Origin of the sequence: Thioalkalivibrio sp. ALJT (genome assembly GCF_000381825.1) — a bacterium.
Lineage (GTDB): Bacteria > Pseudomonadota > Gammaproteobacteria > Ectothiorhodospirales > Ectothiorhodospiraceae > Thioalkalivibrio.
In genome coordinates this window covers 283,764-340,882 of the sequence record NZ_KB907122.1, presented here as the reverse complement: position 1 = coordinate 340,882, position 57,119 = coordinate 283,764, and the positions used below count along the sequence as shown (strand labels likewise).

At 66.1% G+C, this 57,119-nt stretch carries 49 protein-coding genes, 1 tRNA gene and 3 pseudogenes (2 of these 53 cut by a window edge); 28 read left to right on the top strand and 25 right to left on the bottom strand.

Going from position 1 to position 57,119, the window contains the following annotated elements; translation table 11 throughout:
• Positions 1-254, bottom strand: partial view of a helix-turn-helix transcriptional regulator gene (locus tag G332_RS0103875; protein WP_019625679.1) — the 5' portion only. The gene continues 82 nt to the left of window position 1, outside the view; 254 of the gene's 336 nt are visible here — the first part of the coding sequence; it begins with the start codon at positions 252-254; the stop codon falls past the left edge of the window.
• Positions 255-383: 129 nt separating this feature from the next.
• Here G332_RS0103875 and G332_RS0103870 point away from each other — a divergent pair, with 129 nt between their 5' ends.
• From G332_RS0103870 to G332_RS0103860, 3 genes are all read left to right on the top strand, one after another.
• The gene (locus G332_RS0103870; RefSeq protein ID WP_019625678.1) at positions 384-1,505 is read left to right on the top strand and encodes a murein hydrolase activator EnvC; all 1,122 of its coding nucleotides are present in this window, start codon (positions 384-386) and stop codon (positions 1,503-1,505) included.
• Between the two features lie 114 nt (positions 1,506-1,619).
• Positions 1,620-2,897, top strand: a complete 1,278-nt coding sequence (locus tag G332_RS0103865; protein WP_026340570.1) for a S41 family peptidase — start codon at positions 1,620-1,622, stop codon at positions 2,895-2,897.
• A 188-nt stretch (positions 2,898-3,085) separates the two neighbouring features.
• Entirely contained in the window at positions 3,086-3,628 is a 543-nt protein-coding gene (locus G332_RS0103860; RefSeq protein ID WP_019625676.1) for a DJ-1 family glyoxalase III, read from the top strand.
• Between the two features lie 388 nt (positions 3,629-4,016).
• Here the strand turns inward: G332_RS0103860 and recG are convergent, their stop codons facing one another.
• Complete coding sequence (gene recG / locus G332_RS0103855; protein ID WP_081619743.1) at positions 4,017-6,125, bottom strand: ATP-dependent DNA helicase RecG; 2,109 nt, start codon at positions 6,123-6,125, stop codon at positions 4,017-4,019.
• Positions 6,103-6,492 (bottom strand): RidA family protein, encoded by a 390-nt coding sequence (locus G332_RS0103850; RefSeq protein WP_019625674.1) that lies wholly within the window; start codon positions 6,490-6,492, stop codon positions 6,103-6,105. The genes recG and G332_RS0103850 overlap by 23 nt, the downstream gene beginning before the upstream one ends.
• A gap of 150 nt (positions 6,493-6,642) precedes the next feature.
• On the opposite strand from G332_RS0103850, the gene G332_RS0103845 reads away from it, so the two are divergent.
• Positions 6,643-7,110 (top strand): CopD family protein, encoded by a 468-nt coding sequence (locus G332_RS0103845; protein ID WP_019625673.1) that lies wholly within the window; start codon positions 6,643-6,645, stop codon positions 7,108-7,110.
• Positions 7,111-7,180: 70 nt separating this feature from the next.
• Here the strand turns inward: G332_RS0103845 and G332_RS0103840 are convergent, their stop codons facing one another.
• A complete protein-coding gene (locus G332_RS0103840; protein WP_019625672.1) occupies positions 7,181-7,735 on the bottom strand; it encodes a DUF3293 domain-containing protein in 555 nt (184 codons plus the stop codon).
• Between the two features lie 6 nt (positions 7,736-7,741).
• Complete coding sequence (gene cls, locus G332_RS0103835) at positions 7,742-9,163, bottom strand: cardiolipin synthase (RefSeq protein ID WP_019625671.1); 1,422 nt, start codon at positions 9,161-9,163, stop codon at positions 7,742-7,744.
• A 136-nt stretch (positions 9,164-9,299) separates the two neighbouring features.
• Here cls and parC point away from each other — a divergent pair, with 136 nt between their 5' ends.
• Together parC and htpX are read left to right on the top strand one after the other, a co-directional pair.
• Entirely contained in the window at positions 9,300-11,561 is a 2,262-nt protein-coding gene (gene parC / locus G332_RS0103830) for a DNA topoisomerase IV subunit A (RefSeq protein WP_019625670.1), read from the top strand.
• 107 nt (positions 11,562-11,668) lie between these two features.
• Positions 11,669-12,556, top strand: a complete 888-nt coding sequence (gene htpX, locus G332_RS0103825) for a protease HtpX (protein ID WP_019625669.1) — start codon at positions 11,669-11,671, stop codon at positions 12,554-12,556.
• 118 nt (positions 12,557-12,674) lie between these two features.
• Here htpX and G332_RS0103820 read toward each other — a convergent pair whose 3' ends face one another.
• Positions 12,675-13,355: an MBL fold metallo-hydrolase gene (locus G332_RS0103820; RefSeq protein WP_019625668.1), complete on the bottom strand. Its 681-nt coding sequence runs from the start codon at positions 13,353-13,355 to the stop codon at positions 12,675-12,677.
• A 444-nt stretch (positions 13,356-13,799) separates the two neighbouring features.
• On the opposite strand from G332_RS0103820, the gene G332_RS0103815 reads away from it, so the two are divergent.
• From G332_RS0103815 to G332_RS0103780, 8 genes are all read left to right on the top strand, one after another.
• Entirely contained in the window at positions 13,800-15,296 is a 1,497-nt protein-coding gene (locus G332_RS0103815) for an ATP-binding protein (protein ID WP_019625667.1), read from the top strand.
• Positions 15,293-16,711, top strand: a complete 1,419-nt coding sequence (locus tag G332_RS0103810; protein WP_026340569.1) for a sigma-54 dependent transcriptional regulator — start codon at positions 15,293-15,295, stop codon at positions 16,709-16,711. Before G332_RS0103815 ends, G332_RS0103810 begins: the two co-directional genes overlap by 4 nt.
• Before the next feature lie 300 nt (positions 16,712-17,011).
• A complete protein-coding gene (locus G332_RS0103805; RefSeq protein ID WP_019625665.1) occupies positions 17,012-17,491 on the top strand; it encodes a DUF4168 domain-containing protein in 480 nt (159 codons plus the stop codon).
• 314 nt (positions 17,492-17,805) lie between these two features.
• A complete protein-coding gene (rplM, locus tag G332_RS0103800; protein ID WP_017940583.1) occupies positions 17,806-18,234 on the top strand; it encodes a 50S ribosomal protein L13 in 429 nt (142 codons plus the stop codon).
• A 31-nt stretch (positions 18,235-18,265) separates the two neighbouring features.
• Positions 18,266-18,658, top strand: a complete 393-nt coding sequence (rpsI, locus tag G332_RS0103795) for a 30S ribosomal protein S9 (protein WP_019625663.1) — start codon at positions 18,266-18,268, stop codon at positions 18,656-18,658.
• A 40-nt stretch (positions 18,659-18,698) separates the two neighbouring features.
• Positions 18,699-18,772: transfer RNA gene (locus tag G332_RS0103790), tRNA-Gln, on the top strand.
• A 511-nt stretch (positions 18,773-19,283) separates the two neighbouring features.
• Entirely contained in the window at positions 19,284-20,201 is a 918-nt protein-coding gene (locus G332_RS0103785) for an MBL fold metallo-hydrolase (RefSeq protein WP_019625662.1), read from the top strand.
• A gap of 242 nt (positions 20,202-20,443) precedes the next feature.
• On the top strand, positions 20,444-24,286 hold the full coding sequence (locus tag G332_RS0103780; RefSeq protein WP_019625661.1) for a DUF3683 domain-containing protein: 3,843 nt from the start codon (positions 20,444-20,446) through the stop codon (positions 24,284-24,286).
• Positions 24,287-24,346: 60 nt separating this feature from the next.
• On the opposite strand, the gene G332_RS0103775 is transcribed toward G332_RS0103780, so the two are convergent.
• On the bottom strand, positions 24,347-24,556 hold the full coding sequence (locus G332_RS0103775) for a DUF2905 domain-containing protein (RefSeq protein ID WP_019625660.1): 210 nt from the start codon (positions 24,554-24,556) through the stop codon (positions 24,347-24,349).
• A 20-nt stretch (positions 24,557-24,576) separates the two neighbouring features.
• On the bottom strand, positions 24,577-25,239 hold the full coding sequence (gene rpiA / locus G332_RS0103770) for a ribose-5-phosphate isomerase RpiA (protein ID WP_019625659.1): 663 nt from the start codon (positions 25,237-25,239) through the stop codon (positions 24,577-24,579).
• A 102-nt stretch (positions 25,240-25,341) separates the two neighbouring features.
• On the opposite strand from rpiA, the gene ilvA reads away from it, so the two are divergent.
• Positions 25,342-26,856: a threonine ammonia-lyase, biosynthetic gene (ilvA, locus tag G332_RS0103765; protein ID WP_019625658.1), complete on the top strand. Its 1,515-nt coding sequence runs from the start codon at positions 25,342-25,344 to the stop codon at positions 26,854-26,856.
• A 322-nt stretch (positions 26,857-27,178) separates the two neighbouring features.
• On the opposite strand, the pseudogene G332_RS13745 reads toward ilvA, so the two are convergent.
• The 9 genes and pseudogenes from G332_RS13745 to G332_RS0103725 all read right to left on the bottom strand — a co-directional run.
• Positions 27,179-27,363, bottom strand: a pseudogene (locus G332_RS13745) (hypothetical protein); the annotation flags it as partial.
• A gap of 404 nt (positions 27,364-27,767) precedes the next feature.
• Positions 27,768-28,601 carry a symmetrical bis(5'-nucleosyl)-tetraphosphatase gene (locus G332_RS0103760; RefSeq protein WP_019625657.1) on the bottom strand — a complete coding sequence of 278 codons (834 nt, stop codon included), beginning with the start codon at positions 28,599-28,601 and terminating at the stop codon, positions 27,768-27,770.
• Entirely contained in the window at positions 28,601-28,999 is a 399-nt protein-coding gene (gene apaG / locus G332_RS0103755; protein ID WP_019625656.1) for a Co2+/Mg2+ efflux protein ApaG, read from the bottom strand. Before apaG ends, G332_RS0103760 begins: the two co-directional genes overlap by 1 nt.
• 58 nt (positions 29,000-29,057) lie before the next feature.
• Positions 29,058-30,035, bottom strand: a complete 978-nt coding sequence (locus G332_RS0103750) for an ROK family protein (protein ID WP_019625655.1) — start codon at positions 30,033-30,035, stop codon at positions 29,058-29,060.
• Positions 30,036-30,079: 44 nt separating this feature from the next.
• Positions 30,080-30,883 carry a 16S rRNA (adenine(1518)-N(6)/adenine(1519)-N(6))-dimethyltransferase RsmA gene (rsmA, locus tag G332_RS0103745; protein WP_019625654.1) on the bottom strand — a complete coding sequence of 268 codons (804 nt, stop codon included), beginning with the start codon at positions 30,881-30,883 and terminating at the stop codon, positions 30,080-30,082.
• Entirely contained in the window at positions 30,880-31,938 is a 1,059-nt protein-coding gene (pdxA, locus tag G332_RS0103740; protein WP_019625653.1) for a 4-hydroxythreonine-4-phosphate dehydrogenase PdxA, read from the bottom strand. The genes rsmA and pdxA overlap by 4 nt, the downstream gene beginning before the upstream one ends.
• Positions 31,904-33,343, bottom strand: coding sequence for a peptidylprolyl isomerase (locus tag G332_RS0103735; RefSeq protein ID WP_026340567.1), 1,440 nt, complete (start codon positions 33,341-33,343; stop codon positions 31,904-31,906). Before G332_RS0103735 ends, pdxA begins: the two co-directional genes overlap by 35 nt.
• Entirely contained in the window at positions 33,327-35,573 is a 2,247-nt protein-coding gene (locus G332_RS0103730) for an LPS-assembly protein LptD (protein ID WP_019625651.1), read from the bottom strand. Before G332_RS0103730 ends, G332_RS0103735 begins: the two co-directional genes overlap by 17 nt.
• Positions 35,574-35,580: 7 nt before the next feature.
• Complete coding sequence (locus tag G332_RS0103725) at positions 35,581-36,222, bottom strand: adenylate kinase (RefSeq protein WP_019625650.1); 642 nt, start codon at positions 36,220-36,222, stop codon at positions 35,581-35,583.
• 445 nt (positions 36,223-36,667) lie between these two features.
• Here G332_RS0103725 and ppa point away from each other — a divergent pair, with 445 nt between their 5' ends.
• From ppa to lipB, 9 genes are all read left to right on the top strand, one after another.
• Positions 36,668-37,204: an inorganic diphosphatase gene (gene ppa / locus G332_RS0103720; protein ID WP_019625649.1), complete on the top strand. Its 537-nt coding sequence runs from the start codon at positions 36,668-36,670 to the stop codon at positions 37,202-37,204.
• Positions 37,205-37,311: 107 nt separating this feature from the next.
• Positions 37,312-39,186, top strand: a complete 1,875-nt coding sequence (mrdA, locus tag G332_RS0103715; RefSeq protein ID WP_019625648.1) for a penicillin-binding protein 2 — start codon at positions 37,312-37,314, stop codon at positions 39,184-39,186.
• Positions 39,183-40,301 carry a rod shape-determining protein RodA gene (gene rodA, locus G332_RS0103710; protein ID WP_019625647.1) on the top strand — a complete coding sequence of 373 codons (1,119 nt, stop codon included), beginning with the start codon at positions 39,183-39,185 and terminating at the stop codon, positions 40,299-40,301. The genes mrdA and rodA overlap by 4 nt, the downstream gene beginning before the upstream one ends.
• Positions 40,298-41,317 carry a lytic murein transglycosylase B gene (mltB, locus tag G332_RS0103705; protein ID WP_019625646.1) on the top strand — a complete coding sequence of 340 codons (1,020 nt, stop codon included), beginning with the start codon at positions 40,298-40,300 and terminating at the stop codon, positions 41,315-41,317. Before rodA ends, mltB begins: the two co-directional genes overlap by 4 nt.
• A 364-nt stretch (positions 41,318-41,681) precedes the next feature.
• The gene (locus G332_RS0103700; RefSeq protein WP_369699370.1) at positions 41,682-42,656 is read left to right on the top strand and encodes a septal ring lytic transglycosylase RlpA family protein; all 975 of its coding nucleotides are present in this window, start codon (positions 41,682-41,684) and stop codon (positions 42,654-42,656) included.
• A gap of 293 nt (positions 42,657-42,949) precedes the next feature.
• Positions 42,950-44,212 (top strand): D-alanyl-D-alanine carboxypeptidase family protein, encoded by a 1,263-nt coding sequence (locus tag G332_RS0103695; RefSeq protein ID WP_026340566.1) that lies wholly within the window; start codon positions 42,950-42,952, stop codon positions 44,210-44,212.
• A 14-nt stretch (positions 44,213-44,226) separates the two neighbouring features.
• On the top strand, positions 44,227-45,114 hold the full coding sequence (locus tag G332_RS0103690) for a D-amino acid aminotransferase (RefSeq protein WP_019625643.1): 888 nt from the start codon (positions 44,227-44,229) through the stop codon (positions 45,112-45,114).
• On the top strand, positions 45,114-45,380 hold the full coding sequence (locus G332_RS0103685; protein ID WP_019625642.1) for a YbeD family protein: 267 nt from the start codon (positions 45,114-45,116) through the stop codon (positions 45,378-45,380). Before G332_RS0103690 ends, G332_RS0103685 begins: the two co-directional genes overlap by 1 nt.
• Positions 45,377-46,099 (top strand): lipoyl(octanoyl) transferase LipB, encoded by a 723-nt coding sequence (gene lipB, locus G332_RS0103680; RefSeq protein ID WP_019625641.1) that lies wholly within the window; start codon positions 45,377-45,379, stop codon positions 46,097-46,099. Before G332_RS0103685 ends, lipB begins: the two co-directional genes overlap by 4 nt.
• A gap of 316 nt (positions 46,100-46,415) precedes the next feature.
• On the opposite strand, the pseudogene G332_RS13850 reads toward lipB, so the two are convergent.
• The 7 genes and pseudogenes from G332_RS13850 to G332_RS0103650 form a co-directional block, all read right to left on the bottom strand.
• Positions 46,416-46,636: pseudogene (locus G332_RS13850) on the bottom strand (hypothetical protein).
• 448 nt (positions 46,637-47,084) lie between these two features.
• On the bottom strand, positions 47,085-48,041 hold the full coding sequence (gene lipA, locus G332_RS0103675) for a lipoyl synthase (RefSeq protein ID WP_019625640.1): 957 nt from the start codon (positions 48,039-48,041) through the stop codon (positions 47,085-47,087).
• A 71-nt stretch (positions 48,042-48,112) separates the two neighbouring features.
• On the bottom strand, positions 48,113-49,318 hold the full coding sequence (locus G332_RS0103670; RefSeq protein ID WP_019625639.1) for an HDOD domain-containing protein: 1,206 nt from the start codon (positions 49,316-49,318) through the stop codon (positions 48,113-48,115).
• 8 nt (positions 49,319-49,326) lie between these two features.
• Positions 49,327-50,538: an HDOD domain-containing protein gene (locus G332_RS0103665; protein WP_019625638.1), complete on the bottom strand. Its 1,212-nt coding sequence runs from the start codon at positions 50,536-50,538 to the stop codon at positions 49,327-49,329.
• Between the two features lie 250 nt (positions 50,539-50,788).
• Entirely contained in the window at positions 50,789-51,322 is a 534-nt protein-coding gene (locus tag G332_RS0103660; protein WP_019625637.1) for a hypothetical protein, read from the bottom strand.
• Positions 51,319-51,729 carry a hypothetical protein gene (locus G332_RS0103655; RefSeq protein WP_019625636.1) on the bottom strand — a complete coding sequence of 137 codons (411 nt, stop codon included), beginning with the start codon at positions 51,727-51,729 and terminating at the stop codon, positions 51,319-51,321. The genes G332_RS0103660 and G332_RS0103655 overlap by 4 nt, the downstream gene beginning before the upstream one ends.
• Before the next feature lie 10 nt (positions 51,730-51,739).
• Positions 51,740-51,979 (bottom strand): BolA family protein, encoded by a 240-nt coding sequence (locus tag G332_RS0103650; protein ID WP_019625635.1) that lies wholly within the window; start codon positions 51,977-51,979, stop codon positions 51,740-51,742.
• Positions 51,980-52,219: 240 nt separating this feature from the next.
• On the opposite strand from G332_RS0103650, the gene G332_RS0103645 reads away from it, so the two are divergent.
• The 3 genes and pseudogenes from G332_RS0103645 (at position 52,220) to G332_RS0103635 (ending at position 54,693) form a co-directional block, all read left to right on the top strand.
• Positions 52,220-52,972 (top strand): MBL fold metallo-hydrolase, encoded by a 753-nt coding sequence (locus G332_RS0103645; RefSeq protein WP_019625634.1) that lies wholly within the window; start codon positions 52,220-52,222, stop codon positions 52,970-52,972.
• 137 nt (positions 52,973-53,109) lie between these two features.
• A pseudogene (mazG, locus tag G332_RS12630) lies at positions 53,110-53,968 on the top strand (nucleoside triphosphate pyrophosphohydrolase).
• Positions 53,965-54,693: a ferredoxin--NADP reductase gene (locus tag G332_RS0103635; RefSeq protein ID WP_026340565.1), complete on the top strand. Its 729-nt coding sequence runs from the start codon at positions 53,965-53,967 to the stop codon at positions 54,691-54,693. Before mazG ends, G332_RS0103635 begins: the two are co-directional and overlap by 4 nt.
• A gap of 68 nt (positions 54,694-54,761) precedes the next feature.
• On the opposite strand, the gene nadB is transcribed toward G332_RS0103635, so the two are convergent.
• The gene (nadB, locus tag G332_RS0103630; RefSeq protein WP_026340564.1) at positions 54,762-56,402 is read right to left on the bottom strand and encodes an L-aspartate oxidase; all 1,641 of its coding nucleotides are present in this window, start codon (positions 56,400-56,402) and stop codon (positions 54,762-54,764) included.
• Between the two features lie 144 nt (positions 56,403-56,546).
• Between nadB and rpoE the strand changes: the two genes are divergently transcribed.
• A protein-coding gene (gene rpoE, locus G332_RS0103625; RefSeq protein ID WP_019625631.1) for an RNA polymerase sigma factor RpoE crosses the window boundary here: on the top strand, positions 56,547-57,119 show its 5' portion. The gene runs 9 nt beyond the window's last position; 573 of the gene's 582 nt are visible here — the first part of the coding sequence; the start codon lies at positions 56,547-56,549; its stop codon lies beyond the right edge, outside the window.

The following is a 57,119-nucleotide window of genomic DNA, read 5'->3' as shown; positions in this document are numbered from 1 at the left end:
GCGTCTTTGCGGGTGGCGAGAATGCCCTTGTCGCGAAGGATACCCAGGTGCTGCGAGATGTTGCTCTGCGAGGTCCCGACCTGATCCACGATTTCCTGTACGCTGATTTCGCGATCACCGAGAATGCAGAGAATCTTCAGGCGTAGCGGGTGGGACATGGCCTTGAGCGAGCGCGAGGCACGCTCGATGTCTTCGTCCTGGGACATCAGGCCGTCTTCGACCGATATTTCGAATTCAACCGTTTCGTTGCTCACGGGATGCCTCTTCTTGGTTGCGAGGGGATCTTGCAACCGGGTCAGAATATAAGAACCTAAACGTACCCCGATATGCGAATTTGCGCAATCTTGACTCCCCGTAGCGGTTTCCGTGCCCTGTTCTGGTGTATGCCGTTGACCCTGTTGCTGGCGGGTGCTGCGGTGGCTCTGGAGCCGGAGGCCGAGCTGCGCGAGACCCGCGAGGCCATACAGGATATACAGCGCAGTCAGCAGGAGCGCCAGGCGGCGCTGGAGCACCTGGAAGACCTTCTGGCGGAGGCCGCCCGCGGGACCGAGACCTCACGGCGCGAGCTGCGCGAGCTGGAGCAGGCCCAGTCGCAGCAGGAGAAGCTGGTAGCCGAACAGGAGGCTCGTGTCGACGCGGCTCGTGACCGCCTGGATGCCGAGCGCGCGGTGGCTGCACGCCTGGTGCGCGACCAGTGGCAGCGCGAGCGTCATCCCGGGCGCAGCCCCGATCGAGCCGGTGATGACCGTCACCACGCGGCCTTTGCCACGCGCATTCGCAGCGCCCGGGAGCAGGCGCTGGCGGGGCTGCGCGAGGGCCTGGAGGCGCTGGAAGCGGCGCGCGAGGAGCTGGCGCGCGAACGCGAGGTGCTGGCCGACAAGGAGGCGCAGGCGCGAGCTGCCCTGGCCGAGTTCGAGCGCGAGGCGGCGCGCCAGTATCAGGCCATGTCCGAGTTGGAGGCAGCCATCCAGGATGAAAAGCTGGAGCTGGAGCGACTGCAGCGGAACGCCGAGACCCTGGAGGCCGTGATCGAGGAGGTCGAGGCTCGCAGCACGGCGCGCGCACGGGCACGGGAGGCGGCCCCGGCGATGCGGCCGGGTGTGGACTTCGCCCAGCTGGAGGGTGAATTGCCGCGCCCGGCAGAGGGTCGGGTGATCCGTCGTTTCAACGAGTCGCGGGGCAGCGGGTTGCGCTCGCGCTGGCGCGGTACGGTGCTGGCGGTCGAGAATGGCGAGACGGTTCGGTCCGTGCACGACGGGCGCGTGGCGTATGCCGACTGGATGCAGGGCTACGGTTTCCTGGTGATCGTGGACCACGGCGATCGCTACCTGACGCTTTACAGCAATGTTGAGGAGATCCTGGTGGCCGAGGGTGATTCGGTCGCGGCCGGACAGCAGCTGGCGGTCGCCGGGACCGGAAGCGAGGCGATTGCCCCCGGGTTGTATTTCGAGATCCGCCACAACGGGGGGCCATTGAACCCTGAGGGCTGGTGGCCCTCTCAATAGGCAGGGTGCCCGGCGCCGGGGCGAACAGGCCGGAAAACGGCGCGTATTCAGGCGCGGATCACGTTGCCGGTGCTACCATCACCACAACAAGTCACCTCAAGTGAGGACAGGTTCATGAGTAAGTCTTGCCGCACCGGATATGCCCTGGTTGTCGGGTTGGTGGTCGGGGTCATGCTGAGTGTTTCGGTGGCCGTCTACGCTGACCGTGGCAACGGCGCGAACTCTGCGCTTCCGATCGAGGATCTGCAGCGATTCACCGATGTGTACATGCGCATCAAGCGCAACTTCGTCACCGAGGTGGAGGACAAGGATCTTCTGGACAACGCAATCCAGGGGATGCTGTCCGGTCTGGATGAACACTCGGCCTATCTGGATGAGCAGGACTTTGAGGACATGCAGGTCGGGACCTCCGGTGAGTTCGGCGGTCTTGGCATCGAAGTGGGTATGGAAGACGGCTTCGTGAAGGTGATTGCCCCGATCGACGACACCCCGGCCAGCCGCGCCGGCATCGAGGCAGGGGATTTGATCGTCCGTCTGGATGGCGAGTCGGTGCAGGGGATGTCCCTGTCCGATGCCGTCGCGACGATGCGTGGCGAGAAGGGTTCTGATATCACCCTGACCGTGCTGCGCGAGGGCAAGGACACTCCGATGGAGATCACCATCACCCGCGACGTGATCCAGGTGCAGAGCGTGCGCTCCGAGGTCGTGGAGGATGGCTATGGCTATATCCGCATCAGCAACTTCCAGCAGCGCACGGCACGCGACCTTGTCCGCACGGTGGAAGAGATGCAGGAGGAGGGTGAGCTCAAGGGCCTGATCCTCGATCTGCGGAATAACCCCGGCGGCATCCTGAACGGCGCCGTGGGTGTGTCCGACGCCTTCCTTGAGGAAGGTCTGATCGTGTACACCGAGGGTCGGCGCGAGGATTCGCAGTTCCGCTACCGGGCCTCGCCTGGCGACGTCCTTAACGGGGCGCCGATGGTGGTGCTGGTCAACCGCGGTTCGGCCTCGGCCTCGGAGATCGTCGCGGGTGCCCTGCAGGACAACAAGCGGGCCGTGGTCATGGGGCAGAACACCTTTGGCAAGGGCTCGGTCCAGACCATCCTGCCGCTGACGGAGAGCACTGGCATCAAGCTCACGACTGCGCGTTATTTCACCCCCAAGGGGCGTGCGATCAATTCGGACGGGATCGAACCGGATATCCGTCTGCAGCAGCTCGTGGTGCAGCGCTCCGACGACGATAATGGTGGTGTGCGCCTGGGGCGCGATGGTCTGCCGGAGGCGGTAGACGGCGACGATGACGATAACGGCGAGACCCTGGCCGAGCGCGACTACGGCATGAACGAGGCGCTCAACCTGCTCAAGGGTCTGAACTTCTACAACCGTCGCTAGGAATCTGCAGGAGTCGGGACGGATCTGCTGCGCGTGCGGGACGGCGGCCCCTTTTCCGCGCTCTCTCGACATAGCCCCGCTATGCGCCTCGAGAGACCGCAAAAAGGGCCCCGCTTTGCCCGTACGCTCGCGACGATCGCCCCAACCCGACAGGCTCCTGGCACGGTACAGTCAGCGAGGGCTTGCAAATGCCGAGTGTGCTGGTGCCCCTGGCTGCCGGGGCCGAGGAGCTGGAGGCAGTCACCGTAATCGACCTGCTGCGGCGGGCCCGGTTCGAGGTGACGGTGGCCGGGCTGGAGTCCGGCCCGGTGACCTGTTCCCGCGGCACGGTCATCCAGCCGGATACCCCCCTGGACCCGGTGCTGGATGCTACCTTCGACCTGATCGTACTGCCGGGTGGTCTGCCCGGCGCCGACCACCTGCGGGATGATGCCCGGGTGCAGGGGCTCCTGCGGGCCCAGGCCGAACGTGGCGGTTTTGTCGCGGCGATCTGTGCCGGCCCCAGGGCTCTGGCCGCGGCCGGGCTGCTGGAGGGGCGGCGGGTGACGGCCTACACCGGTGCCCTGGATGCCGCCGGGGTGCCCTCCAGCGGCGCCCTAGTGGAGGTGGACGGGCGCCTGATCACCGGCCGTGGGCCGGGTGCCGCGATGGACTTCGCCCTGACCCTGATCGAGCAGCTCGCCGGGCGGGCCGCCCGTGACGCCGTCGAAGGCCCCCTGCTCAGGCCCTGATTCCGCGGCCCGGGGCGCGGCGCGCCAGAGCGGTCAACAGCGCTTCACAGGAAGGTGGGGAGACAGGACGAGATTCGTGTTGAGCATTCCGGGGTAATCGCACTGCCCTCAACCCCTGCCAATCTTCCCGTCTGCCTGTTGCTGCTTTTGCCTTCTGGGTTGGCGACGAGCGTTCGCCACACCTCGGGGCGCAGGATGGGATGCGCCCAGCGAATCCCGTCGAGGGCGCTGCGCCAATCGGGCACGGTGCGTTTCGCTACGTTCAACCGCACCCTGTCACAGTGGTGGCGGGGTGCCGGCCCGGGTGCAAACCATCCCCGGGACGGGCTGAACGTCGTTGCGAATCAGGTCTTCCTTTGCTGCCTGCGTGGTGCGATCGCCTTATCGGTTATCCCACGGTGGCGTAGCGGGTGGCGCTGCCCAGCCAGCGCTCGATCAGGGCGGTGGCACGGGGCGTGTCGCTTTCGACCTGCAACGCGAGCCGGGTGGCCGCGTCCAGGAGATCCTGATCGCGAGCCCAGTCGGCGACGCGGAAGCTGCGATCGCCGGTCTGGCGTGTGCCCAGCAGTTCCCCCGGGCCACGCAGCTTCAGGTCGACCTCGGCGATCTCGAAGCCATCGTTGGTGCGACGCATGGCCTCCAGGCGCTCGCGGGCGGTGTCGCCCAGTGGCGGGCGGTACAGCAGTACGCAGGCGGAGGCGGTATTGCCGCGCCCGACCCGACCCCGTAGCTGGTGCAGCTGTGACAGGCCCATGCGTTCCGCATTCTCGATGATCATCAGGCTTGCATTGGGTACATCGACACCGACCTCGATCACCGTGGTGGCCACCAGCAGATCAATGCCACCGGCACGGAAGTGCTCCATCACGGCATCGCGTTCGCGGCCCTTCATGCGCCCGTGCGCCAGGCCGATGCTCAGTTCGGGGAGTGCCGCGCGCAGGCGCTCGGCCGTGGCCTCGGCGGACTCCGCCTCCAGCTGTTCCGATTCCTCTACCAGCGGGCAGACCCAGTAGGCCTGGGTACCGGCACCGCAGGCAGCGCGGATGCGCTCGATGACCTCGTCCCGGCGCTCGTGGCTGATCAGTGCGGTGCGCACGGGGCTGCGGCCAGGGGGGCGTTCGTCGATCACCGAGCTGGCGAGTTCCGCGTACAGGGCCATGGCGAGGGTGCGCGGGATCGGGGTTGCGGTCATGATCAGCTGGTGAGGCATCCAGCCATTGCCCTTGTCGCGGAGGGCCATGCGCTGGTGGACTCCGAAGCGGTGCTGCTCGTCGATGATGGCCAGTCCCAGACGGTGGAAGCGAACCTCTTCCTGGAACAGGGCGTGGGTGCCAATCGCGACCTGGCGCTGGCCGTCGGCCAGCTCGGCGAGCAGTTGACCGCGCTCGTTCGCGGTCTGACGGCCCCCCAGCCAGGCGATGGAGACGCCCAGCGGCTCCAGCCACTGGGCGAGGTTGCGCCCGTGCTGGCGCGCCAGCAGTTCGGTCGGGGCCATGAAGGCGACCTGGTAGCCGGCCTCCACCGCCGCCAGTGTGGCCGCCACCGCGACCAGGGTCTTGCCCGAGCCCACATCGCCCTGCACCAGCCGGTTCATCGGCTGCGGTTGCGCCAGGTCGGCGAGGATCTCGGCGGTCACACGTTCCTGTGCGCCAGTCGGCTTGAAGGGCAGCTGCTGGCGCAGCCGTTGCCACAGGGCTCCGGGCGGCCGGATGACCGGGGCGCTGCGCCGATCCCGTGGTGTTCGACTGTGCTGAATGCGTGCCAGCTGGTGGGCGCAGAGTTCCTCCAGAGCCAGGCGGGTGCGCGCCGGGCTGCGCGGCTCCGCTGGTTCCGGCGCGTCCCGGGTATCGCTCTGCGCCGGGGGATGGTGCAGCTGTTCCAGCGCGGGATGCAGTCCCGGCAGGCCCTGCCGGGACAGTTCGGGCAGCAGATCTGGCAGGGCCTGCATCCCGGGCAGGGCATGTGCCACCAACCGGCGCAGCAGGTTTTGCGAGAGGCCCTCGGCCGCGGGGTAGATGGGGGTCAGGTGTGATTCCAGCGCGGGCGGGGTGTTCCCCACGGTCTGCACCTCCGGGTGCACGCATTCCAGCGCGCCCGGTACGCCGCGGGGTTCGCCAAAGGCGCGGATGCGCGTACCCGGGCTCAGGCGTCGCTGCTGGTTGGCCCCGAAGTGGAAGAAACGCAGCAGGATTTGCGCCCGGTCGTCGGCCAGTGTCACCACCAGCATGCGCCGGCGGCGATGAACCACTTCGGCATGGGTAACGCGCCCGTCGAACAGGGCGGCCTGGCCCGGGCGCAGTGCCGCAAGCGGGGTCAGTCGAGTGCGATCCTCGAACCGGAGTGGCAGGTGAAACAGCAGGTCCCTCGCCTGCCGCAGACCGAGGCGCTCAAGGCGCTCGGCCACGGCCGGACCCACCCCCTTCAGCGTAGTCAGCGGGGCCTGCAGGTCCACCGATGCGGTCCGCGTGGCGTGTTCAGCCGCGCGGGCAGTAGGCAATGGCGTCCATCTCCACCTGGGCGCCCTTGGGGAGGGCGGCCACGCCGATCGCGGCGCGTGCGGGGTAGGGCTCGCCAAAGACCTCGGTCATGATCTCGTTGACCAGCGGGAAGTGACTGAGGTCGGTCAGGAAGATATTCAGCTTGGCGATGTCAGCCGTGCTCGCCCCGGCCGCTTCGAGGACGGCCTGCAGGTTGGTGAACACCTGGCGGATCTGATTCTCAATGCCGCCACCGACAAGCTCCATGGTGGTCGGGTCCAGCGGGATCTGGCCTGACAGGTACAGCGTGTCGCCGGCATGCACGGCCTGGGAATACGGGCCGATGGCGGCCGGGGCGTTTTCGGTCTGGATGATCTCGCGGGTCATGCGGGCTCCTTGTTCGGCCGAATGGATTGTCGAGGCTGGCGTTATTCTACTGATCCGGGCGCCGCTGTGGGGTGCCCGCAGACTCGGCAGAACAGGGCGCGGATGGATACACTGCGCGGCTCACGGACAACGACACAGAGGAAGCAGGTAATGACGGGATACGCACTGGCGAACGTGCTGCATGTACTGGCGGTGGTGATCTGGGTGGGCGGCATGTTCTTCGCCTACATGTTCCTGCGCCCGGTGGCGGGGCAGCAGCTTGAGGGGATGGCCCGGCTGAAGCTCTGGGAGGGGGTGTTCGCGCGCTTCTTCCCCTGGGTCTGGGTTTCGGTGCTGGTGATCCTGGCGACCGGGTTCTACATCATCTTCGGGGTATTCAGCGGCATGGGGGGCGTGCACCCCAGCGTGCATACCATGTTGCTGCTGGGGCTGGTCATGATGGCCATTTTTGCCCACGTGTTTTTCGCTCCGTTCCGCCGCATGCGTCAGGCGATTGCGGCGGATAACGCCGCCGAGGGACTGCGGCGGCTGGGCCAGATTCGCATCCTGGTCGGGATCAATACGGTGATTGGCCTGGTGACCATCGCGGTCGCCGCGGGTGGTCGTCTGCCCCTGTAAGCGGATCTTTCGTCGCCGTTGCGAATGCCGGGGCTCGCCCCGGTTCGGGGTGCCTGCGTACGGGCGTGATTCAATCTGACCTGGCGTTACGTCTGCCCCGGCCCAGTGCCGGGTGCCAGACGAGCCGTGGCGCAGCCGGCGGTTCCAGCATCAGCGCCGCGTTCTGCCCGAAGTCTGTCAGCCAGGTGGCAAGCAGCGCGTCGGGAAGTTCGGCGATGGCGAGCCCCGGCTCGTCGGGCCAGTGTCCCTGCGGGTCGCGATTGCAGGCGGGCCAGGCCGCCAGTCCCCGGTCGCGGACGGCGGCCTCCAGCTGGCGCTGGCGGTGGGCGTTGGCCGTGGCGCTCATGGGCTGGCTGCCGGGGTTGCAGGCGGTCAGGATCACCAGCCGGTGCAGGCCATGGTGGCGCATCCAGGCCGCGACAGCCGGCGCGGGCTGGTCGACGTGGAACAGGTGACGCCCGGTTGCAGTCGTCAGTTCGTAGTCGGCGGCGCGATAGGCCTGTTCCAGTGCCGGGGTGCGCCGCGGCGGCGGTTGTGGGGATGCGGTGTGCCGGCTGCCGGAGTTGTGGTCGCCCCCTGGAAGGATCGGCTGGCTATGGCGGGTTTCGCGGGTTGCCATGTCCATGTCACCTCACAGGTAAGGCGTTAACAGGCGCGCGGCGCCGTCGCGTAGCTGGCCGAGCAACGGTCGCGCGCGCACCTCTTCGAGCGTCAGGGGGTGAGCCTGTGCGCGCAGGTCGTCGGCCCAGCGTGCGAGCTCCGCGCCGAGACCGCGATCCAGGCATTCCAGATTGAACTCGAAGTTCAGGCGCAGGCTGCGCGGGTCCCAGTTGGCCGACCCGACCAGGGCCCATTCCCGGTCGACCAGCATGAGCTTGGAATGATTGAAGGGCTCGGGCGTGAGCCACAGTCGGCAGCCACGTTCCAGCAGCTCGGCCTGTTGCGGACGGCTGGCCCATTCCACCAGACGCAGGTTGCTGCGCGCCGGTATCAGGATGTCCACTTGCACCCCGCGCAGGGCCGCGGCCTTGAGGGCTCCGGTCAGGGCGACGCCGGGCAGGAAGTACGGGGTCGCGATGGTGACCTGCTCGCGGGCCTCGGCCAGCGCCACCTGCAACGTGAAATGGAGGACCTCGAAGTCCTCGTCCGGGCCATCCGGCAGACCGCGGCAGGCCCTTGCCCCCGCGGCAGCGAGGGTCTCCGGGAACCATTTCGACCCGTTCAGGCGCTCGCCGGTGGCGAACAGCCAGTCCTCCCCGAATACGCGCTGCAGCTGGGCGCAGGCAGGGCCTCGCAACTCGAAGTGGAGATCCTGGACGGGGTGTCGGCCGGGGTCGGCATGGCTGTGTCCGCGACGGATGTTCATGCCCCCGGTGAACGCGCGCTGGCCGTCGACCACCAGCATCTTGCGGTGATTGCGCAGATTGAAGGCGGCGAGGCTGCGGGGCAGGTGAACCGGCATGAAGGTCGCAGCCGGGATCCCGGCGCGGCGCAGCCGGCGGAGGGTATTGCGCCGGCTGTAGCGAGCGCCGATGGCGTCGATCAGGACACGCACTTGCACGCCGCGGTCCCGGGCCTGATGCAGGCATGTGATGAAGCGTTCGCCCACCGGGTCGCAGTCGAAGATATAGGTGGCCAGAGCGATGCTGTCGCGGGCGTTGTCGATCGCGTCCAGCATGCGCGCATAGGCGCGATCACCGTCGAACAGGGGGTCGATGGCGTTGCCGCCGGTCAGACGGAACGGGCTCAGCTGGTCCCCGGCTCGCAGCAGGCGCGCCCAGCGCGCCGGGGGCTCGATCCGGGTGGTGTGCTCGAGGCTGGGGTCGGTGATCAGGTAGCCGGCGCGCAACGCGTGGGCGCGGCGCCGGATGCGATTGACGCCAAACAGCCAGTAGAGCAGGGAACCGGCCAGGGGCAGCAGCACGATCAGTCCGACCCAGGCGATGATGGTGCCGGTATCGCGGCGCTGCAGCAGGGCGTGCACGGCGCTGGCCGCCGCGAAGACGAAGACGGCAGCCGCAGTGATACTGGCGATCCAGCCTGTATCCGGCACGAGCGGGCTCCTCCGTTGCTGCGATCCGGTATTGCGTTTGGCCGCCGCGCCGTGGAATGCCCGGCGCTTGCCCGCTACAGTACGCGGGCCGGGCCCGGCATGAAAGCCCGGCTTATCCACGTCCGCGAGACCGCCGATGACCGATACCGAGACCCTGGGTCTGTTCCCCGGCAGTAGCGAGCAGCTGCCGCTGAAGGACTTCACCGAGAAGGCGTACCTGGACTATTCCATGTACGTGATCCTGGACCGAGCGCTGCCGCATATCGGTGACGGGCTCAAGCCCGTGCAGCGCCGCATCATCTACGCGATGAGCGAGTTGGGGCTGTCGGCCACGGCCAAGTACAAGAAGTCCGCGCGCACCGTTGGCGACGTGCTCGGCAAGTTCCATCCGCATGGCGACTCGGCCTGCTACGAGGCGATGGTGCTGATGGCGCAGCCGTTCTCCTACCGCTACCCCTTTGTCGATGGCCAGGGCAACTGGGGTTCGCCGGACGATCCCAAGTCCTTCGCCGCGATGCGCTACACCGAGTCGCGCCTGTCGCGCTACGCCCGCTTGCTGTTGTCCGAGCTGGGGCAGGGCACCGTGGACTGGGTGCCGAATTTCGACGGCGCGCTGGAGGAGCCGAAGGTGTTACCGGCCCGGCTTCCGAATGTGCTGCTGAACGGTGGCTCCGGGATCGCCGTGGGCATGGCCACCGACATCCCGCCGCACAACCTGCGCGAGGTGGCCGCGGCCTGCGTACACCTGCTGGAGCACCCGAAGGCGACGGTGGCGGAGCTGTGCGAGCACCTGCCGGCGCCGGATTTTCCCACCGAGGCCGAGATTATTTCCCCGCCCGCCGAGCTGCGGCGGGTCTACGAGACCGGGCAGGGCTCGATCCGCGCGCGGGCGCGCTATGAACGCGAAGGCGACGACATCGTGGTCACCGCGCTGCCGCACCAGGTCTCCGGGGCCAAGCTGCTGGAGCAGATCGCCAGCCAGATCCGCGCGAAGAAGCTGCCGATGGTCGAGGACCTGCGCGACGAGTCCGATCACGAGCACCCGACCCGTCTGGTGATTACCCCGCGCTCGAACCGCGTCGATGTCGAGGCGCTGATGGCCCACCTGTTCGCGACCACGGATCTGGAAAAGACCTACCGCGTGAACATGAATGTGATCGGCCTCGACGGGCGCCCGCAGGTGCGCGACCTGGCCGGGCTGCTCAGTGAATGGCTGACCTTCCGCATCGAGACCGTGCGCCGGCGCCTGCAGTGGCGCCTCGAAAAGGTGCAGGCGCGGCTGCATGTGCTGGAAGGCCTGCTGACCGCTTATCTCAACATCGATGAGGTGATCGCGATCATCCGCGAGTACGACCAGCCCAAGCCCGAACTGATGAGCCGCTTTGGCTTGAGCGATATCCAGGCCGAGGCGATCCTGGAACTGAAGCTGCGCCACCTGGCCAGGCTCGAGGAGATGAAGATCCGCGGCGAGCAGGACGAACTGGCCCGCGAGCGCGACCAGCTGGAGAAGACCCTGGGGTCCGAACGCCGCCTGCGCACCCAGGTGCGCCGCGAGATCGAGAAAGACGCCGCGGACTATGGCGACGAGCGCCGCTCGCCGCTGGTCCAGCGCGCCGCCGCGCAGGCCCTGGACGAATCCGCGCTGGTGCCCACCGAGCCGCTGACCATTGTGCTGTCGGAGAAGGGCTGGGCGCGCGCGGCCAAGGGCCACGACGTGGATGCCCGCGGTCTGAACTACAAGGCCGGGGATGCCTTCCAGGCCGCAGTCACCGGGCGTAGCAACCAGCCGGTCGTGTTCATCGACTCCACCGGCCGTACCTATACCATTCCCGCCCATACCCTGCCGTCCGCGCGCGGGCAGGGTGAGCCGCTATCCGGTCGCGTGAACCCGCCGGAGGGCGCACATTTTGTCGGCATGGCCACCGGGGCGGAGGAGGACCGCTGGCTGCTGGGCTCGGATCATGGCTACGGTTTCGTCGTGAAGCTTGGCGATCTGCTGGGCCGGCAGAAGGCGGGCAAGAACGTGCTCACTGTGCCCGACGGGTCCGCGGTGCTGCAGCCGGCGCCGGTGCGCAATCCGCACGAGGACCACATCGCGGTCGTCACCACCCGCGGCTACCTGCTGTTGTTCCCGGCCGTTGACCTCCCGGAACTGGCGCGCGGCAAGGGCAACAAGCTGATCGGTATCCCTTCTGCAGCACTGAAGGACGGCACCGAGCGGGTGCTCGATGCGGCCGTTCTGGGACCACAGGACACCCTGGTCGTGCATGCGGGCAAGCGTTTCAAGGCGCTGGCCCCGGCCGAGTGGGCGGCGTATGTGGCCGCGCGCGCCCGCCGCGGGCGCCGGCTGCCGCGCGGCTACCAGAACGGGGATCGCCTGGAAGTACGGCCAGCCTGAACCCGGAGCGGCAATCGTGGTCTGTTCCCGGGGCGCTTGAATTCCAGTAAAGTGCCCCGAGTATTAGCGCATCCTGATTGAATATCTATGGGGTACAGGAAGGCTTCATGAAACGTATTGCGTTGTTTCTGGCGACGAACTTCGCCATCATCATCGTGCTCAGCATTACGCTGCGCATCCTGGGAGTGGAGCGCATCCTCGACGACGAGGGGGTTCACCTCGACCTGAATGCGCTGCTGATCTTTGCTGCGGTATTCGGGTTTGGTGGTTCCTTTATCTCGCTGGCCATCTCCAAGTGGATGGCGAAGAAGACGATGAAGGTCCACGTGATCGACAAACCGCGCAACGCCACCGAGCAGTGGCTGCTGGAGACCGTCAAGCGCCAGGCGCGTGAGGCCGGGATCGGCATGCCGGAGGTGGGCATCTATGACTCGCCGGACCCGAACGCCTTCGCTACCGGCATGAGCAAGAACAATGCACTGGTTGCGGTCAGCACCGGACTGATGCAGAACATGGGGCAGGGCGAGGTCGAGGCCGTGCTGGGCCACGAGGTCGGGCACGTGGCCAATGGCGACATGGTCACGCTGGCACTGATTCAGGGGGTGGTGAACACCTTCGTGATCTTCCTCGCGCGCGTGATCGGGCACTTCGTCGATCGGGTCGTCTTCAAGAACGAGTCGGGCCATGGCCCGGCATTCTGGATCACGACCATCGTCGCCGAGATCATCCTGGCGATCCTGGCCTCGATCATCGTCATGTGGTTCTCGCGTCAACGCGAGTTCCGCGCCGACGAGGCCGGGGCGAAACTGGCCGGACGCGACAAGATGATCGGTGCGCTGGAGTCGCTGGCGCGTGCCTCCGGACGCCAGGTGGACATGCCCGATCAGATGGCGGCGTTCGGTATCCGCGGGGGCATGGCCGAGGGGCTGAAGAAACTGTTCATGAGCCACCCGCCGATCGAGCAGCGCATCGCGTCGCTGCGTGCCAACGGCTGAACCGGGTAACGGGGCCTCTGGCAGATATCGGAAGGCCGCCATCAGGGCGGCCTTCTTCGTTCAGGCCGGGGCCCATTCGCGGCGCATGGATGAACCAGCGTCTCCCTAACAGACGGGGTTAATAGAACCGGCCGCGTCCGGGCGCACCGCCAGCCGCGAGGGCCGCGTCCCCGACAAATGGATTGCTGCGGCGTTCTGCTCCGAAGGTGGACTCCGGCCCGTGACCGGGGACAAAACGGGTGTCGTCCCCCAGAGGCCAGAGCTTGCCGGTGATGGATTCGAGCAGTTCGCGGCCGTTGCCGTGGGGGAAGTCGCTGCGGCCGATGGCGCCATGGAAGAGGACATCGCCGACCAGAGCCAGCCGGCTTGCGGGCTCGTGGAACACCACGTGGCCCGGGGTGTGCCCGGGGCAGTGCAGCACGTCCAGGGTGAGTTCGCCCAGTTCGACGCGGTCGCCGTCTTCCAGCCATTGGTCCGGGGTCAGGGGCGGGATCTCGGGTACCCCGAAGACCCGCGCCTGATTCGGCAGCTGATCCAGCCAGAAAGCGTCGGCGCGATGCGGTCCGATGATCGGCAGGCCGGCCACCCGGGCCAGTTCGGCCGTAGCGCCGACATGGTCCAGGTGGCCATGGGTCAACAGAATCTTATCCAGGCGCACGCCTTGTTCGCGGGCGATCTGCGCCAGGTCTGCGGCATCTGCGCCGGGGTCGACCCAGGCGCCGGCGCCGGTAACGTCGCACCAGATCAGGGTGGCGTTTTGTGCCAATGGGGTGACGGGGTGGCTCAGGTGACGAAGCATAATGATGGATCCGTAAATGAGGGCGTGGTTTCGGGCCGGGGAGCACTCATCAGTGCCGCCCCGGCGACTGTACTCGAACTCGGGAATAGATCGCTTGGGTGGGCGTCTTTCCGGTATGCAAGTCTTCGAGGGTGTGGGTTGGTGGCGACAGAGTGAATGTGTGACTTTCATTGCATTTTTCTGTTGACACCAGCATCTCCATATTAGAAGATTCGCATACGCTAATTGCTGACCTCCCCCTGTCAGCGGTTAGTGGACTCCTCCATCCTCCTTTGGTGGTTTTCTTGGCGCGGGCTCTGGCCCGCGTTTTTTTTGCCTGCCATTGGCCTCCCGGTCGCGCGCATGTCTACCATGGTCGCTGCTCGGCCTGCCGTGCCCGCACAACAGTGATCTCCGGGTGCGGCGTGTACATTCATCCGTGTTTTCCCGACCGGCCGCTTTGCCATGACCCGACGTCTGAACAGTCTGCGTACCGCAGTGTTGTCCTTCGTGTTGTTACCGCTGTTGCTGCTGATGGCGGCCGTAGTGGCGCTCGGACTGCAGGAATTCCAGACACAGATGGAGAACCGTATGCAGGAGGATATCGAGCTGGTCGCGCGCTCGATCCGTCTGCCGGTGGCCAGTGCGATGCTGCAGGACGATGCCGCGGCGGTGCAGCAGTCGCTGGATTCGCTGTTTCAGATCGAGGAGGTATTCGGGGTCTACGTCTACGATGCCGACGGACGTATGGTGGCAGCCAGTGGTCCCCCGAGTCCGACTCTGCAGCGGCGCGGGGAGGCGCGGGTGATCAGCGAAACCGGGAGTCTCGGGGCCTTTGGCGAGCACCGGGGCCGCGAGACCTTCTCCTTTTTTCTGCCGCTGTCCGATCCCGCCGGGCGGATTGTCGGATTGTTGCAGGTGACCCGCGATGTGACCCCGTTCCGAGCCTATGTGACTCAGTTGCAGGGCCAGGGCCTGGTGTTGTTGCTGGCGGTGTCCGGGCTGTTCCTGCTGGTGGTCCTGTTCGGCTATCACCGCGCGGTGGGCCGGCATGTCTCGCGCTTGATGGCCGCCATGGGTGCGATCGGGGAGGGCCAACGTGGTCTGCGCGCACCGGAGGTCGGGCCGGCCGAGTTGCGCGGGCTGGCGGTGTCGATGAATCGCATGATGGAGCGGCGCGAGGCCTCGGAGGCTGAACTGGAGGTTCAGCGCCGTGAACAGGTGCGCCTGGAGGAGAAATTGCGGCACTCGGAAAAGCTGGCGGCCATCGGCCAGCTTGCGGCCGGGGTGGCGCATGAGCTGGGGACGCCCCTGGGCATTATTGCGGGGCGGGTGCAGCGCGCGATCCGGCACCTGCCGGACGGGGATCCGGCGCGCAAGGAGATGCAGGCCCTGAAGGCCGAGCTGGAGCGGGTGGAGGTGATTGTGCGCCAGTTGCTGGACTTCGCCCGGCGTAACCCGCTGCAGCAGCGATCGCTGGAGCTGGGGACGCTGGTGGCGGATCTGATCGAACGCGTCCGCTCCCGTCATTGCGATCGGGCAGTGGCGTTTCACGTGGATGGCGAACCGCTGACGCTGGTGGCCGATCCGCTGCGTCTGGGGCAGGCCCTGGAGAATCTGCTGGAGAACGCGTCCCAGGCGGCGGCACGCGCGGTGGAGGTGAGCTGGAGGGCGGTGCCGGAGGGCGTCGAGCTGGTGGTGGCGGATGATGGCCCCGAGGCCGGGCGCGGGATTGGGGATGACCAGGCCGAGCGCCTGTTCGAACCGTTCTACACCACCAAGCCGACCGGTCAGGGCACCGGGCTCGGCCTCGCCGTGGTGCAGGTCGCCCTGGAAGATCACGGCGGACAGGTGCAGCTGGATCGCAGTGTGCCGGGGGCGACGCGCTTCATCGTGACCCTGCCAATGGAACCCGGGGATCGCAAAGGCACTGGCACCAGTGACGAGGAGATGTCCCGATGAGTGGCCGGATGCAGACCCGGGAGTCGGTCCTGGTTGTGGAAGACGATCGAGGCCACCGCGAGCTCCTGGCGGAGGAGCTGAGCGAGGCGGGATATGCCGTGACCGCAGTGGGCAGCGCCGAGGATGCCGAACAGGTGCTGGCGCAGCATACCTTCAGTCTGGTAGTCAGTGATCTGCGCCTGCCGGGGGCTGACGGCTTCCGGGTGCTGGAGGTGACGCGGGCGCTGGCACCCATCCCCGGATTCATCATGCTGACCGGTTTCGGGACCATTGATCAGGCGGTGACCGCGCTGAAGGCCGGGGCCGACGACTTCCTTACCAAGCCGGTGGATCTGGACCATCTGCGTCTGGCTGCCGACCGCGTCACTGAGGCCCGCCAGTTGCAGGCCGAGGTCCGCCGTTACCGGGAGGTGCTGGCGCAGGGTAACGGCTTCCATGGCATGCAGGGTTCCAGCCCGGCCATGTTGCGGTTGTTCGATCTGATTCGGCGGATTGCGGTGGCCGACGGCAGTGTGCTGATTACCGGCGAATCCGGTACCGGCAAGGAGCTGGTAGCCCGTGCCCTGCACGCCGAGAGTCCGCGCGCCGAGGGGCCGTTTGTCGCGATCAACTGTGCGGGCATCCCCGAAGCCCTGCTGGAGTCGGAATTGCTGGGGCATGTCGCCGGTGCCTTCAGCGGGGCCCGGGGGGCGCGCCGTGGCCTGTTCACCGAGGCAGACGGGGGGACCCTGTTCCTGGACGAGATCGCGGAGATGCCTGCGGCGATGCAGAGCAAGCTGCTGCGGCTACTGCAAGATGGCCGCGTGCGGCCCGTGGGGTCCAACGAGGAGATCGCCACGAACGTGCGCATCGTGGCCGCTACGCACCAGGACCTGCAGGCGCACATCGCCGAGGGGCGTTTCCGCGAGGATCTGTATTACCGGCTGGAGACCTTTCGTATCGAGATCCCGCCACTGCGCGAGCGTGGCGAGGATGTCGAGCGATTGGCGCTGCAGTTCCTGCGCGAACAGAGTCTGGCCCGAGGTCTCCCCGAACGGCGCTTGAGCCCGGAGGCGCTGCGTGCCCTGCTGCGTTACCCGTTCCCCGGCAACGTGCGCGAACTGGCGAGCCTGATGGAGCGGGCCGCCACGCTGGCGGCGGGCGAGGTCATCGAGCCCTGCGATCTGCCCGAGCGGATCTTCGAGCAGGGAGGGGCCGCGACTGACCCCGCCGCAACTGGGCCGGCGGATGCGGGGGGTGCCCCGGTGCCGGGTGTGGCGGATGACACCCAGTGGCCGACGCTGGAGGAGCGCGAACGCGAATACATCCAGCGGGTACTGGAACACGTGGGCGGCAACAAGCAGCGCGCGGCGCGAATCCTCGGGATTGGCCGCAAGACCCTTTATCGCAAGCTCGGAGAAATCGACCCGACGTGACAGCCTGACCCGGGTCAGGTCGACCCATGTGTCAGCCTGACCCACTCTAGCGGGCCCCGGCCGGACCCTGTGTGGGGTCGTTTTCTGTTTGTAAGTATCTGACTAGTAAGTTCGTTTTTGGTATTTTTCTTTTTTGGCACGCCACCTGCATTTGCTTTGAGCAGCAACCAGGGCCGCCGACCGGACCCAACCGGGAGAATCGGCCTCCATACGTTGCGAAGAAAACGGGTTGAACGCTTGGCGGGATGCGATCCCGACACCCGTTCGGAACGATCCTCAAAGCCAATAAGGAGCTTAAACATGAACATGCGCAAGACGATCCTCACCCTGGCCCTTACCTCCCTGTTCGCCGTTGGCGGCGCGGCCTCAGCCCAGTATGGCGGTGCCGAAGGTGGTGCTGGCGGCGGTGACATGGGCGGTGCCCAGGGTGGACAGCCGCCGGCCCATGAAGGTGGTGCCGGTGCCCAGGGTGGTGCCGCACAGGGCGGTGCCCCGATGCAGGAAGCGCCGTCGGTGGACCTGAGCGAGCAAGACATTGACACCTTCGTGTCGGCCTTCGTTGCCGTGCAGGAAGTGCGCGAGGACTTCGCCAACCGCCTGCAGAGCGCCGAGGACGAGACCGAGGCCCAGTCCATGCAGCAGGAAGCGCAGGACGAAATGGTCAGCGCGGTCGAAGATGCGGGCATGAGCGTCGAGGAATACAACGAAGTCGCCATGGCGCTGCAGAACGATCCCGAGCTGATGCAGGAAGTGCAGGAACGCGCCGAAGCTCAGCTGTAAGCGGGTGAAGCAGCTTGCCCGGGCCGGGTGCCCGGGGCAGGCAGGAGGGGGCACCTTTCGGGGTGCCCCCTTTTGTATTTTTGTATTGTGCGCGCTTTACGGACGGTGGCGCCTGGTTCGTTGTCGGACGAATCCGGCGCTGCCTGGCCCGTGAACAGCTGTCCGTGGGCCGGCGCGGCGCCTTGCGCGCCCGTCCGGTCCTGCGTCCGTGTTTTGCCGGGTGGAATTCCTTTCCGCCGCGCTTGAATCGGCTGACGGGAAGCGTTATTATTGCGCGCTTTCTGAATCGCCCCGACCTCGGAGCATCGAACATCATGAGCACCATCAGCGCCAAGCCGGCAGAAGTCGAACGCGACTGGTTTCTCGTCGACGCCGACGGCAAGACCCTCGGGCGACTCGCCACGGAGATCGCACGCCGTCTGCGCGGGAAGCACAAGCCCGTGTACACGCCGCACGTCGACACCGGCGACTATATCGTCGTGATCAATGCGGAAAAGATTCGCGTCTCCGGCAACAAGGCCATGGACAAGAAGTACTTCCACCACACCGGCTACCCGGGTGGTATCAAGGAAGCCAACTTCACCCAGATGATCGAGCGTCATCCGGAGAAAGTGCTGGAGCTTGCCGTCAAGGGCATGTTGCCGCGCAACCCGCTTGGCCGGGCCATGTTCAAGAAGCTCAAGGTCTACGCCGGCACCGAACATCGGCACACGGCCCAGCAGCCGCAGCCGCTCGAAGTCTGAGCCGCAAGAAACAGCAAGGGAATCGATCCGAATGGCTAGCAATCAGTATTATGGCACCGGCCGCCGCAAAACCGCCGCTGCGCGCGTCTTCCTGCGTCCCGGTACGGGCAACATCACGGTTAACGAGAAGCCGCTGGACGAGTTCTTCGGCCGTCAGACCTCGCGCATGGTGGTACGTCAGCCGCTGGAGGCGACCGAGTCGACCGATAACTTTGACGTGGTCGCAACCGTGAAAGGTGGTGGTGGCAACGGTCAGGCTGGCGCGATCCGTCTGGGCATTGCCCGCGCTCTGGTGCAGTACAATGAAGAGATGCGCTCGCCGCTGCGTCGTGGCGGCCACCTCACCCGTGACGCCCGCGAGGTGGAGCGGAAGAAGATCGGCCTGCGCAAGGCCCGTCGTGCAACCCAGTACTCGAAGCGTTAAAATACGTCTCGAATTTCGGGCAACGCCCGACCCGGTTTACTGGGGGATCGTCTAGCGGTAGGACTACGGACTCTGACTCCGTCAACCCAGGTTCGAATCCTGGTCCCCCAGCCATCCATAGAGAAGGGCCCCCTCGCGGGGCCCTTTTCTATGGATATTTGAGCGAGTCCAGGGTTCGAACCTGGAAGGTTCGGCGGAGCGCAGCGAAGCACTGCACGCGCGTCGCGCGTGCAGCCCCGAAGGGGTGAGGCGGCGCAGTCGCCGAATCATCCTGGTCCCCCAGCCATGGCGGTGTGCGCCTCGACGGGGCTCACCGCCATTTGCTTCGGACTGGTCGTTACTTCAGGAGAAGGGCCCCCTCGCGGGGCCCTTTTCTATGGATATTTGAGCGAGTCCAGGGTTCGAACCTGGAAGGTTCGGCGGAGCGCAGCGAAGCACTGCACGCGCGCCGCGTTTTGCCCTGGCTTCTTGCCCCTCGTCAAACTCGCTACACTCCCTGTAGAGGCCGGGCCAATGGTAACCGGCAGGAATTCTGGCGGTCCGCTGGCGTCTGAATGTTCAGGAAGCGTGCAAAGTCGCTGGCTGTGCAGCCAGGAAAGACCCGGAAAGGATGAGGAGAGTGTTGATGTCGGTACCCGATAACCCCTACGAGCCCGTGACCGTTGATACGTCCGCCCAGGAGGTGGAGGGCGCCGATACCTGGTATATGGTCGGGATCTCCGGTATCCCGGACCCGGAGAACCAGGGGCATACCTCGAACGCCGGGTTTGTGGTCACCGACGAGGGCGTGGTGGTGTACGACGCGCTGGGTACGCCCCCGCTTGGGTTCGAGATGATCCGGCGCATCCGCGAGGTTACCGATCAGCCGATCAAGTACGTGATCGCAGGGCATTATCACGCGGATCATATTTACGGCCTGCAGGCCTTCGCGGACCATACCGATGCCACGATCATCGGCCAGGCCCGAGCCCGTGAGTACCTGGCTGGCCCTGGCGCGGCGTCGCGTCTGGAGCAGCGGCGGGGCGTGCTGGCGCCCTGGGTAGATGAAGACACCCAGATTATCCCGCCGGATGAATTCTTCGAGGACGATTACATCATCCAGCTGGGTGGCAAGACCTTTCGTTGCGTCCACGCCGGTCCGGCGCACTCGCCCGACGATATCATCATGGTGGTGGAGGAGACGGGTGTGGTCTTCGCCGGGGATATCGTGTTCGATGGGCGCATCCCGTTCCTGGGCGATGCCGCGCTGGATTCCGGTAACTGGGTGCGGCGTCTGGAGGAGCTGATGGAGATGGATCTGAAGTTTCTCGTGCCCGGTCATGGTGAGGGCACGGATCAGGCGGCGCGGGCCGTCCGGTTTACGCGCGACTATCTGGTCAAGCTGCGCGAGCACATGGCGGTCGCGGTGGAAAACATGGACTCCTTCGAGGAGGCCTACGCAGCCATGGACTGGAGCGACTACGAAGACCTCCCCGCATTCGAGCAGACCAATCGCAGCAATGCGAACGCGGTCTACCTGGAGATGGAAGAAAAGCTTTTCTGACCGATTCCGCTGCGGTGCGTCGCGCGTTTCGGTTGCGGGCGGATCGGCGGCGCACAGGCACCCGCCGCGCCTGACTGGACGGGTGCGGTTCCCGTCTCCGGAACCGGGTCAGGTTCCATCCCCGGGTGCGGCGGCAAGATAGTTTGGCACCCAAAAGCATGGACGAAGAGTGCGAGTTCATGCGCCCCCGGCACGGACCCGTTACTCTTTGCGCTCATTCTGAACCGGGGGGCCAAGCCTCAATGACCGCCGAACGCGTTCGCGAAATACCCTATAACTACACTTCATTTTCCGACCGCGAAATCGTCATCCGCTTCCTCGGATCCGATACCTGGGACCTCCTGAACGAGCTGCGCGGCGAACGCCGCACGGGCGTGTCTGCGCGCATGCTGTTCGAGGTGCTGGGCGATATGTGGGTGGTCAGCCGCAACCCCTATATCCAGGATGATCTGCTCGAGGACAAGAAGCGGCGCAAGGCCCTGATCGATGCGATGCAGCATCGTCTGGGCCAGATCGCGGCCCGCGCCGACGGCAACGAGAAGGCGCTGAAGCTGGCCGAGCGCGCTCAGGCGGCGGTTTCGGCGTTCGCCCGCGAGTTTACGGAAACAGAGGCGCTGCGTGAGCGGGTGCGCAAGCGCATGAAGGGACTGACGCACAAGGACAACATTCAGTTCGGCGGCCTGGCGCGGGTCTCGCACGTGACCGATGCGACCGACTGGCGTGTCGAGCTCCCCTTCGTGGTCCTGACCCCCGACTCCGAACAGGAGATGGGCCCGTTGGTGGCGGCTTGCATTGATCTTGGCCTTACGGTGATTCCCCGCGGGGGCGGTACGGGCTATACCGGGAGCGCGGTTCCGCTGTCCAAGCGCTCCGCGGTCATCAATACCGAAAAGCTGGAAGGCCTCGGGGATGTCCGACGGCGTGCCTTGCCGGGCGTGGATCAGGATGTGCCGGTGGTGCACGTGGAGGCGGGGGTGGTCACCAAACGGGTCTCCGAGCTCGCCGACCGCAACGGGCTGGTGTTCGCGGTCGACCCGACCTCGCAGGATGCCTCGACCATCGGCGGTAACGTGGCCATGAATGCCGGTGGCAAGAAGGCCGTGCTCTGGGGGACTGCGCTGGACAATCTGGCGGCCTGGACCATGGTGACGCCCGATGCGGAATGGATGTATGTCGAGCGTCTCGACCACAACCTTGGCAAGATCCACGACGCCGCGACGGTGCGCTTTCGGATATCGCGTTACCAGCCGGACGGCAAGACCCCGAAGGGCGAGCCCGAGGTCCTCGAGATGCCGGGACAGCACTTCCGCAAGCTGGGGCTGGGCAAGGACGTGACCGACAAGACCCTGATGGGCGTGCCGGGTATCCAGAAGGAAGGTTGCGACGGACTGATCACCTCGGCGGAGTTCATCCTGCACCGGATGCCGGATAACATTCGCACCGTCTGCCTGGAGTTCTACGGGACCGACCTGCACCAGGCGGTGCCGGCGATCGTGGAGATCAAGGACGCGGTGGATGCCGAGGACGCGGTCCTGCTGGCGGGCCTGGAACACCTGGACGAACGCTATGTGCGTGCGGTCAAGTACACCCCGAAGGGAGCCCGCGGCGATCTGCCGAAGATGGTCCTGATTGCCGACATCGTCTCGGACGATGAAGAGGCCCTGGGCAAACTGGCGGCCCGTATGGTGCGAGCGGCCAATGCCCGCAACGGCGAGGGCTTCATTGCGGTCAGCCCCGAGGCGCGCAAACGCTTCTGGGCAGACCGGGCCCGTACGGCGGCGATCGCGCATCACACCAACGCGTTCAAGATTAACGAGGACGTGGTGATCCCGCTGGAGCGGCTGGCGGAATACACCGAGGGGATTGAGTCCCTGAACGTGCGCGAGTCGCTGAAGAACAAGCTGACCATGGTCGACGAGATGCTGGAGTGCATGCGCGGCGACCATCCGGAGTTGCGCGAGCTGCTGGAGGATACCGGCGGCGAGGGGCAGCAGTGGTTCGAATCCAAGCGCGAACGTGCGGTCGAGCTCCTGGAGGCGGTCAAGAAGCGCTGGACCGCGATATCGGAGAATTTCTTCACGCTTGCCTCGGAATGCGACGCGCTGCTGGATGCGCCGGCCCGCGCCGATCTTCGCGATCACGACAAGTTGATGAACCTGTTGCTGCGCCGCAGTCTGCGTATCTCCTATCGGGCCGAGGTCGAGCGTCCGCTGTTCGAGGTCTTCGGTGGTCATCAGATGGAGCCGGTGCGCAAGCGTCTGACGGCGATTCACGATCGTGTGCTGACCAGTCGACTGTTCATCGCCCTGCACATGCATGCGGGCGATGGCAACGTGCACACCAACATCCCGGTCAACTCCAACGACTACCAGATGATGCACCAGGCCGAGCGCCTGGTGGACGACGTGATGCGCCTGGCGCGCGAGCTGAATGGCGTGATCTCCGGCGAGCACGGGATTGGCCTGACCAAGATGCAGTATCTGGAACCCGAGCGCATCGAGTCGTTCGCGAAGTACAAGAAGCAGGTCGACCCGAACGGCGTGTTCAATGCCGGCAAGCTGCTGGAGGGCTCCGGGCTGTCCAATGCCTACACGCCGTCTTTGCGCCTGGTGAAGCAGGAGGCGCTGATCCTGGAGCAGAGCGAGCTGGGCGATCTCAACGACGAGATCAAGGACTGCCTGCGCTGTGGCAAGTGCAAGCCGGAGTGCAATACGCATGTCCCGCGCGCGAACCTGCTGTATTCCCCGCGCAACAAGATCCTTGCGACCGGGCTGATCGTCGAGGCCTTCCTGTACGAGGAGCAGACCCGGCGCGGGCTGTCCCTGAACCACTTCGAGGAGATGAACGACGTCGCGGATCACTGCACGATCTGCCACAAGTGTCTGAACCCGTGCCCGGTGGATATCGACTTCGGCGACGTGACCATGCACATGCGCTCGATCCTCAGCAAGAAGGGCAAGCGCAAGGCGACACCCGCCACGATGATGTCCATGGCCTTCCTCAACACAAAGGACCCGGCCACCATCAAGGGCCTCCGCAAGGGCGCGATCCAGATGGGCTACGCGGCCCAGCGTCTGGGACACTTCGCGTTCAAGAAGCTGAACCTGACCGGCGCGGGCAAGACCCCGCGCTCGACCACCGGCAAGGCGCCGGTGCATGAGCAGGTCGTGCACTTCGTGAAGAAGCCGATGCCGGCCGGGCTTCCGAGTCAGACCACGCGGCAGATGCTGGGTCTCGAGGATTCACGCTATGTGCCGATCCTGCGCGATCCGGTCAAGACCGACCTGGATTCGGACGCAGTGTTCTACTTCCCGGGTTGCGGCTCCGAACGCCTGTTCAGTCAGGTGGGGCTGGCGACGCTGGCCATGCTCTACGACGTGGGCGCGCAGACCGTGCTGCCGCCGGGTTACCTGTGCTGCGGGTATCCGCAAAATGCCGGTGGCGATTTCGAGAAAGGCTCGCAGATCAGCACCGAGAATCGCGTGCTCTTCCATCGCCTTGCGACTACCCTCAATTACCTTGACATCAAGACAGTGGTGGTCTCCTGCGGAACCTGCATGGACCAGCTCCTGAAGTACGAGTTCGAGCGCATCTTCCCCGGCTGCCGGCTACTGGACATCCACGAGTACCTGATGGAGAAGGGCGTGAAGCTCGACGGGCTCACGGGCGTGCAGTACATGTACCACGACCCCTGCCACTCGCCGATGAAGTCGCACAAGCCGACGGACGTTGCGGCCAAGCTGCTGGGTCAGGAAGTCCTGCAGTCCAACCGCTGCTGCGGCGAGGCGGGCACGTTCGCGATCAGTCGCCCGGATATCGCCACCCAGGTGCGCTTCCGCAAGCAGGAAGAACTGCACAAGGGCATCAAGGAACTGACCGGTGAGGAGCAGGCGAAAGACGGCAACGTGAAGATGCTGACCTCCTGCCCGGCCTGCCAGCAGGGTCTGGCGCGGTATCGTGAGGATACCGGTCTGGATACCGATTACATCGTAGTCGAAATGGCCAATCGCTTGATGGGCGAAGGCTGGCAGAAAAACTTCATCGATCGCGCCCGCGAGGGGGGTATCGAGAAGGTCCTGCTGTAACGCCGCCGGGCCGCAACCCTGCCCGAGCCCGCCGGTTGTTGGTGGCGGGTTCGGGTGTGGTCAGCGCCGGAAAAACGCCAGCAGGAGCGAGATGATCACGCTGACGATCAGCATGGTGGTGATCGGGAAGTAGAAGCGACTGTTCTCGCCCTCGATGATGATGTCCCCGGGCAGCCGCCCCCAGGGTATCTTGCCCAGCCAGGGCCACAGCAGGCCGATCAGCACGATCAGCCCGCCGACGAGGATCAGCCACTTGCCCGTCTCGGACATGGCGCGCGATCCTGCCCGTTTTAGCGGGCGACCATCTCCTCGACACCGGAAGAGGAGCCGACCAGCATGACATCGGCGGCGCGTCGGGCGAACAGACCATTGGTCACTACGCCGGCGATATGGTCCAGCTCGGATTCCAGCTCTACCGGATTCATGATGCGCAGGTTGTGCACGTCGAGGATCACGTTGCCGTTGTCGGTGCGGAAGCCCTCGCGCAGCTCCGGATTACCGCCCAGCTTCGACAGGGCGCGGGCCACATGGCTGCGCGCCATCGGGATCACCTCGATCGGCAGCGGATAGGTGCCGAGATAGTCCACAACCTTGGTCTCGTCCACCACGCAGACGAAGGTCTTCGAGGCCGCCGCCACGATCTTCTCGCGGGTCAGTGCGCCGCCACCGCCCTTGGTCAGGTGCAGATGCCGGGTCGCCTCGTCGGCGCCGTCCACGTAGATGGGCAGCGGCCCGGAGGCGTTCAGGTCCAGCACCTCGATGCCGTGGCCGCGCAGGCGCTCGGCACTGGCCTCGCTGGAAGCCACGGCCCCGTCAATCCTGCTCTTGATGCCCGCCAGGGCGTCGATGAAGTAGTTGGCGGTGGAGCCGGTGCCTACCCCGACGACCCAGCCGTTCTCGATCCGTTCCAGCGCTGCCTCGGCAACGGCCTTTTTCATTTCGTCCTGATTCATCAACGTCTCTCGCATATACGGTCCATAACTCATTGAGGATACCGACTGCTCGGGTCCCGCGACAAGCACAACGACGGTTGCCGTGCATGCTATGGTTTCGCCATGAAATACCCCTATCTCGAGAAGATCCTGACCGCCCGTGTCTACGATGTGGCGCGCGAGACACCGCTGGACCCGATGCCGACGCTTTCGCAACGTCTGGGCTCCACCTTGTGGCTCAAGCGCGAGGACCTGCAGCCGGTGTTCTCGTTCAAGCTGCGCGGCGCCTACAACAAGATCGCCCAGTTGACTCCGGAACAGCGCGCACGGGGCGTGGTGGCGGCCTCCGCCGGCAATCATGCCCAGGGGGTTGCGCTGGGGGCGAGCCATCTGGGCATCAAGGCCGTGATCGTGATGCCCGTTACGACGCCGTCGATCAAGATCGCGGCGGTACGCCGCTTCGGCGGCAAGGCCGTGCTGCACGGCGACTCCTTCGATGAGGCCGCGGCGCACGCCCGCGAGCTGGAGGCGCAACACGGTTACACCTTCATCCACCCGTTCGACGACCCGGATGTGATCGCCGGGCAGGGCACGGTGGCGATGGAGCTGCTGCGTCAGCACCCGGCCGAACTTGATGCGGTGTTCGTGTGCATCGGGGGCGGGGGGCTGGCGGCTGGCATGGCGGCTTACATCAAGCGCCTGCGCCCGGAGATCCGGGTGATCGGCGTGGAGCCGGACGATGCCCCGTCGATGTACAAGGCGTTACAACAGAAGCGGCGGGTCAGCCTCAAGCAAGTCGGGATCTTTGCCGACGGTGCCGCCGTGCGGCAGGTCGGGAAGGAGACCTTCCGTCTGTGCCGCGAGCTGGTCGACGAGGTGCTGCTGGTGGACACCGACGCGATCTGCGCGGCGATCAAGGATGTCTTCGACGACACCCGTGTGGTCGCCGAGCCGGCCGGGGCCCTAGCTGTGGCCGGCATGAAGCAGTATCTCCAGCGCGAAGGCCTCCAGGGGGCGAACCTGGCCGCGGTACTCAGTGGCGCCAATATCAACTTTGACCGCCTGCGCCACGTGGCCGAACGCGCCGAGATCGGCGAGCACCGCGAGGCCCTGTTCGCGGTCACCATCCCCGAGCGTCCGGGCAGTTTCCGCCAGTTCTGCCAGGCCATCGGCAAGCGTGGCATCACCGAGTTCAACTATCGCTATGCGGACGCCGAACGCGCCCAGGTGTTCGCCGGCATCAAATTGCAGGGCGGTGATGCCGAGCGCCAGGAGATCCTGGAGGCGTTGCAGTCAGCGGGGTACGAGGTCCTCGACATGACCGAAAACGAGGTGGCCAAGCTGCACCTGCGGCACATGGTTGGCGGTCATGGTGGTGAGGTCCGGCACGAGCGCCTCTACCGTTTCGAGTTCCCGGAGCGTCCGGGGGCATTGCTGAATTTTCTGACTCATATGGGGCAGACCTGGAACATCAGTCTGTTCCATTACCGCAATCATGGCGCGGCCTACGGGCGTGTGCTGGTCGGTATGCAGATCCCGGCGGAGGATCGAGCGCGGTTTCGCGAATTCCTGAAGGAGGTCGGGTATCCGTGGCACGAAGAGACCAGCAACCCGGCGTATTCACTCTTCCTGCGCTGACCGTATTTCACCAGGCGCTTGTTCGTCATCGCAGCAAGGTCCTTCGTCTGGCCGCCTGCCTCGTGGTGGCTAGGCCTGGTTCGTCCTCTGGTGTTTACGGTGCCTCCGGTCCATGTACTGCCGTGCGCTGACTCGCCAGCGCGCCGCGCCCGTTTTTGATCAACAACTGGCTTTCTTGCTTGCCCAAGAAAGGACCCGTCGAGGCGCACCCGGATTTCGCCCGGGAACCTCGCTCCGGACGTGCTGGGCCGGCGGCGCTGAACTCGCTGCGCCTGCGGCTTCGCTCAGACATCCAGCGCCCCGAATTTATGGAAAACGGGCCGCCCATCACGCCCTCCGCGAGGGGCCCCATACGGGAGGCGAAGGTCAAAACCAACCGTATCCCTACGCTTCCGCCTAACCATAGGCACCGCCGCCCGAAAGCCCCCGGCGCCCGCTCGCGGGCGCGGCACGCTATGGCCGCAGGCCGAGCGTGCCCAGATGCCGGAAAACCCAGCCTCCAACCAAAAGCACGAAGGTCGGGACAGCCGTTGTATTGACCTGCCTCCCCGTTGTCGTCGCGCCGAGCGGAGAGGGTTTTCGCGGGACGATTCAAAATAGAAACGGGGGCGCTGGATGTCTGAGCGGAGCCGCAGGCGCAGCGAGTTCAGCGCCGCCCGCGAAAAGCCTCGGAGCGAGGGAAACCCCGGCCCGCACAGCGGGCCGGGGTCGCGGCAGTCGGGCGTGTTTCTTGGTGACTTCTTTGCATGAGCAAAGAAGTCACTCGGGGCGCGCTGGCGAGTCAGCGCCGGGCAGTATGTGGACCGAAGGCACCGTAAACACCCGGGGCCGAGCCAGGACCAGCCACAACAAGGCAGGCGGCTGGATGACAGCGGCGAGTGTTTGAAAGGCGGTGTGCGTTACCGCGCCGCTCAGGCGGGGCAGGGCGTCTGCCAGGTGGTGACGCGTGCCGGGTCGCCGTCGGTGTGATCGAGGCGGGCAAGCGTCATGCAGTTGCCCCAGACGCAGCCACTGTCCAGCGCCAGCCAGTCGGGTCCCACCCGATGTCCGAGCGCAGCCCAGTGTCCGAATACGATCGGGTGCCCGGCCGCCGCGCGCCCCGGTACCCGGAACCATGGCGTGAGCGTCGCTGGCGCATCTTCCGGCGGGCCATTGCCGGCGAATTCCAGGTCGCCTGAGGCTGTGATGTAGCGCATGCGGGTGAAGGCGTTGATGGTGTAGCGCAGCCGGTCGTAGCCGTCGAGGTCGGGGTCCCAGCGGGTCGGTTCGTTGCCGTACATCACTTCGAAAAGGGCCTGGCGTCGGGTCGGGTCGCGCAATTCGGTCTCTACTCGCTGCGCCTCTTGCGCGGCCCGGTCCGGATCCCAGGCGGGTGGCAGGCCCGCGTGCACCAGGGTCCAGCCGCGTGCGGCGTCACGCTGCAGCAGGGGGCGCTGCGCGAGCCATTCCAGGATCTCGGCGGCATCGGGTGCGTCCAGCACCGGACGCAGGGTGTCCTTGCGACCGGGCGTGCGAACCCCGTGGGCGGTGGCCAGCAGGTGCAGGTCGTGGTTGCCCAGCACTGCCGTCACGGCGGGGCCCAGGTCCATCAGCCGCCGCAGACAGCCCAGCGAATCGGGACCGCGATTGACCAGGTCCCCGACCAGCCAGAGGTGGTCGCGGGTCGGGTCGAACCGGACCCGGGCCAGCAGGCGCTCCAGCGGGTCCAGGCAGCCCTGAAGGTCGCCGACGGCGTACAGTGCCACTAGTGCAGGGTACGCGGGACGGAGAGGGTGAACGGGGGGATCGGCGCGTCGAAGCTGTTGCCGCGTTCGTCGCGCATGCCGTAGGAGCCCTCCATGGTACCCACCGGGGTTTCGATGACCGTGCCGCTGGTATATTCGAAGCTGTCGCCCGGGGCAATGCGGGGCTGTTCCCCGACCACGCCTTCGCCGCGGACCTCCTGTGTTTGCTCGCGGCCGTCGCGGATGATCCAGTGACGGTTGATCAACTGCACGGTCAGCGCGCCCGCGTTGCGAATGACCACGTGGTAGGCGAACACATAGCGGTCGTCATCGGGTTCCGACTGGTCTTCCACGTAGGCGGTGGAGACTTCAATCTCGATGCTGTGGGCCTCGGTGTCGTGCTCTGGGGTCGGATTCATGCGGATAGGGCTCCAGGTTCGTGGACGGGTCGCGCCCGGCTGCGGGCGCGACCCGGTGTCAGGGCTGCACCGACCGGCTGGCGCTGACAGCAGCCCCCAGCAGGCCGGGTTCGGGGTGCATGATAAGGGCCACGGGCAATTGCTCAAGCAGGTGGGTCATCGGTGGGCGATTGTGAAAGGCGCTGCGGAAGCGGGGGCCGCGAAAGGCCGCGCTCCAGCGCGGGGCAATACCGCCGGCCAGAAAGATACCGCCGCCGGGCAGGGCGGTCAGGGCCATGTCGGCCAGCTGACCGGCATAGACTGCGACAAAGCGTTCGATCACGGCTGCGGCGGCCGCATGGCCTGCCAGTGCCAGTTCGCTGATGGCTGCGGCCGGATTGGCCTGGTCCAGGGCCTGCTGCAGATCCGGGTCTGGTTGGCGCTCGAGCTCGAAACGACCCATGCGGGCAATACCGCGGCCGCTGAGCAGATGCTCGCGGGTACAGTGACCCCGTTCGCGGCCAATGAAGGCGGCCAGCGCGGCCTCCTCGGCATCGCTGGGCGAAAAGCGCGCATGCCCCCCCTCGCCGGGATAGACGGTGGCGGCACCCGGTGGCCCCACCATGCAGGTGCCGAGGCCGGTTCCCGCCCCTGCGACCAGGCGCATGCCCGCCGGGTCGCGGGTCCCTTCCTGCAGGTACAACAGGTCATTCGGGCGCAGTGCATCCAGGCTTGCGCCGATGGCGGCGAAATCATTCAGCAGAGTGGCGGGAAGGGCCAGTTGAGCGCTCAGCGCATGCGCGTCCAGGGCCGGCCAGGAGAGGTTGGTGACTCGGGCGCGACCGCCGTGTACGGGGCCGGCGACTGCAAGTCCCGCAGCGGCGAGGGTCGTCACCGAGGTCTGTTCGTTGCGCCAGTGTTCGAGGATGGTCGCAAGGTCGGGGTAATCGCGGCTGCGATAGCGCTGCGCGTCGTGCAGAGACCAGCTGTCCCCTTCGCGATGGGCGCGTGCGACGCGGGTGTTGGTCCCGCCGACATCGGCAACGATCAGGTCCATGCGGCCATGGTAGCCGATCGTGGCCGCAGGTTTCGCGCGGGGTGTCAGCCGGCGTCTGCGTGGAGCTGCCGGGCCAGTGCCTCGAATCCGGCGATGCCGATGTTTTCCGGACGTTCGCCGGGGTCCAGCCCGACGGCCTCGATATCGGCGACTTCGGCCAGTCCCGCCAGCCCGCGGCGCAGGGTCTTGCGGCGGCTGGAGAAGGCCTGGTTCACCACCTTGGCAAAGGTCGGGTATAGCGCGGCCGCGACCCGGGGCTTGGCCAGGGGCGTGATGCGCACTACCGCGGAGTAGACCTTGGGCGGCGGATGAAAGGCCCCCGGCGGGACCGTGAACAGGGCCCGGGCTTCGGCACGCGCGGCCACCATGACCGTCAGGCGCCCGTAGCGTTTGCTGCCCGGGGCCGCCGTGAGGCGCTCGACCACCTCGCGCTGCAGCAGGAAGTGCATGTCGTGGATCGCGCCGACCTGCTCCAGCAGGTGAAACATCAGAGGGGTGGAGATGTTGTAGGGCAGGTTGCCGACCACGCGCCAGCCCTCGTCGGGTAGGGGCCCCAGCTCGCTCAGGCGCAGGTGCAGGGCGTCGCCCGTATGCAGTTCCAGCCGCTCGGGCGGGAAGCCGGCCCGCAGCCCGCTGGCGAGGTCACGGTCGATCTCCACCGCCACCAGGCGCTCCAGGCGTTCGAGCAGGACGGCGGTCAGGGCGCCGCGACCGGGGCCGATCTCAAGGACGGTATCTCCCGGCTGCGGGTCGATGGCGGCGACGATGCGCGCCAGGATGCCGGTGTCGTGCAGAAAATTCTGGCCGAAGCGTTTGCGAATCGGAGACGAGGTCTTGATGCGACTCATGTGGCGGTGGTGCTCCGGCGAGCCGCGGCGCGGGCTGCGAGGGTTTCTGCCAGACGTTCGGCGGCGCGGAAACTGCCGGCCTCGGCGAGTCCGGTTCCGGCCAGATCCAGCGCGGTCCCGTGATCCACGGAGGTGCGGATGAAGGGCAGGCCCAGGGTCACGTTGATGGCCCCGCCGAAGCCGGCATGCTTGAGGACCGGCAGGCCCTGGTCGTGGTACATCGCCAGTACCGCATCTACACCCTCCAGGGCCCGCGGGGTAAAGGCCGTATCGGCGGGCAGCGGCCCGCGCAGATCGCAGCCCTCGGTGCGCAGGCGTTCCAGGACCGGGCGGATGACCTCGATCTCCTCGCGTCCGAGGACACCGTCCTCGCCGGCGTGCGGGTTCAGGCCGCAGACCGCGATGACCGGGGCGTCGATGCCGAAGTCGCGCCGCAGGTCGTGATGCAGGACGCGGAGCACGGCCTCCAGGCGTTCGTCGGTGATGGCGTCGGGGACTGCGCGCAGCGGCAGGTGAGTGGTGACGAGCGCGACCCGCAGGCCCTCGGTGGCCAGCATCATGACCGGCATCGCGGCGCCGGCGCGTGCGGCCAGCCACTCGGTATGGCCGCTGAAGGCGATGCCGGCACGATTGATTACGCCCTTGTGGACCGGGCCGGTCACCATGGCCTCGAAGTGGCCCTTCAGGCAGCCGTCGGCGGCCGTGGCCAGCAGCGCCAGCACATGTTCGGCATTGGCCGGGTCCAGGGTGCCGGCGACGACCGGCGCGGCTACGGGCACGGGCATGACCTCCAGGCTGTGGGCCGGGGTCGCCGTGCGCGGGCGTTCGGGGTCGAACTCAAGCAGTTGCAGGGGTTCTCCCAGTGCCCTGGCGCGGGCCTCGATCACCTCGGGGGCGGCGATCGCCACGCGCTGCGCCTGGCCGGGATGGCGGGCCATGGCGATCAGGAGGTCCGGCCCGATGCCGGCGGGATCGCCGGCGGTCAGGGCGAGGCGCGGGACCGGGTGGGTCCCGCGGCGATCAGGAACCGAAGCCGTCGACCCGGTATTCGACATAGGCCTCGTCCCGCAGACGCCGCAACCACAGCTCAAGTTCTTCCTCGCGCTTGCGGTTCTGCAGGATCTCGCGGGCGCGGGCACGGATCTGCTCGCGCGAGGTATCGACCTCGCGGCGCTCCAGTACCTCGATGATGTGCCAGCCGAACTGACTCTGCACCGGCTCGCTGACGACGCCGGGTTCCAGCGTGTCCATGGTTTCTTCGAAGGCCGGGACCAGTTCGCCCGGACTGATCCAGCCCAGGGAACCTCCCTGGGCGGCGGAACCGGGGTCATCGGAGTTGGCGCGGGCCAGGTCTTCGAAACTCGCGCCCTCGCGGATGCGGTTGTACAGCGACTGGGCCTGGCGTCGAGCGTCGGCTTCGCTGCGGACCTGATCGGGCGAGATCAGGATGTGGCGGACCCGGGTCTGTTGCACCCGTGTCTGGTCACCGCCCTCGCGGTCCAGCAGTTTCATGATGTGGAAGCCGCTGGGCGAGCGCAGGACCCCGCTGATCTCGCCGCTGCGCATCAGCACGGCCTCGCGGGCAAAAACGGTGGGGATCTCGGCGGCGGAGCGCCAGCCAAGGTCGCCGCCTTCCAGCGCCTGGGGGCCCTCCGATTCGCTGATGGCGACGGTGGCGAACTCCTCGCCGGAACGCACGCGTTCGTGCAGTGCCTCTGCCTGCTCCCGGGCGGCAGCGATCTGGCGGGCGTCGGCCCCCTGTGGCAGGGCCACCATGATCTGGGCGATGCGGTAGCGCACGCCACGGTCGATGGCGCCGCTTTCGGAGGCGATCAGGTCGGCGATCTCCTGGTCGGACACGCGCACACGCTGGTCCACCTGCCGCTGCTGCAGCTGGTTGATGGTCAGCTCGTGGCGGATCTGTTCGCGGAAGGCGTTGAAGTCCACGCCGTCCTGCATCAGGGCCTGGCGCAGTTGCGGCAGGCTCATGCGGTTCTCGCGGGCAATGCTTTCCATCGACCGATTGAGGGTCATTTCGTCGATATCAATGCCGATCCGCGCCGCTTCCTGTAACTGCAGGCGTTCGACGATCAGGCGTTCCATGACCTGGCGGGCGAGGGTGTCCCGGTCCGGTGGCCGGTTGCCACGTTCCATCAGCTGCTGAACGGTCAGGTTCATGCGTTCGATCAGTTCACGCTGGGTGATGACATCGTCGCCGACTACGGCCAGGATGCGATCGGTGAAGCGGTCACCCTCGGGGGTGATCGGGGCGGCCGGGGCCCCGCGACTACTGGCGGCGCCCGGTGTGACCGGGGCCTCGACGGCGCCTTGCGAGAGCCCGCCGCCCGTCGGGCCGGCCATCTGGGCGGTGGCCGGGAGGGCAAGGCCCCAGGCCAGGGCAGCCAGTAGCAGGGCGCGAACACCGTGGTGGCGGCCGCGTTGTTCAGGGACGTGCATCATATCCGGCAATACCCTCGCGCAATAGCGAATCCACGCCGGAATCGAACCGTGCCAGGCCGTCCAGCGTGAGTTGGAAAAGGACCGAGTTGTCGTAGGTCTCGTCGAAGGCGAGTGCGCGGCGAGCCACCACGCGAACACCATAGCAACAACTACGATACTGAAGCCCGGCCAGAAGTTCGAGATCGCGTTCCTGTTCGAAACTGTAGTTCCAGCGTCCGATGGCATCGATGCGCTCGCTGACCGGCCATAGCGCCGAGATATCGGTCTGGTCGATGGAGCGTGCGCCAGCCTCGCGCTGGCGGTAGCCCAGGTTGATGCGGGCGCGTTCGCTGGGGCTGTAGCCGACTGCGAGCGCCGTCAGGGTGGTCTCGCCGGCATCCTGATCGTAAAGGATGGAGCCGCGTCCATCCCAAGCTTCGCCGATCCGGAAGCGACCCTCCAGTGCCAGCTCTGAACGCGACTCGGTCAGGGGGTCCTGCCCGGGGCGGCGGCGAACCTCGCGGTCTTCGAGATAATGGATCTGACCGGCGGACAGGCTCAGGCGTTCGCGCCCGGTCTGCTGGTCGAGGGTGCGTGTGGTCAGCGCGGTGGTGATCTGATGGGTATCACCCACGCGGTCGGCGCCGACAAAGCGGTCCAGGCTGAACAGATTGTCGAAGCTGAAATCGGCCTCGCCAGTATCAAAGATCGGGATCGCGTCCTGGTCGCGGAAGGGCACGTAGCCATAGAAGACACGCGGCTCGAGGGTCTGCAGGCGGCGGTTGTTGGCGAACGGCCGTTCGAAGACCAGGCCGGTGTCGATCGAGGCGTGCGGCACGGTGCGGCTGATCGAGTCCGGCCCCGTGTCCTGACCGCGGCGGTCCAGTTCGTAGCGGGTATGCCGGACCCCGGCGCTGGGTTCAAAGAAAAACCCGCCGCTGTCGTGGCGCCAGCGTACCTCGGGATTCAGGTCCATGCGTGTGCCGAGAGGGCGCTCGGACGCGTCCTCCTTGCGCTCGAAACGCACCAGTTCGGTGGCAAGGTCCCAGGATAATCCGCGCCCGAGGTATTCGCCGGCCTCCAGCGTGATCTGGGGCAGGCGCTGGTAGGGCTCGCCGGCCGCGCTCAGATCCGGGTCGACGATCTGGAAGTCCTCGATGCGGGTGCGCAGGCGGTAAGCCGGCTGATCCCAGGTCAGATCGGCACGGCGGCGCAAAAAGGGTGTGGCCCCTTCAAAGCGGTCCGAGCTGCCGAAATCGGTGAAGTATTCGCGGTCGGAGACATCGGCGGCGTCTACCCGCAGGTCGAGGCTGGAGGTGATGCGGGTGCGGTGTTGCCACTGGGCAAACTGGCGGTCGTCCCCAGTCGCGCGGTCGTTTGGCAGGTAACGCACATCGATTGCGCCTTCGTGCCGCGGTTGCAGGTAGCGGAACTCGGTGCCCAGTTTGAAGCCTCGATCCGCCATGACACGCGGGGTGAAGGTGGCATCGTAATTGGGCGCGATGTTCCAGTACCAGGGCGTGGCGAGGTCGAGTCCGGTTCGGCCGCCAGAGCCGGCGCTGGGCAGCAGAAAACCGGTCTTGCGGCGATCGTCCAGCGGGAAGTTGATGTAGGGCGTGTAGGCGATGGGTACGCCCTTGAAGCGGATGGTGGCGTTGCGTGCGACGCCAACCCCGCTGTCGTGATCCAGTTCCAGATCACTTGTGCGCAGCCACCAGGAGTCGTTGCCGATCGGGCAGGTGGTGTACTGAGCGTCCTCGAAGTCGTGGCGGCTGGGGGCGTGCTGTATGCCGCTTGCCGCGCTGCCACGTGCCGGGATGGACCGCACCAGGAAGTTGATGCTGCGGAATTCGCCCGTGTGCGCATCCAGGCGGTATTGGCCGCCCTCGGTGTGCAGCAGCAGGTCGCCGTCGAACAGACGGGTGTCGCCGTCGGTACGGACCCTGCCGGACGCGCGGTCGTATTCCAGGAACTCGGCATCCAGGCGGCGTCCGGACTCGAACAGTTGCACGTTGCCGTAGGCCGCAATGCCTTCTTTGTCGCGCCGGATGAAATCGGCATCGATGTCGGCCAGGCCGCCTTCGAGAGTGCGCAGTTCCGGCCATTCCACCCCCGGGGCGAACTCGCAGCCGCTCGGACGTTCCATGGCGTTTGCCGGCACCAGCAGGACCGTTACCAGACCCAGTCCGGCCACCAGCGATTGCGCATCCATCAAGATGCGCGGGGTACGGCTGGCGGGTCGGTGCGTCATCCCCGGTTCAGGACAGGAGCTGGCGGATCTCGTCGAAGATCAGCTCGATGTCGCGCGTGCCGTTGATGTGCTTGAGGAGGCCGTGCCCGTCGTAATACTCGATCAGGGGCCGGGTTTGATCCTCGTATACCTTGAGTCGGTTCACCACGGTTTCTTCGTTGTCGTCCGCGCGGTGGATCAGCTCGCCGCCGCACAGATCACATACGCCTTCCTTCTGCGGCGGGAAGGTATGGGTGTTGAACACCGCGCCGCAGTCACCACAGGATACGCGTCCGGTCAGGCGCTGCTTGAGCTCTTCGAAGGGCACATCGATCTGGATCGCCCGGTCCAGTGGCGACCCGATGTCGTTCAGCATCTGGTCCAGCGCCTCGGCCTGGGCGACGTTGCGCGGAAAGCCGTCGAGGATAAAGCCCTTCTGCGCATCGGGTTCCTGCAGGCGGTCGCGGATCAGCCCCAGCACCAGCTCGTCCGGAACCAGCTGCCCGGCGTCCATGGCGCTCCGGGCCTGCTTGCCGAGTTCGGTCTCGGCGGCGACTGCGGCGCGCAGCAGGTCGCCGGTGGAGATCTGGGGGATGCCGAAGGTGGCGACCATCTTCTTGGCCTGGGTGCCCTTGCCGGAACCCGGGGCGCCCATCAGGACGATACGCATAGCTGACTCCTGCCTGGTGCCGTGCCGACCCGCAGGACTAGCCGGGAACGGGACGGCACGGTGAATTGCGGTGGTGAAACGGGCAAAGCCGGCCCGGAGCTGGGAGCCTGTCGAATTGGGGACGGATCGGCTGCGCGTGCGGGACAGCGGGTCCTTTCACCGTTCCCTCTCGTTACATGGCGCCACTATTATGCGCCTCGAGAGACCGAAAAAAGGGCCTCGCTGTCCCGCCGCGCCCGCGACGTTCGCCCAAACCCGACAGGCGCCCAGGAAACACGGAACTTAATGTACACATTCGCGCTCGAGTCGCGAACCGTTTCCCGAGCGCGGTCTTATACCGCCTGCGGATGTCTTCCCGCAACCGTGGCCGCTGTGGGTGCGGGTCCCATTGCGTGGATTCTGCCCTGTATAATGGCGGGCTCGCCAATATTTTCGGGAAGCAAGCATGGACCTCAACCAGATCGAAGCCGGCAAGGACCTCCCCAACGACGTCAACGTCGTGATCGAGATCCCCGCCCATGGCCAGCCCGTGAAGTACGAGATCGACAAGGACAGCGGGGCGCTGGTGGTCGACCGCTTCATGACGGTCGCGATGTTCTACCCCTGCAACTACGGGTTCATCCCGAACACGCTGTCCGAGGACGACGATCCGGTGGATGTGCTGGTGATTACGCCGGTGCCGTTGATGCCGGGTTCGGTGGTGCGTTCGCGTCCGGTGGGCGTGCTGCAGATGACCGACGAAGCCGGAGTGGACGCGAAGATCCTGGCGGTGCCGGTAACCAAGCTGCACCCGCAATACGAAAAGATCCAGGGCCCGGAAGATGTTTCCCAGGAGCTGCTGGATTCGATCAGGCACTTCTTCGAGCACTACAAGGAGCTGGAGAAGGGCAAATGGGTCAAGGTTGACGGTTGGGCGGATGCCGAAGCGGCCAAGGCGGAGATTGTTGCCAGCTACAAGCGTTATCAGAAGAGCACCATCTGACCTCGCGTCCTGCGGTATGCAAGGACCCGGGAATGCCGGGCCGCCCCGGATGGGTGGCCCGGTCTGCCCCTGCGGCGCGCGTGGCCGCATGAGCGTGGCCCCCTGATATGGCCGAACGCGACGCCTACGGCGAGGAAAAACGGGATCGAGACCGCTTCGTGGCGCGTATCCTGCTGGCCCTGGTGGTGCTGGCAGTGATTGTGCTGGCGCTCGGCTGGCGGCTGTCGGGGCTGCAGGTCGGCGCGCATTCGCACTTCACCACCCTTTCCGAGAACAATCGCCTGCGGGTGGAACCGATCGCCCCGACTCGGGGAGTGATCCGGGACCGCAATGGTGTGTTGCTGGCCGGCAACCGTGCCTCCTATCAGCTCGAGATCACGGTCGAACGGGCCGGTGACCTGGATGCCCTGCTGGACCGGCTGCGCAATTACGTCGAGTTGAGCGAGGCGGACGTCGAGCGTTTTCAACGCGGCGTTCGGCAGCGGCGGCCGTTTCAGCCGGTGCTTTTGAAGGCCGGACTGGATGATGTCACGGTGGCGCGTCTTGCTGTCTCGCGTCACGAGATGCCCGGGGTGGAGATCGAGGCCCGGCCGCTGCGTTACTACCCGCTGGGGGCGGATTTCTCGCATGCGGTCGGTTACGTCGGGCGTATCAACCAGCAGGATTTGCAGCGGGTGGATCCGCGCGTCTATGCCGGCAGTTCGCATATCGGCAAGAGCGGCGTGGAACGCTATTACGAGGAACTGCTGCACGGGCGCCCCGGCTACCGGCAGGTGGAAGTGAATGCCCAGGGGCGGGTGCTGCGCGAATTGTCGGTGACCCCGCCGCAGCCGGGAACGGATCTGATCCTGACTCTGGATGCCAACCTGCAGCGCGCGGCATACCGTGCCCTCGAAGGCCGGGATGGCGCAATCGTGGCCATGGACCCGAACAACGGCGAGATCCTGGCCCTGATCAGTGCGCCGGGGTTCGATCCCGAGGCCTTCGTGCACGGGATCTCCCAGGCCGATTTCGCTGCGGTGCGCGATAACAAGCGCCGTCCGCTGTTTAATCGCGCCCTGAGTGGCCAGTATCCGCCCGGCTCGACGGTGAAGCCGCTGGTGGCGCTGGCGGCGCTGGAAGAGGAGGTTACCACGGCCGAGCGGGAGATATTCGCGCGCGGCTACTACCAGATCCCCGGACATGAACGGCGTTTTCGCGACTGGCGCCGTGAGGGGCACGGCCGGGTCGACATGTCGCGGGCCATTGCGGTGTCTTCGGACGTCTATTTCTACGACCTGGCACACACCATGGGGATCGACCGCATGGTGCCGATTCTCGGGGCGTTCGGCCTCGGTCAGCGGGTCGGCATCGACTCGACCGGCGAGCGTGCGGGCATACTGCCCAGCCGGGACTGGAAGCGGGCCAGGCACGGCGAGGTCTGGTACCCCGGCGAGACCCTGATTACCGCGATCGGGCAGGGCTACATGCTGACCACGCCGCTGCAGATGGCGGATTTTACCGCGGCGCTGGCAACCCGTGGTCAGCGTTATCAGCCACACCTGCTGCGCGCGATGGACAACGGCAACGGGGCGCTGGAGTATCCGTTGCCGGTCGTGCGCGACCCGGTAGTGGCGGCTCCGAAGCACTGGGATACGATTCACGACTCCCTGGTCAAGGCGGTGCATGCGCGCCATGGCACGGCCTGGGGCAGCGTGGGCAGCACCCGGCCGGAGTACACCATCGCCGGCAAGACCGGAACCTCCCAGGTCTTCAGTCTTGCCGAGGATCAGGAATATGACGAGGCTGAACTGGCCCGGCGCCTGTGGGATCACGCCCTGTTTGTGGGTTACGCGCCAGCCGAGGATCCCCGTATCGCGGTGGCCGTGCTGGTGGAACATGGCGGGTCCGGCGGCCGGGTTGCGGCCCCGGTCGCGCGCAAGGTGATGGATGCCTTTCTGCTGGATGCCGCAGACATGGCCATCGACCCGGAGGATTCATGATTAGCGTGACGGGCCGCGAGCTGTCGCTGGGGCAGTGGGTGCTGCGCGACCTGCGGCTGGACAGTGTGCTGCTGGTGCTGTTGTCGATCCTGTTGCTACTGGGGCTGGTCGTCCTGTTCAGCGCATCCGGCGAGAGCCTGGTGGTCATCGAACGCCAGTTGATGCGCATCGGTTTCGGGGTTGCCGCTATGCTGCTGGTTGCGCAGGTCTCCCTGCATGCACTGCGGGCAATCTCGCCCTGGTTGTTCGTGGCCGGCGTGATCCTCCTGCTGCTGGTGATGTGGATCGGGGACGTTGGCAAGGGGGCGCAGCGCTGGCTGGATCTCGGGTTCATGCGCTTTCAGCCCTCCGAGATCATGAAGCTGGCGGTGCCGATGATGGTGGCCTGGTATCTCTCGCAGCGGCGTGGGCGCCCGCGGTTTCGGGATCTGCTGGTGACGGTGGTGCTGATCATGGTGCCGGTGTACCTGATCATGCAGCAGCCGGATCTGGGCACCTCGATGCTGGTGGGGGCTGCGGGCTTCCTGGTGATTTTTCTGGCCGGGCTGGACTGGCGCTGGTTCGTCGGCCTGGGTCTTGCGATTACGGCGGCTATCCCGGTGTTGTGGTCGCAGATGCTGGACTACCAGCGCCAGCGGGTGCTGACCCTGTTCAACCCCGAGTCCGACCCGCTGGGTGCGGGCTATCACATCATCCAGTCCAAGATCGCGATCGGGTCCGGTGGGTTGTATGGCAAGGGCTGGCTGAGTGGTACCCAGTCGCAGCTGGAGTTTCTGCCGGAGCCGTCCACCGACTTCATCTTTGCTGTGTATGCTGAGGAATTCGGATTTATCGGTGTCGCGCTGCTCCTGCTGTTGTATTTTACGATTGTCGCGCGCGGACTCTGGATCGCTGCGCTGGCGCAGGACCGCTATGCGCGTCTGCTGGGCGGGAGTATCAGCCTGACCTTTGCGGTGTACATGGTGGTGAATATTGGCATGGTGACGGGGCTGCTGCCGGTCGTCGGCGTGCCGTTGCCCCTGGTGAGCTACGGGGGCACTTCGCTGGTGACCCTGATGGTCGCCTTCGGTATTCTCATGAGCATAGGCTCTCAGAAACGCTTGGTGAATCGATGACTCTGTACCTGCGCCCCTTGCGGGCCCGTCTTGCCCGCCTGCTGCCGGCCGGTCTCGCGCTGGCTCTGGCCTCCACTTCGGTGATGGCAAACAGTGAATTCCGTGCGGGGGACCCGCCGTATCTCGAGCGAGACGAGGTACAGGCCTTTATCGACGAGCAGGTCGCCGCGGGCCGCGAGCGCGAGGTGCTGGAGGCGATGTTCGTGGGTGCGGACCCGCAACAGCGCATCCTGGACCTGATCTCCAGTCCGGCCGAGGCGCGCCCGTGGAAGGACTATCGTCCGATCTTCATGACCGACGAGCGGATCGAGCGCGGCCGCGAGTTCATGCAGGAGCATGAACGCTGGCTCAAGCGCGCCGAGGACCGCTTTGACGTGGAGCCCAATCTGATAGCGGCGATCATTGGCGTGGAGACCTTCTACGGCCGCCACACCGGGGGCTTCCGCGTGTTCGATGCGCTGGTAACGCTGGGCTTCGATTATCCGCCGCGCTCGGACTTCTTCCGACGCGAACTGGGTGAATTCCTGACCCTGGTGGAAGAGGAGGGTCTGGACCCGCGTGAGACGCGAGGTTCCTATGCCGGTGCGATGGGACGCGGGCAGTTCATCTCCTCCAGCTATCGTCATTACGCGGTGGACTTCGATGGCAGCGGCCAGAGGGACCTGTTGAACTCCTGGCCCGACGCCATCGGCTCGGTGGCCAACTATTTCCGCGAGCATCACTGGAATCATGGCGAGCCCGTGGTGGCGCAGGCGCGGGTCGAAGGCGACGCTCACAAGGAACTGATCAGTCGCAACTATCAGGCCCGCTTTGAGCTCGATGAGCTGGCGGCCCACGGCATCCACCCGGCCGAGGAGGTGGATGCAGACGGGCGCTATTCCTTTATCCGCCTCGAGGGCGACGACGGGTACGAGTACTACCTGGGTTATCCGAATTTCTACGTGATCACGCGTTATAACCGCAGCCCGCTGTATGCGATGGCCGTGCACCAACTGGCGGAGGCCCTGAGCGACTAGGCGTCTGTCGGATTGGGGACGGATCGGCTGCGCGGTGTCAGATTAAGGAGACGCTGATTGAATCGCACGTCCGCGTGGGTGCCCCACAGTTTTTGGCGACAAGCGTTCCGAGACAAGGCACGTCGTGCAGCGGGTAGCGGTTCTACCCGCCCGTTTCTGATGGATTCGGGGCGCAACGCAGGATCGGGCCATATTCATTCAGAATCGGGGGGACACCAACCCCACAAGCTATTGAAAGCGGCGGCTCGGCCGCCCGTTGTTATCAAAAACGGGCGCGGGAACGGCGTTGCGGTTCACCTGTAGCAGAATGACTGCACGGCTGTCACCGCGCATAAACGCACCCGAAAGCAGCGAAGCAGCGAGCGTGTCCTGTCGGAAGCGTTCCCCTGTAAGCCTTGATCCCGGAATTGTTTTCGGGGGCGGCTTGCTGTTGGTGGTTCTGCTGCTGGCGGGTTGTTCCGGAACGTCCGAGCGTGATTCGCGGCCGCTGGGCGAGGCCGCCTACGACGGTTATCCCGAGACAGCGGATGTGCCTCCCGATCTTGCGTTGATCCCCGAGCCGGTGCCGCGCGACGAGCCACTCAGCCGCTATGGCAATCCCCCGGAGTATGAGGTGTTCGGGCAGCGCTACCGGACGCTTGCAAGCAGCGAGGGATTCGAGGAGGAGGGTGTTGCTTCCTGGTATGGCACCCGGTTCCATGGTCGCCGCACCTCCAGTGGCGAGACCTACGACATGTATGCGATGACCGCAGCCCACAAGTCGCTGCCGCTGCCGAGTTATGTCCGGGTCACCAATCTCGAGAATGGCAAGCAGGTTGTGGTCCGCGTCAATGATCGCGGTCCGTTCGTGGACGGTCGCATCATTGACCTTTCCTACGCCGCAGCTCATCGCATCGACATGACGGATGTCGGGGTCGCCCGCGTTCACATCCGGGCGGTGGGACCGGGGGATGTCGGGGCGGGACGCGTGGCGCGGTCCGTGCCCGAACCGGAGCCCTTGCCGGCGGCGGAATCGGCCGCTGCAGCCGATGGCCCGGAGCATGCCGGGGATCACGATCCTGTCCTTGGCGAGTCCGAACACGGCGTACGTTATGTCCAGGTCGGGGCCTTCGCCGAGCGCCGTGCGGCCGAGCGGGTGCAGGCCGATCTGGTAACCCTGGGACTGGATGCCGTGCGTATCTCGACCCTCGAGCGCGCGGACGGAGCCGAGCTTCATCGCGTGCGCATCGGGCCCCTGCCGGACAGTGCCGCAGTGCAAGCCATCACGGATCAGTTAGAGGATACCGCTCACGGGGATTACCGCATCGTGGACGTGGGGCGCGAGGGGGGTGCTGACTAGCCTGTATATTTCAGGCATGCGCCCCCCGCGGGTCTCATGTCCGCACAGGGGGGCTTCAGTCAGTCCGATGCGGCGCTTACCCGGAAAAGCCCCTGTGCGGCCCGTATCCTGCCCGATCATCGCGCGAATGCATGAAGCATCCGGGTTGAAGTCCCCTTCCGGACGCGTGGTTCGGGTGAACGCCGAGCGCCCGGGTCTGACAGCCCCCCGGGATTCTCGAGTGCCTGTTGCCGCCCGATCCAGGGCCCAACTCTGCTATCGTATCCGGGTTCTCGAGGAGGCCCTGTGCAATCATGAATCTGTCCGTCCGTACTTCCCCTTTTCCATTGTTGTTGGCCGGCCTGGTGTCGGTCTGGATGCTACTGGCCGCCCCGGTCGCAGCGGATGTGCAACGTCTGCCGGTAGCCGGCTCCGGGGCCGGGGGTGCGGCGCTGGCGGCCGGCGTCCCCAGACCGCCGAGCGATGTTACGGCCGCGAGCTACACGCTGCTGGATTTTGACTCGGGACTGCCGCTGGCCACCCGCGATCCGGATGTGGAACGCGAGCCGGCCAGCCTGACCAAGTTGATGACCGCATATGTGGTCTTCGGCGAGATCCGCGCTGGTCGAATGGGCCTGGAGGACCGGGTCACCATCAGCGAGCGCGCCTGGCGCACCGGTATGCGCGGTGCTTCGCGCATGTTTATCGAGGTTGGTGAAGAAGTCGAGGTTGAAGACCTGCTGCGCGGGATGATCGTCCAGTCCGGCAACGATGCCTCGACCGCACTCGCCGAGCATGTGGCCGGGTCCGAGGGGGCCTTTGTCGACCTGATGAATGCGCAGGCACGCGAGCTGGGCATGATGCGTTCGTACTTCGCCAATCCGCACGGGCTGCCCTCGGATGAGGCGCAGTACACCACGGCGGAGGACATGGCCAGACTCGCGCGGGCCCTGATTCGCGACTTTCCCGACCTCTACAGCTATTACAGCGAGCGCTCGTTCGAGTACAACGACATCACCCAGCGCAACCGCAACATGCTGCTCTGGCGCGATGCCGGTTTCGATGGCCTGAAGACCGGCTGGACGTCCGGGGCCGGATACAACCTGGTTTCGTCGGCCGAGCGCAATGGCCGTCGGCTGGTGGCCGTGGTGATGGGCGTCGAGGCCTCGGACCACCAGCAGGGGGGTACCCGGCGCGCGAACGAGTCCCAGGCGCTGGTCAACTGGGGCATGCGTTTCACCGCGACGCGCAAGCTGTTCGAAGGTGGATACGAACTGGGAAGCCCGCGGGTGTACAGCGGCATGGAGACCGCGGTGCCGGTCGGCCTCGCGGACGACTTCTGGGTGATGGTGCCTCCGGGACGTGAAGATGATCTGGATGCCTCGATGGAAGTCCACCAGCCGCTGCGGGCGCCGCTGGCCGCGGGGCAGCCGGTCGGCGAGGTCGTCGTGCGCCTGAATGACGAGGTACTGCGCGCCCAGCCGCTGGTCGCACTGCAGGGGGTCGAACAGGGCGGACTGGTCCGTCGCCTCTGGGATGAGGCGGTCCTGTCGATCCAGTCGGTCTGGCCATTCTGACGAGCGAGCCGCGTGTGAGCATTGCGTACTTCAATGGCGAGTACCTGCCACTGGATGCCGTCCGGATCTCGCCGCTGGACCGCGGTTTTCTGTTCGGTGATTCGGTTTACGAGGTGATTCCCAGCTACGGCGGGCATTTCTTCCTGCTGGACCAGCACCTGCAACGTCTGACGCGGTCGTTGGCGGCGATCCGGCTCCCCAGCCCGTACGGGCCCACGCAGTGGCGTGAACGGCTGGACGGCCTGCTGCAGCGCAATGCGGACCCCGCTACGCCCGATCTGGGGATCTACCTGCAGGTGACCCGCGGGGTGGCGCCGCGCGACCATGCCTTCCCGGGCGAGGTGCGGCCGACGGTCCTGGCGATGGTCAGCCCGATTCGGCCACTGCCCGCGACGACCCGGCGTCAGGGTATCGCCGCCGTGACCGCGCCGGACCAGCGCTGGGCGCGCTGCGACATCAAGGCCACGACCCTGCTGGCCAATGTGCTGGCGCGTCAGGCCGCCACCGAGCAGGGCGCTCAGGAGGCGATTCTTCTGCGTGACGGTCACGTGACCGAGGGAGCGGCCAGCAATGCGTTTGCGGTGCTGGAAGGCGTGGTGGTGACCCCGCCGCTGACGGCTACCGTGTTGCCGGGGGTTACACGTTCGCTGGTGCTGGATCTTGCGCGCAATGCCGGCTACCCGGTCTGCGAGCGCGATCTCGCCGCAAGCGAGCTGCAGCGCGCAGACGAGATCTGGTTGACCAGCTCCACACGTGAGGTGCTGCCGGTTACGCGGCTGGATGACCACCCGGTGGCGGATGGGCGGCCCGGTCCGGTCTGGCAACAGATCCACGCGGCGTATCAACACGCCAAGTCGGAAGCCCATACGAGTGCCTCCATGTTGCCGCCGGAGGGTATGTGATGAGTGATCGCGAGACCCTGATCGAGTTTCCCAGCCGCTTCCCCATCAAGGTCATGGGCGAGGCACACCCGGAGCTCATGCAGGCTGTAGAGGCGTGCGTAGCCGAACATGTGCCGGATGCGGGCGATGCCGTGATTCAGCAGCGCGCCTCCAGTGGTGGCCGCTTCGTCGGCATTACCATTACCTTCACCGCGACCAGCCAGGACCAGCTGGACGGACTTTATCAGGCCCTCGGACGTTGCGACCGGGTTCGCATGATTCTGTGACCGGCCCGCGTATCCCCGGGGCCGTTGTGCGACTGCTGGGGGCGCAGCCCTACGTGCCCGTCTGGCAGGCAATGCAGCTTCAGGCGCGGGAGCGCGACGCGTCCCGGCCGGACGAATTCTGGTGTGTCGATTCGCCCCCCGTGTTCACTCAGGGCCGGAATGGCCGTGCGGAACATCTTCTTGATCCCGCTGCGACCCCGGTGGTTGCGATTGATCGCGGCGGACAGGTGACCTGGCACGGTCCGGGTCAATTGCTCGTCTACACGCTGCTGGATCTGCCGCGACTGGGGCTCGGGGTCCGGCGCCTGGTCGAGGGTCTGGAACAGGCGGTGATCGACACCCTGGCGCACTGGGGGATCCACGCCCAGCGTCGTGCGAATGCACCGGGGGTGTATGTTGGCGGGGCCAAGATTGCGGCGCTGGGTCTGCGTATTCGGCATGGGCGCAGCATCCATGGACTGGCGTTGAATGTTGCCCCGGACCTGGCGCCGTTTCGGCGCATGAACCCCTGTGGTTATCCCGGGCTCGCTGCAACCTCCATGCAGCAGCTGCTCGGTCCCCTGGACGCCGTTCGAGTTCGTGAACAGCTGCTTGCCCAGCTCGCCGCGCAGCTGTTTCCCGCCGCGGCTGCGAGCATCCGGCATGAACCTGCGTTGCCGCCCGAGTTGGTCCGCGTGCTGGCGCTGGGATGTTGTCCCGCGCTCGGAGGCCGGGCCTGATCCTTTACGGTGGCTTCGCCCGGCCGCCTGCCCTGTGTGGCTAGGCCTGGTTCGTCATCCGGTGTTTACGTGCCTTCGGTCCGCAACCTGCCGATTTTTGGCTAGCCCTGGTTCGTCGCCTGGTGTTTACGGTGCCTCCGGTCCACATACTGCCGTGCGCTGACTCGCCAGCGCGCCCCGCCCGTTGTTGATCAACAACTGGCTTTCTTGCTTGCCCAAGAAAGGACCCGTCGAGGCGCACCCGGATTTCGCCCGGGAACCTCGCTCCGGGCGCGCTGGGCCGGCGGCGCTGAACTCGCTGCGCCTGCGGCTTCGCTCAGACATCCAGCGCCCCGAATTTATGGAAAACGGGCCGGCCCATCACGCCCTCCGCGAGGGGCTCCATACGGGAGGGGTAGGTCAAAACCGACCGTATCCCTACGCTTACGCCTAACCATAGGCACCGCCACCCGAAAGTCCCCGGCGCCCGCGCCGCGGGCGCGGCACGCAACGGCCAACGGCCGAGCGTGCCTAGATGCTGGAAGACCTCGCCTTCATCCACTGGCAAGACCGTCGGGATGGCCGTTGTCTTGACCTTGACCCCCGTTGTCGTCGCGCCGAGCGGAGAGGGTTTTCGCGGGACGATTCAAAATAGAAACGGGGGCGCTGGATGTCTGAGCGGAGCCGCAGGCGCAGCGAGTTCAGCGCCGCCCGCGAAAAGCCTCGGAGCGAGGGAAACCCCGGCCCGCACAGCGGGCCGGGGTCGCGGCAGTCGGGCGTGTTTCTTGGGTACTTCTTTGCACGAGCAAAGAAGTACCTCGGGGCGCGCTGGCGAGTCAGCGCACGGCAGTACGTGGACCGGAGGCACGTAAACACCGGATGCCGGACCAGGACCAGCCACTACAAGGTAGGCGGCCTGCGTAGCCACCGTAAACACCTGAGGTTGGACCAGCGCCAGCCTCGGGGCGCGGGATGCTGGCCCAGTGGCCGGGAACGGCAGGGCGGGTCAGGCGGTTTCGAGGCCCTGGGCCTGGAGGTCGGCGTGATAGGACGAGCGCACCATCGGCCCGCTGGCCACCTGCTTGAAGCCCATCTCGCGGGCACGTTCGCCCAGCTCGTCAAACTCCTCCGGCGACAGGAAGCGCGTTACCGGCAGATGGTGGCGCGAGGGCTGCAGATACTGGCCCAGGGTCAGCATGTCGCAGCCGTGATCGCGCAGATCCTGCAAGACCTCCAGCAACTCCTCGCGGGTTTCGCCCAGGCCCAGCATCAGGCCGGACTTGGTCGGCACACCGGGATGCTGCTCGCGGAACTGACGCAGAAGCTCCAGCGACCAGGCATAGTCGGCGCCGGGGCGTGCCTCGCGGTACAGCCGCGGGACCGTCTCCAGGTTGTGGTTGAAGACGTCCGGCGGGGCCTGGTGCATGATCTCCAGCGCGCGGTCCATGCGGCCACGAAAGTCGGGTACCAGGATCTCGATCTTCGTGTGCGGGTTCAGGCTGCGGACTTCGCGGATGCAGTCCACGAAGTGGCCGGCGCCACCGTCGCGCAGGTCGTCACGGTCCACGGAGGTGATCACCACATACTTGAGCCCCAGTGCCTGGATGGTCTCGGCGAGGTGACGCGGTTCGTCGGGGTCCAGCGCGTCCGGGCGGCCGTGGGCGACGTCACAGAATGGGCAGCGGCGGGTGCAGATGTCGCCCATGATCATGAAGGTCGCGGTGCCGTGGGCAAAGCATTCGCCGAGGTTCGGGCAGCTCGCCTCTTCGCAGACCGTATGCAGCTTCTGTTCGCGCAGGATACCCTTGATGCGCTGTACCTCCGGGCGCGCCTGACTCTGGGCGCGGATCCATTTCGGCTTGCGCTGCGGGCGTTCGGTCGGACGGATCTTGACAGGGATGCGTGCGACCTTGTCGGCGGCGCGTTGTTTTTCGCCGGGCTGCGGACGGGTTCGGGTATCCATGGGCCTTACCTGAATCTCGTGGCCGCCGGGGTGGTGTCCCGGCTGGCGTGGGGCGATCGGGTAGCGCGGTCTCAGACCACTGCGCGGATCAGCGCCTCGACTTCCTGACGTGCGGTCTCGATGGCGGGCAGGTTGCCCGCGTCGTCCAGCACGAAGCCCAGGCGGTCCACCGCGCGCAGGTCAGCCAGCGCGATGTGGTCCGCGAGGGGATCATCCTCGGTGTCTTGCGGGCATGCCGCACGCGCAATCCGCACGATGTCGGTGAGTACCTGAGCCTCGGGGTTTTCCGGGCCACCGGAATCGCGAATGGCCTCTATGATATCGGATGACAGCTCCCATTGCCGGGCAACCAGTTCGCCGACCAGGCCTTCCAGGCGCAAAAGGATGCGCTGGAGGTCCTGAGGCGTGTGGTCCGGGTGGGCGCGCGCGACCTCGGCAATCACCGGCAGGGCGCCCACGCGGTGGAGCAACCCGGCGAGCAGGGCGGTCTGCGGATCTGCGGCCTCGCATTGGTCGGCCAGTACGCAGCTGTAGGCGGCGATGCGTGCGGAGCGGCGCCACAGTCGCTCGAGCAGGTCGTGTAGGGGGCTGTCGCGATGGATGAATACCTGGTGCATTGCCAAAGCCATGACCAGTTGGCGGGTCCGTTCCAGACCGAGGCGCGCGACCGCATCCTGCAGCCGGCTAATGACGCGATGGCTGCCCATGGCCGGGCTGTTGGCCACGCTCAGCAGGCGGCCGGTGACACTCGGGTCTTCCTCGATGATGCGGGTGGCGTTGGCGATGGAGATGTCCGGGTCCTGCAGGGCGCGCTGCAGATGCAGGGCCACCTCGGGAAGTTGTGGCAGGGCGAGCTCGCCGGCGTAGGCGTGGGTGTAGACGCTGCGGAACAGCTCGCCTTCGAGGTCGGACAGTTCGATCTCGCTGACCTCCACGTTGTCCTGGCTGCTGTCGTCGACCAGGGTCTCGTACAGATTGCGGTCGAGTATGGCCAGTGTGGCGCGCGAGGCCGCAATGGCGTGGCTGTGGTAGTCGTGGGTCGTAAATAACGGGCTGAGGGCCTCGTCCGCATCGCCGCGCAACATCGCCGAGTGGCGCCCGCTGGCCAGGATCATACGGCCCTCGAGCAGGAAGATCATGTTGCGGAATTCATCGCGCGCGTGCAGCTTGAAACCCGGGTTCACCGTGATGGTGCGGGCATGCTGCAGCAATGTCTCCCGCGCGCGCTCGCCCAGGTCGGCGAACGGATGCAGGTATTGGATGCGTTCTCTAATCACCGGAGCGGTCAGACGTTAAACATGGCGCGGAGTTCCGCGAGGTCATCGGCGCGCTCCTCGAGCCACGCCATCGGTTCGCCCGCTTCCGGAGGCGTAATCCCGAGAACCTCGAACGCGGGGACCGCGGACGCATCCGGAACGGCCTCGCTTTCCTCGTGGCGGACGAGCCATTCCGCGATCAGGGTGATACTGGCGTAATCCGGCGCGCTGGCGCGATAGTCCCAGTCCCCGGCGTGTTCGGCCACGGTCACGAGGTCGCTGCCCAGATCCCAGTAGTTGATCACCAGCACCCCGACGAGATTGCGCAGGTGGTGCACCAGAGACCAGATGTCCTCGGTATCGGGCTGGATGTCACGCAGCTCGACGAACTGGATGATCGGTACCGCTCCGATGCCGGCGATCAGGCCGGCCAGCAGGGCGCGTTCGCGGTCCAGCTGCTTGAGCGAGTCGGCGATCAGGTAGCTGTAGACGGATTGCAGTGCCCCGAATTTCCAGCACTGTTTCATTGCCTCCCGGGTCGAGGCGTGGCGTGCCTTGAACGCCTGACGCAGTGCCATGTTCATCGCGAGCATTCGGGTGTTGCGGAAGCCGAGACGGGTAACGGCTTCACGCACCGACTGGATCGGTTTCGAGGCGCGAAAAAGCGGGCTGTTGGTCGCATGCAGCATGGCAGCGGCAATGGTGCCGTCGCGCTGGATCAGCTCGGTCAACGAGTCCAGGTCGGCGTTCGGGTCGTTGCTCAGTTCCTGAATCTGCAGCGCGATCTCCGGCATGGTTGGCAATTGCAGCTGCTGGCTGGTGATCAGGTCGTAGAGTTCGCTGAAGAAGGCGCCTTCGATGTCGTCCAGATCGGTGTCACTGACGGCCAGCGAGGTGCTGTGGGCCTGTTCCAGTGCGGCGGTCGGGATCTCCAGCAGCTGGCAGGGGGTTTCGGTGATGACGAAGTCCTGCTGTCCGATGGTGTGGTCGAAGAGCTGCTCCGGGCCGTCGGAGACGGTGATGCTGGCGGTAATGCGGGCCGGGGTCCCGCCCCGGACACGAACGAGCTGGCCGTCCAGCAGAAACAGGTAGCGATCGCTTGCATCCTGCGGGCGGAGGCGGCGGCCGGCCTCCAGCTCGCGGGTCGCGCAGGCGGATGCCAGTTCGCTGCGGGCCTGGTCGGACAGGCTCGAGGTCAGATCGAGATCCTTCAACATCGCATCAATGCGGGTGCTGTCCATGGAGTCTTTCCCGATTCGGGCTTTGCAGTCCATACCCCGCCGAGGTGGGCTCGTATGACTGAAGGTACAGTTGCTTGCTGGCAGTGTAGCACCCGATCTTGCGTCCGGGAGCGTGCCGGTTCGCGGTGATTGTTGCGGGCGCGGGCGCGGGCGTGGGATCGGAGACCGGATTTTATTGCGGTATTCCGAGGTGCAGAGTCTTTGTCGCGAGGGCGTGGCAAAGGGCGCTCGCTTCCGGATATGCAGCCGTTCAGACCTCGGTCTGACAGGCGCCCGCCGGGGTGGTGGCGCCGCGGCAGAGGAAGCGCGGCCGGTCGTGGGCATCGATCAGGCCGTGCGCCCGCAGGAAGTCCCGTGCATCGGCGGCGTCCTCGCGAAACCAGGCGGCCGTGCGGCCCAGGCGGAAGCTGTAGCCCCAGGTATCCATGTCCTGCATCAGCCGGGTCTGGCCAACGCCGGGGAGGGTGTCCGCGAGCAGGATCTGCAGATAGCAGACGCCGCATTCCTCGAGATCATCGCCCCCGGCATTGGTGTGCAGACAGGTGCGCCGGGCCGGGTCCATGCAGATCACGTGGCCGGCCTCGTGCAGCGCCGAGTGCAGCGGGGTGTCCGGGCGCACGTGTACGGTCTGTCCGATGATGCCGGCTTCGGGTTCGCCCCACCAGGTGCCGGGCAGTGTGGCACCCGCCGGGTGCATCACCAGCTGCAGGCCATAGCGTGTCAAAAGGGCGCGCAGCCCGGCCTCGATGGCGGGATCGCTGCATTCCAGCACAGGGGTGGTCATGGGGTGGTATCACCGGGAAGAGTCCGGGACTGACTGTGGGCGCGGGCGCGTCGGGGGCACTGCTCGGGGTGCTCGCGACACCAGGCATCGACGTGTTCGGTGAGGTCGTCCTGGAAGCAGAGCAGATAGAAACGCGCCTGCTCGCGGTTGGCAATGGCCGGGCGTCCAAGGGTGTCGACCACGCCGGTGCGCAGCGCCGCGATGATGGCGTTGGCGGCCTTCTTTTGTGGCCAGGCGGTGATCTGTTCCCAGGTCGCCGGCGTAAAGTACAGCCGCAGCAGGTCGGGGCGCGTCGTCAGCAGCATGCGCGTAACGTTGCGCAGGGTTGTCTCGGCCTGGCCCCAGTCCTGTACCAGTCCGCCTTCCAGGAGGCGTTCGATCTCCTCGCGGCCCTTGGGCGAGAGCACAGTGCAAACCTCAGGCGTCCGGGGCGTCCTCCGGCGTGAAGGCGCGGATGGACAGCGCATGGACCTCGCCGGAGTCGATCTGGTCGCGCACGGTGGCATAGACCGTCTGGTGTTTCTTCACCGCGTTCATGCCGGCGAACTGCGGGCTGACGACCAGGGCCTCGAACTTGCCCTCACCGCCGGTTACTTCAACCTTCTCGGCCTCCGGCAGGCCGGCGCGGATGAGTGCGGCCACTTGGCTGGCTTCCATGATGAGTCTCCCGATTCGTGCGATTTGTCTTGTAAGGTGTGACCACGCGGCCCCGGGCCCGCGTGAGGCGTGGCCCGGGGTCGCAACCGCGGATGATAGCCGCGTGCCGGTTACGACAGAAGTGCCCCCACTCGGGAAACACCTGCATGGAAAGTCGGGGTGGTTTGGGAGGTTCCGGCGTACCTGCGCTAGCATCTGGTGTATCGGAACCGGGTCTATCGACCAAGGAGGCAATGACCAATGATCTTCAAGCAACTGTTCGAGGACGAATCGTCCACCTATACCTATCTGCTGAGTTGTCCGGATACCGGAAAGACGGCGTTGATCGACCCGGTCATCGAGACGGTCGACCGCGACTTGCGCGTGCTGCAGGAGATGGGCCTGACGCTGGACTACGCCATCGAGACCCATATCCATGCCGACCACATCACCGGCGGGCGCATGCTGCGCGAGAAGACCGGCTGCAAGCTGGGTGGCCCGGCCATGGACGAACTGCCCTGTCGTGACTTCGGGCTGCGCGAGGGTGAACCCTTCCAGGTGGGTAATCTGGTGATCAACCCGCTGTATACCCCGGGTCACACCGATGCGCACCATGCCTACCTGATGGATCACGTCGGCCTGAAGATGCTGTTCTCGGGTGATGCCCTGTTGATCGAGGCCTGTGGCCGGACGGATTTCCAGTCCGGAGATGCCCGGACGCTGTACCACTCGATCCAGGACAAGTTCTTCACCCTGCCGGACGAGACCCTGGTCTATCCCGGGCATGACTACGAGGAGCGTCAGATCACCACGATCGGGCAGGAGAAGATGCGCAACCCGCGTCTGGGCAAGGGCAAGCCGGAGGCCGAGTTCGTAAAGATCATGGACGAGATGGATCTACCCTATCCGAAGAAGATCGACTGGGCACTGCCGGGCAACGAAGGCTGTGGCATGTGCCCCGACAACCTGCCGGACCACAAGCAGCGTTTGTGCGAGCCCGATCAGCAGGGCTGATCCCGTAGCAGACGCCGGGCGGCCGTCCTTGCTGGAGGGGCGCCCGGCGTGCCGGGACACACGGATGCGCGTGTCCCGAATCTTCGTTGCCCGCGCAGCTGGTTTTGCCCGCTCGCCGGAGGCCGTACACTCGCGCGATGGCTGCTCACACCCCGCCCCCACCATCTGCTGCGCTGTCGCGGCTGCGTGCCATCATGGCGCGATTGCGCGACCCCGAGAGTGGCTGTGGCTGGGACCGGGCCCAGACTGCCGCCAGTATCGTTCCGCACACGTTGGAGGAGGCCTTCGAACTGGCGGACGTGATTGCGCGTGACCAGGGTCGGCCTGCAGACACCCGCGAGCTGCGAGACGAGCTGGGCGATCTGCTGTTTCAGGTGGTATTCCAGGCCCGTATCGCCGAGGAGGCCGGCCGCTTCGATCTCGACGATGTCGCGCGTGCTCTCGGCGATAAGCTGGTGCGCCGGCATCCGCATGTGTTTGCCGACGTGGCGTATGCTTCTGACGCTGCGCGTGCAGCGGCCTGGGAGGCGGAAAAGGCGAAGGAGCGCAAGGATCGTGCCCAGACCAGTGCGATGGACGACATCCCGTTGGCCTTGCCGGCGTTGTCGCGGGCGGTCAAGACTCAGCGCCGGGCCGCGCGTCTCGGCTTCGACTGGGATGACCCGGCCCCGGTGATGGCCAAGATCGAGGAAGAACTGGCAGAGGTGCAGGATGCAGTGGCGCAGGGCGAGGGCGCGGCCCGTATCACCGAGGAGCTGGGTGATGTGCTGTTTGCCGTCAGTAACTGGGCCCGCCATCTGGGTGTGGATCCGGAGGGTGCGCTGCGAGCGAGTACGCGCAAGTTCGAGGCGCGGTTCCGCCGTATGGAGGCGCTGGCGGCTGCGCGCGGCGAGGCACTGGAGGCCCTGGACTTTGCCAGCCAGGAGGCCCTGTCCCAGCAGGCACGCCGCGACGAGCGCGGCGCAACCGCAATTCGAGACCAAGGATCCGAGATGAGCGAAGCCGTGGAACTGCCTGATCATTTTCTGCCCGCCCGCATTGAGCGCATCGAGCAGGTCACCCCGCTGATCAAGGTGTTTACGCTGGCGGCGGACCCGCGGCGGTTTTCCAGCAAGGCGGGCCAGTGGCTCGACCTGGTGATCCCGCGGTCGGATGGCAAGCCCTTCGTCGGGGGGTACTCGGTGGTCTCCGCCCCGCGGGCGGACGGGCGCATGCAGCTGGCGATCAAGTTTGCCGATCATCATGCGGCCACCCATTACCTGCACACCGTCGCGCAGGAAGGCGATACGGTGTACATCACCTCCGGGCAGGGCAACTTCTATTTTGAACCCGGCATGGCAAAGAACGTGGTCTTGCTGGGCGCGGGCATCGGGGTGACGCCCCTGTTCGGCATTCTGCGTGCGATCCATGCCGGGATGCCGGATGTCTATGCGCACCTGGTCTACAGTGTGGCCCGCCAGGACGAGGTACTGTTCCCGCAGGAACTGGAGGCGATGGCCGCGGCGCCGAACATCGACGTCAGCCTGACGGTCACACGCGAGGCAGAAGACTGGCTGGGGCATACTGGCCGCATCAGTCATGCGCTGCTGGAGTCGCTGGACCTGCCGCGCGATGCGCTGTTCTATTTCTGCGGTTCGCGCGAGTTCATCGAGGACATGGCGACCCTGCTGGCGGCATGGGGTATCCCCGAAGCTCAGCTGAAATACGAGAAGTGGTGGTAACACTCATGGCGTGATCAAGCGGCAGGATGCCACGTTGCCTGCGGTGGCCTGCCATGCGGGAATGCCCCTTACGGGCGGCGCTGGTCACCCGGGCGCAGGGCATTGTCCGGCGCCAGGATGGTCGGCTGACCGTCCAGGGCCGGATCGGTGTCGGGGTAGTCGCGGATGTAGTGGAGCCCGCGGCTCTCCCGACGTGACAGTGCGCTCTTCACGATAATCTCGGCCACCATGGCCAGATTGCGCAGCTCCAGCAGGTCCGGTGAGATGCGGAAATGGCTGTAGTAGTCGTGGATCTCCTCCTGCAGGATGCGGATGCGGCGCTCGGCCCGATGCAGGCGCTCGCGCGTGCGCACGATGCCCACGTAGTCCCACATCAGGCGGCGCAGTTCGTCCCAGTCGTGGGCCACTACGACCTCTTCCTGTGATTCGGTGACGCGGGATTCATCCCAGGCGGGCGGGACCGGCAGCTGTTCCGGCTGCGGGAGATCGGTCTGCGAGAGGATGTGCTCGGCGGCGGCGCGGGCGTAGACCAGGCACTCCAGCAGCGAGTTGCTGGCCATGCGGTTGGCCCCGTGCAGACCGGTACAGGAGACCTCGCCGGCCGCGTACAGGCCGGGCAGATCGGTCTGGCCGAAGGGGTTCACCATCACCCCGCCACAGGTGTAGTGCGCCGCCGGCACGACCGGCAGCGGCTCGCGGGTCATGTCGAAGCCGAATTCCAGGCAGCGTTCGTGGATGGTCGGGAAGTGCTCGCGGATGAACTCCGCCGGTTTGTGGCTGATATCCAGGTGCACGTGATCCAGGCCAAGTCGCTTCATCTCGTGGTCCACCGCACGGGCGACGATATCGCGCGGGGCCAGTTCTGCGCGTTCGTCGAAGCGCGGCATGAAGCGCTCGCCGTCGGGGAGCTGGAGCAGGCCACCCTCGCCGCGTACCGCCTCGGAGATCAGGAACGATTTTGCGCGCGGGTGGTAGAGGCAGGTCGGGTGGAACTGCATGAACTCCATGTTCGCGATGCGGCAGCCGGCACGCCATGCCATCGCGATGCCGTCGCCGGTGGCGCCGTCGGGATTGGAGCTGTACAGGTAGACCTTGCTGGCGCCACCCGTGGCCAGGATCACGGTGGGGGCGAGCAGGGTCTCTACCTCACGGGTCTGCGCATCCTGCACGTAGGCGCCGACCACGCGGCGGGTGCCTTCGACGGTCTGGGTGATCAGGTCCACCGCTACATGGCGCTCGAAGACGTCGATGCTGGCCTGACCGGAGGCGTTCTTTACCAGCGCATCCTCGATCGCGCGGCCGGTAGCATCGGCGGCATGGGCCACGCGCCGCGCGCTGTGTCCGCCCTCGCGGGTCAGATGCAGGCGGCTGCGCCCCTCCATGGGCTCGCGGGTGAACGGGACCCCGAGGTTCAGCAGCCAGTGGATCGCCTCGGGCCCGGCGGCGACGGTGCGGCGTACCGCGTCCGGGTCGCACAGGCCGGCGCCGGCATCCAGGGTGTCGCGGATGTGGGCATCAAAGGAGTCGGTGCGGTCCAGTACCGCAGAGATCCCGCCCTGGGCGTAGCGAGTGGAGCCTTCGTCCATCGGGCCCTTGCTGATCACCGTGACCCGCCGATGCGGTGCCAGATGCAGAGCGGCCGAGAGACCCGCAGCGCCGCTCCCGATGACCAGTACGTCTGTAAGTCGGGGTTGTTGTGCTGACCCCATGGCTCAGGTAACGTGCTGCGCTTGTTGCCAGAGCAAAATGTGGCCCGTGCGCAACAGTGTTGTGCGCAATGCGAACTTAATGCGAGTCAGGCGGTCCATGCACCATAGATTACCGAAGACTGGTGTGCTGGCGGGAGTCCCCGCATGAGCGAGAAGGCTTCCGACGAGGCCCTCGTCAAGCGAGTTCAGAACGGCGACAAGGCGGCTTTCGATGTCCTGGTGCTGAAATACCAGCACAAGATCGTCAACCTGGTCGGGCGCTACGTGCATGATCACGCAGCCGCGCTGGACGTCTCTCAGGAGGCCTTCATCAAGGCCTACCGGGGGCTGGCGAACTTTCGGGGCGAGAGTGCGTTCTATACGTGGCTCTACCGCATCGCCATCAATACGGCCAAAAACTACCTGGTTTCCCAGGGGCGACGCCGGCCCGAGGCCGAAGTCGATGCGCAGGACGCGGAACAGATGGGCGGTGATTCTGCCCTGAAAGACAGTGCAACCCCGGAAGGGGAGCTGTTGTCCGAAGAGATTGAAGGGGCGGTGCGTCGCACCATCGAGGAATTGCCCGATGACCTTCGGATGGCCATCACGCTGCGCGAGATTGAAGGCCTGAGTTACGAGGAGATCGCGCAGACGATGGGATGCCCGATCGGCACGGTCCGGTCGCGCATATTCCGGGCCCGCGAGGCCATCGATCGGACCCTGCGTCCGCTGTTAGAC

Excerpts from the sequence above, each read along its gene's own strand:
- G332_RS0103870 (WP_019625678.1), top strand. The coding sequence starts at position 384 with ATGCCGTTGACCCTGTTGCTGGCGGGTGCTGCGGTGGCTCTGGAGCCG.
- G332_RS0103865 (WP_026340570.1), top strand. The coding sequence starts at position 1,620 with ATGAGTAAGTCTTGCCGCACCGGATATGCCCTGGTTGTCGGGTTGGTG.
- G332_RS0103860 (WP_019625676.1), top strand. The coding sequence starts at position 3,086 with ATGCCGAGTGTGCTGGTGCCCCTGGCTGCCGGGGCCGAGGAGCTGGAG.
- G332_RS0103850 (WP_019625674.1), bottom strand. The coding sequence starts at position 6,492 with ATGACCCGCGAGATCATCCAGACCGAAAACGCCCCGGCCGCCATCGGC.
- G332_RS0103845 (WP_019625673.1), top strand. The coding sequence starts at position 6,643 with ATGACGGGATACGCACTGGCGAACGTGCTGCATGTACTGGCGGTGGTG.
- G332_RS0103840 (WP_019625672.1), bottom strand. The coding sequence starts at position 7,735 with ATGGACATGGCAACCCGCGAAACCCGCCATAGCCAGCCGATCCTTCCA.
- parC (WP_019625670.1), top strand. The coding sequence starts at position 9,300 with ATGACCGATACCGAGACCCTGGGTCTGTTCCCCGGCAGTAGCGAGCAG.
- htpX (WP_019625669.1), top strand. The coding sequence starts at position 11,669 with ATGAAACGTATTGCGTTGTTTCTGGCGACGAACTTCGCCATCATCATC.
- G332_RS0103820 (WP_019625668.1), bottom strand. The coding sequence starts at position 13,355 with ATGCTTCGTCACCTGAGCCACCCCGTCACCCCATTGGCACAAAACGCC.
- G332_RS0103815 (WP_019625667.1), top strand. The coding sequence starts at position 13,800 with ATGACCCGACGTCTGAACAGTCTGCGTACCGCAGTGTTGTCCTTCGTG.
- G332_RS0103810 (WP_026340569.1), top strand. The coding sequence starts at position 15,293 with ATGAGTGGCCGGATGCAGACCCGGGAGTCGGTCCTGGTTGTGGAAGAC.
- G332_RS0103805 (WP_019625665.1), top strand. The coding sequence starts at position 17,012 with ATGAACATGCGCAAGACGATCCTCACCCTGGCCCTTACCTCCCTGTTC.
- rplM (WP_017940583.1), top strand. The coding sequence starts at position 17,806 with ATGAGCACCATCAGCGCCAAGCCGGCAGAAGTCGAACGCGACTGGTTT.
- rpsI (WP_019625663.1), top strand. The coding sequence starts at position 18,266 with ATGGCTAGCAATCAGTATTATGGCACCGGCCGCCGCAAAACCGCCGCT.
- G332_RS0103785 (WP_019625662.1), top strand. The coding sequence starts at position 19,284 with ATGTCGGTACCCGATAACCCCTACGAGCCCGTGACCGTTGATACGTCC.
- G332_RS0103780 (WP_019625661.1), top strand. The coding sequence starts at position 20,444 with ATGACCGCCGAACGCGTTCGCGAAATACCCTATAACTACACTTCATTT.
- G332_RS0103775 (WP_019625660.1), bottom strand. The coding sequence starts at position 24,556 with ATGTCCGAGACGGGCAAGTGGCTGATCCTCGTCGGCGGGCTGATCGTG.
- rpiA (WP_019625659.1), bottom strand. The coding sequence starts at position 25,239 with ATGAATCAGGACGAAATGAAAAAGGCCGTTGCCGAGGCAGCGCTGGAA.
- ilvA (WP_019625658.1), top strand. The coding sequence starts at position 25,342 with ATGAAATACCCCTATCTCGAGAAGATCCTGACCGCCCGTGTCTACGAT.
- apaG (WP_019625656.1), bottom strand. The coding sequence starts at position 28,999 with ATGAATCCGACCCCAGAGCACGACACCGAGGCCCACAGCATCGAGATT.
- G332_RS0103750 (WP_019625655.1), bottom strand. The coding sequence starts at position 30,035 with ATGGACCTGATCGTTGCCGATGTCGGCGGGACCAACACCCGCGTCGCA.
- rsmA (WP_019625654.1), bottom strand. The coding sequence starts at position 30,883 with ATGAGTCGCATCAAGACCTCGTCTCCGATTCGCAAACGCTTCGGCCAG.
- pdxA (WP_019625653.1), bottom strand. The coding sequence starts at position 31,938 with ATGTCGAATACCGGGTCGACGGCTTCGGTTCCTGATCGCCGCGGGACC.
- G332_RS0103735 (WP_026340567.1), bottom strand. The coding sequence starts at position 33,343 with ATGATGCACGTCCCTGAACAACGCGGCCGCCACCACGGTGTTCGCGCC.
- G332_RS0103730 (WP_019625651.1), bottom strand. The coding sequence starts at position 35,573 with ATGACGCACCGACCCGCCAGCCGTACCCCGCGCATCTTGATGGATGCG.
- G332_RS0103725 (WP_019625650.1), bottom strand. The coding sequence starts at position 36,222 with ATGCGTATCGTCCTGATGGGCGCCCCGGGTTCCGGCAAGGGCACCCAG.
- ppa (WP_019625649.1), top strand. The coding sequence starts at position 36,668 with ATGGACCTCAACCAGATCGAAGCCGGCAAGGACCTCCCCAACGACGTC.
- mrdA (WP_019625648.1), top strand. The coding sequence starts at position 37,312 with ATGGCCGAACGCGACGCCTACGGCGAGGAAAAACGGGATCGAGACCGC.
- rodA (WP_019625647.1), top strand. The coding sequence starts at position 39,183 with ATGATTAGCGTGACGGGCCGCGAGCTGTCGCTGGGGCAGTGGGTGCTG.
- mltB (WP_019625646.1), top strand. The coding sequence starts at position 40,298 with ATGACTCTGTACCTGCGCCCCTTGCGGGCCCGTCTTGCCCGCCTGCTG.
- G332_RS0103695 (WP_026340566.1), top strand. The coding sequence starts at position 42,950 with ATGAATCTGTCCGTCCGTACTTCCCCTTTTCCATTGTTGTTGGCCGGC.
- G332_RS0103685 (WP_019625642.1), top strand. The coding sequence starts at position 45,114 with ATGAGTGATCGCGAGACCCTGATCGAGTTTCCCAGCCGCTTCCCCATC.
- lipA (WP_019625640.1), bottom strand. The coding sequence starts at position 48,041 with ATGGATACCCGAACCCGTCCGCAGCCCGGCGAAAAACAACGCGCCGCC.
- G332_RS0103665 (WP_019625638.1), bottom strand. The coding sequence starts at position 50,538 with ATGGACAGCACCCGCATTGATGCGATGTTGAAGGATCTCGATCTGACC.
- G332_RS0103660 (WP_019625637.1), bottom strand. The coding sequence starts at position 51,322 with ATGACCACCCCTGTGCTGGAATGCAGCGATCCCGCCATCGAGGCCGGG.
- G332_RS0103650 (WP_019625635.1), bottom strand. The coding sequence starts at position 51,979 with ATGGAAGCCAGCCAAGTGGCCGCACTCATCCGCGCCGGCCTGCCGGAG.
- G332_RS0103645 (WP_019625634.1), top strand. The coding sequence starts at position 52,220 with ATGATCTTCAAGCAACTGTTCGAGGACGAATCGTCCACCTATACCTAT.
- G332_RS0103635 (WP_026340565.1), top strand. The coding sequence starts at position 53,965 with ATGAGCGAAGCCGTGGAACTGCCTGATCATTTTCTGCCCGCCCGCATT.
- nadB (WP_026340564.1), bottom strand. The coding sequence starts at position 56,402 with ATGGGGTCAGCACAACAACCCCGACTTACAGACGTACTGGTCATCGGG.